General features: G+C 70.3%; 55 protein-coding genes and 2 tRNA genes (1 of these 57 running past the window's edge). 31 read left to right on the top strand and 26 right to left on the bottom strand.

What is annotated here, in order from left to right; genetic code table 11:
• A protein-coding gene (locus ACTJJ4_RS03470) for an excinuclease ABC subunit UvrA (RefSeq protein ID WP_440942028.1) crosses the window boundary here: on the top strand, positions 1-660 show its 3' end. The gene continues 1,839 nt to the left of window position 1, outside the view; only the last 660 of its 2,499 coding nucleotides appear in the window; its start codon lies beyond the left edge, outside the window; it ends in the stop codon at positions 658-660.
• Positions 661-669: 9 nt separating this feature from the next.
• Positions 670-1,185 carry a hypothetical protein gene (locus ACTJJ4_RS03465; RefSeq protein WP_440942027.1) on the top strand — a complete coding sequence of 172 codons (516 nt, stop codon included), beginning with the start codon at positions 670-672 and terminating at the stop codon, positions 1,183-1,185.
• On the opposite strand, the gene ACTJJ4_RS03460 is transcribed toward ACTJJ4_RS03465, so the two are convergent.
• Together ACTJJ4_RS03460 and ACTJJ4_RS03455 are read right to left on the bottom strand one after the other, a co-directional pair.
• Positions 1,155-2,048: a hypothetical protein gene (locus ACTJJ4_RS03460; protein ID WP_440942026.1), complete on the bottom strand. Its 894-nt coding sequence runs from the start codon at positions 2,046-2,048 to the stop codon at positions 1,155-1,157. The two genes, ACTJJ4_RS03465 and ACTJJ4_RS03460, sit on opposite strands and share 31 nt — an antisense overlap.
• Positions 2,049-2,061: 13 nt before the next feature.
• Positions 2,062-2,556 carry an Lrp/AsnC family transcriptional regulator gene (locus ACTJJ4_RS03455; protein WP_440942025.1) on the bottom strand — a complete coding sequence of 165 codons (495 nt, stop codon included), beginning with the start codon at positions 2,554-2,556 and terminating at the stop codon, positions 2,062-2,064.
• 113 nt (positions 2,557-2,669) lie between these two features.
• Between ACTJJ4_RS03455 and ACTJJ4_RS03450 the strand changes: the two genes are divergently transcribed.
• A complete protein-coding gene (locus ACTJJ4_RS03450; RefSeq protein WP_440942024.1) occupies positions 2,670-3,860 on the top strand; it encodes a trans-sulfuration enzyme family protein in 1,191 nt (396 codons plus the stop codon).
• An 85-nt stretch (positions 3,861-3,945) separates the two neighbouring features.
• Positions 3,946-4,233, top strand: a complete 288-nt coding sequence (locus ACTJJ4_RS03445; RefSeq protein WP_440942023.1) for a DUF4190 domain-containing protein — start codon at positions 3,946-3,948, stop codon at positions 4,231-4,233.
• Between the two features lie 6 nt (positions 4,234-4,239).
• Here ACTJJ4_RS03445 and ACTJJ4_RS03440 read toward each other — a convergent pair whose 3' ends face one another.
• Positions 4,240-5,433 (bottom strand): MFS transporter, encoded by a 1,194-nt coding sequence (locus ACTJJ4_RS03440; protein ID WP_440942022.1) that lies wholly within the window; start codon positions 5,431-5,433, stop codon positions 4,240-4,242.
• Complete coding sequence (locus ACTJJ4_RS03435; protein WP_440942021.1) at positions 5,433-5,960, bottom strand: helix-turn-helix domain-containing protein; 528 nt, start codon at positions 5,958-5,960, stop codon at positions 5,433-5,435. Before ACTJJ4_RS03435 ends, ACTJJ4_RS03440 begins: the two co-directional genes overlap by 1 nt.
• Positions 5,961-6,054: 94 nt before the next feature.
• Between ACTJJ4_RS03435 and pepN the strand changes: the two genes are divergently transcribed.
• Entirely contained in the window at positions 6,055-8,562 is a 2,508-nt protein-coding gene (gene pepN, locus ACTJJ4_RS03430; protein ID WP_440942020.1) for an aminopeptidase N, read from the top strand.
• Positions 8,563-8,611: 49 nt separating this feature from the next.
• Here pepN and ACTJJ4_RS03425 read toward each other — a convergent pair whose 3' ends face one another.
• Positions 8,612-9,250, bottom strand: coding sequence for an MBL fold metallo-hydrolase (locus tag ACTJJ4_RS03425; RefSeq protein WP_440942019.1), 639 nt, complete (start codon positions 9,248-9,250; stop codon positions 8,612-8,614).
• A gap of 149 nt (positions 9,251-9,399) precedes the next feature.
• Here ACTJJ4_RS03425 and ACTJJ4_RS03420 point away from each other — a divergent pair.
• The 3 genes from ACTJJ4_RS03420 to ACTJJ4_RS03410 all read left to right on the top strand — a co-directional run bounded on the left by ACTJJ4_RS03420 (position 9,400) and on the right by ACTJJ4_RS03410 (position 10,767).
• Positions 9,400-9,472 (top strand) — tRNA-Glu (locus ACTJJ4_RS03420).
• 120 nt (positions 9,473-9,592) lie between these two features.
• On the top strand, positions 9,593-10,618 hold the full coding sequence (locus ACTJJ4_RS03415; RefSeq protein ID WP_440942018.1) for an LLM class flavin-dependent oxidoreductase: 1,026 nt from the start codon (positions 9,593-9,595) through the stop codon (positions 10,616-10,618).
• 76 nt (positions 10,619-10,694) lie between these two features.
• A tRNA-Glu gene (locus tag ACTJJ4_RS03410) sits at positions 10,695-10,767 on the top strand.
• Positions 10,768-10,829: 62 nt separating this feature from the next.
• On the opposite strand, the gene ACTJJ4_RS03405 is transcribed toward ACTJJ4_RS03410, so the two are convergent.
• From ACTJJ4_RS03405 to ACTJJ4_RS03380, 6 genes are all read right to left on the bottom strand, one after another.
• Positions 10,830-11,567 (bottom strand): phosphatase PAP2 family protein, encoded by a 738-nt coding sequence (locus ACTJJ4_RS03405; RefSeq protein WP_440942017.1) that lies wholly within the window; start codon positions 11,565-11,567, stop codon positions 10,830-10,832.
• A gap of 97 nt (positions 11,568-11,664) precedes the next feature.
• Positions 11,665-13,011, bottom strand: a complete 1,347-nt coding sequence (locus tag ACTJJ4_RS03400) for an acyltransferase family protein (protein ID WP_440942016.1) — start codon at positions 13,009-13,011, stop codon at positions 11,665-11,667.
• A gap of 10 nt (positions 13,012-13,021) precedes the next feature.
• A complete protein-coding gene (locus tag ACTJJ4_RS03395; RefSeq protein WP_440942015.1) occupies positions 13,022-14,269 on the bottom strand; it encodes an MFS transporter in 1,248 nt (415 codons plus the stop codon).
• Position 14,270: 1 nt separating this feature from the next.
• A complete protein-coding gene (locus ACTJJ4_RS03390; RefSeq protein ID WP_440942014.1) occupies positions 14,271-14,807 on the bottom strand; it encodes an ArsR/SmtB family transcription factor in 537 nt (178 codons plus the stop codon).
• Positions 14,808-14,866: 59 nt separating this feature from the next.
• Positions 14,867-15,976 carry a DUF4349 domain-containing protein gene (locus ACTJJ4_RS03385; RefSeq protein WP_440942013.1) on the bottom strand — a complete coding sequence of 370 codons (1,110 nt, stop codon included), beginning with the start codon at positions 15,974-15,976 and terminating at the stop codon, positions 14,867-14,869.
• On the bottom strand, positions 15,973-16,530 hold the full coding sequence (locus ACTJJ4_RS03380) for an RNA polymerase sigma factor (RefSeq protein ID WP_440942012.1): 558 nt from the start codon (positions 16,528-16,530) through the stop codon (positions 15,973-15,975). The genes ACTJJ4_RS03385 and ACTJJ4_RS03380 overlap by 4 nt, the downstream gene beginning before the upstream one ends.
• Positions 16,531-16,761: 231 nt before the next feature.
• Between ACTJJ4_RS03380 and ACTJJ4_RS03375 the strand changes: the two genes are divergently transcribed.
• From ACTJJ4_RS03375 to ACTJJ4_RS03345, 7 genes are all read left to right on the top strand, one after another.
• A complete protein-coding gene (locus ACTJJ4_RS03375) occupies positions 16,762-17,751 on the top strand; it encodes a TerC/Alx family metal homeostasis membrane protein (RefSeq protein ID WP_285632736.1) in 990 nt (329 codons plus the stop codon).
• Between the two features lie 176 nt (positions 17,752-17,927).
• Positions 17,928-19,346, top strand: coding sequence for a 3-isopropylmalate dehydratase large subunit (gene leuC, locus ACTJJ4_RS03370; protein ID WP_440942011.1), 1,419 nt, complete (start codon positions 17,928-17,930; stop codon positions 19,344-19,346).
• A 5-nt stretch (positions 19,347-19,351) separates the two neighbouring features.
• Entirely contained in the window at positions 19,352-19,948 is a 597-nt protein-coding gene (gene leuD, locus ACTJJ4_RS03365; protein ID WP_440942010.1) for a 3-isopropylmalate dehydratase small subunit, read from the top strand.
• Between the two features lie 109 nt (positions 19,949-20,057).
• A complete protein-coding gene (gene murA / locus ACTJJ4_RS03360; protein ID WP_440942009.1) occupies positions 20,058-21,422 on the top strand; it encodes a UDP-N-acetylglucosamine 1-carboxyvinyltransferase in 1,365 nt (454 codons plus the stop codon).
• A 4-nt stretch (positions 21,423-21,426) separates the two neighbouring features.
• Positions 21,427-22,176, top strand: coding sequence for a lysophospholipid acyltransferase family protein (locus ACTJJ4_RS03355; protein ID WP_440942008.1), 750 nt, complete (start codon positions 21,427-21,429; stop codon positions 22,174-22,176).
• On the top strand, positions 22,166-23,308 hold the full coding sequence (locus ACTJJ4_RS03350; RefSeq protein WP_285632722.1) for an NAD(P)H-dependent glycerol-3-phosphate dehydrogenase: 1,143 nt from the start codon (positions 22,166-22,168) through the stop codon (positions 23,306-23,308). Before ACTJJ4_RS03355 ends, ACTJJ4_RS03350 begins: the two co-directional genes overlap by 11 nt.
• Complete coding sequence (locus ACTJJ4_RS03345) at positions 23,208-24,296, top strand: D-alanine--D-alanine ligase family protein (RefSeq protein WP_440942007.1); 1,089 nt, start codon at positions 23,208-23,210, stop codon at positions 24,294-24,296. The genes ACTJJ4_RS03350 and ACTJJ4_RS03345 overlap by 101 nt, the downstream gene beginning before the upstream one ends.
• Positions 24,297-24,299: 3 nt before the next feature.
• On the opposite strand, the gene ACTJJ4_RS03340 is transcribed toward ACTJJ4_RS03345, so the two are convergent.
• Positions 24,300-24,773 carry a DUF3515 family protein gene (locus tag ACTJJ4_RS03340; RefSeq protein ID WP_440942006.1) on the bottom strand — a complete coding sequence of 158 codons (474 nt, stop codon included), beginning with the start codon at positions 24,771-24,773 and terminating at the stop codon, positions 24,300-24,302.
• 23 nt (positions 24,774-24,796) lie between these two features.
• Between ACTJJ4_RS03340 and thiL the strand changes: the two genes are divergently transcribed.
• The gene (gene thiL / locus ACTJJ4_RS03335; protein WP_440942005.1) at positions 24,797-25,807 is read left to right on the top strand and encodes a thiamine-phosphate kinase; all 1,011 of its coding nucleotides are present in this window, start codon (positions 24,797-24,799) and stop codon (positions 25,805-25,807) included.
• Positions 25,808-25,879: 72 nt separating this feature from the next.
• Here the strand turns inward: thiL and rsmD are convergent, their stop codons facing one another.
• A complete protein-coding gene (rsmD, locus tag ACTJJ4_RS03330; protein ID WP_440942004.1) occupies positions 25,880-26,443 on the bottom strand; it encodes a 16S rRNA (guanine(966)-N(2))-methyltransferase RsmD in 564 nt (187 codons plus the stop codon).
• A 63-nt stretch (positions 26,444-26,506) separates the two neighbouring features.
• Between rsmD and ACTJJ4_RS03325 the strand changes: the two genes are divergently transcribed.
• From ACTJJ4_RS03325 to mutM, 6 genes are all read left to right on the top strand, one after another.
• On the top strand, positions 26,507-28,678 hold the full coding sequence (locus tag ACTJJ4_RS03325) for an ATP-dependent DNA helicase RecG (protein WP_440942003.1): 2,172 nt from the start codon (positions 26,507-26,509) through the stop codon (positions 28,676-28,678).
• A gap of 25 nt (positions 28,679-28,703) precedes the next feature.
• The gene (gene coaD / locus ACTJJ4_RS03320; RefSeq protein ID WP_292703513.1) at positions 28,704-29,201 is read left to right on the top strand and encodes a pantetheine-phosphate adenylyltransferase; all 498 of its coding nucleotides are present in this window, start codon (positions 28,704-28,706) and stop codon (positions 29,199-29,201) included.
• Between the two features lie 124 nt (positions 29,202-29,325).
• Complete coding sequence (locus ACTJJ4_RS03315) at positions 29,326-29,820, top strand: YceD family protein (protein WP_440942002.1); 495 nt, start codon at positions 29,326-29,328, stop codon at positions 29,818-29,820.
• Between the two features lie 2 nt (positions 29,821-29,822).
• On the top strand, positions 29,823-30,032 hold the full coding sequence (gene rpmF / locus ACTJJ4_RS03310) for a 50S ribosomal protein L32 (RefSeq protein ID WP_029263535.1): 210 nt from the start codon (positions 29,823-29,825) through the stop codon (positions 30,030-30,032).
• A gap of 10 nt (positions 30,033-30,042) precedes the next feature.
• Complete coding sequence (rnc, locus tag ACTJJ4_RS03305) at positions 30,043-30,753, top strand: ribonuclease III (protein WP_292703508.1); 711 nt, start codon at positions 30,043-30,045, stop codon at positions 30,751-30,753.
• Between the two features lie 8 nt (positions 30,754-30,761).
• A complete protein-coding gene (gene mutM / locus ACTJJ4_RS03300; RefSeq protein ID WP_440942001.1) occupies positions 30,762-31,655 on the top strand; it encodes a bifunctional DNA-formamidopyrimidine glycosylase/DNA-(apurinic or apyrimidinic site) lyase in 894 nt (297 codons plus the stop codon).
• A 9-nt stretch (positions 31,656-31,664) separates the two neighbouring features.
• Here the strand turns inward: mutM and ACTJJ4_RS03295 are convergent, their stop codons facing one another.
• A complete protein-coding gene (locus ACTJJ4_RS03295) occupies positions 31,665-32,825 on the bottom strand; it encodes a hypothetical protein (protein WP_440942000.1) in 1,161 nt (386 codons plus the stop codon).
• An 84-nt stretch (positions 32,826-32,909) separates the two neighbouring features.
• Here ACTJJ4_RS03295 and ACTJJ4_RS03290 point away from each other — a divergent pair, with 84 nt between their 5' ends.
• Positions 32,910-33,614, top strand: a complete 705-nt coding sequence (locus ACTJJ4_RS03290; RefSeq protein ID WP_440941999.1) for an SDR family oxidoreductase — start codon at positions 32,910-32,912, stop codon at positions 33,612-33,614.
• On the opposite strand, the gene ACTJJ4_RS03285 is transcribed toward ACTJJ4_RS03290, so the two are convergent.
• From ACTJJ4_RS03285 to ACTJJ4_RS03245, 9 genes are all read right to left on the bottom strand, one after another.
• Entirely contained in the window at positions 33,603-34,124 is a 522-nt protein-coding gene (locus ACTJJ4_RS03285) for a GNAT family N-acetyltransferase (RefSeq protein ID WP_440941998.1), read from the bottom strand. The genes ACTJJ4_RS03290 and ACTJJ4_RS03285 overlap by 12 nt on opposite strands.
• A 16-nt stretch (positions 34,125-34,140) precedes the next feature.
• Positions 34,141-35,463: a permease gene (locus ACTJJ4_RS03280; RefSeq protein WP_440941997.1), complete on the bottom strand. Its 1,323-nt coding sequence runs from the start codon at positions 35,461-35,463 to the stop codon at positions 34,141-34,143.
• Positions 35,460-36,155, bottom strand: a complete 696-nt coding sequence (locus ACTJJ4_RS03275; RefSeq protein WP_440941996.1) for an ABC transporter ATP-binding protein — start codon at positions 36,153-36,155, stop codon at positions 35,460-35,462. The genes ACTJJ4_RS03280 and ACTJJ4_RS03275 overlap by 4 nt, the downstream gene beginning before the upstream one ends.
• A gap of 96 nt (positions 36,156-36,251) precedes the next feature.
• Positions 36,252-36,899: a response regulator gene (locus ACTJJ4_RS03270; RefSeq protein WP_440941995.1), complete on the bottom strand. Its 648-nt coding sequence runs from the start codon at positions 36,897-36,899 to the stop codon at positions 36,252-36,254.
• Entirely contained in the window at positions 36,896-38,053 is a 1,158-nt protein-coding gene (locus ACTJJ4_RS03265; RefSeq protein ID WP_440941994.1) for a sensor histidine kinase, read from the bottom strand. The genes ACTJJ4_RS03270 and ACTJJ4_RS03265 overlap by 4 nt, the downstream gene beginning before the upstream one ends.
• Before the next feature lie 11 nt (positions 38,054-38,064).
• A complete protein-coding gene (locus tag ACTJJ4_RS03260) occupies positions 38,065-38,997 on the bottom strand; it encodes a hypothetical protein (protein ID WP_440941993.1) in 933 nt (310 codons plus the stop codon).
• Between the two features lie 80 nt (positions 38,998-39,077).
• Positions 39,078-40,163: an N-acetyltransferase family protein gene (locus ACTJJ4_RS03255; protein WP_440941992.1), complete on the bottom strand. Its 1,086-nt coding sequence runs from the start codon at positions 40,161-40,163 to the stop codon at positions 39,078-39,080.
• The gene (locus ACTJJ4_RS03250; protein WP_440941991.1) at positions 40,160-41,287 is read right to left on the bottom strand and encodes a GNAT family N-acetyltransferase; all 1,128 of its coding nucleotides are present in this window, start codon (positions 41,285-41,287) and stop codon (positions 40,160-40,162) included. Before ACTJJ4_RS03250 ends, ACTJJ4_RS03255 begins: the two co-directional genes overlap by 4 nt.
• Positions 41,284-41,562 carry a hypothetical protein gene (locus ACTJJ4_RS03245; protein ID WP_440941990.1) on the bottom strand — a complete coding sequence of 93 codons (279 nt, stop codon included), beginning with the start codon at positions 41,560-41,562 and terminating at the stop codon, positions 41,284-41,286. Before ACTJJ4_RS03245 ends, ACTJJ4_RS03250 begins: the two co-directional genes overlap by 4 nt.
• 555 nt (positions 41,563-42,117) lie before the next feature.
• On the opposite strand from ACTJJ4_RS03245, the gene smc reads away from it, so the two are divergent.
• The 3 genes from smc to ACTJJ4_RS03230 are packed head-to-tail and all read left to right on the top strand — an operon-like array spanning position 42,118 to position 47,089.
• Positions 42,118-45,639, top strand: coding sequence for a chromosome segregation protein SMC (gene smc / locus ACTJJ4_RS03240; protein WP_440941989.1), 3,522 nt, complete (start codon positions 42,118-42,120; stop codon positions 45,637-45,639).
• A 35-nt stretch (positions 45,640-45,674) separates the two neighbouring features.
• On the top strand, positions 45,675-46,550 hold the full coding sequence (ftsY, locus tag ACTJJ4_RS03235; protein ID WP_440941988.1) for a signal recognition particle-docking protein FtsY: 876 nt from the start codon (positions 45,675-45,677) through the stop codon (positions 46,548-46,550).
• Positions 46,551-46,588: 38 nt separating this feature from the next.
• Positions 46,589-47,089: a DUF2004 domain-containing protein gene (locus tag ACTJJ4_RS03230; RefSeq protein ID WP_285632654.1), complete on the top strand. Its 501-nt coding sequence runs from the start codon at positions 46,589-46,591 to the stop codon at positions 47,087-47,089.
• A gap of 22 nt (positions 47,090-47,111) precedes the next feature.
• On the opposite strand, the gene lipA is transcribed toward ACTJJ4_RS03230, so the two are convergent.
• Entirely contained in the window at positions 47,112-48,104 is a 993-nt protein-coding gene (gene lipA / locus ACTJJ4_RS03225) for a lipoyl synthase (protein ID WP_292703464.1), read from the bottom strand.
• Positions 48,101-48,754, bottom strand: a complete 654-nt coding sequence (lipB, locus tag ACTJJ4_RS03220; RefSeq protein WP_285632647.1) for a lipoyl(octanoyl) transferase LipB — start codon at positions 48,752-48,754, stop codon at positions 48,101-48,103. The genes lipA and lipB overlap by 4 nt, the downstream gene beginning before the upstream one ends.
• 106 nt (positions 48,755-48,860) lie before the next feature.
• Between lipB and ACTJJ4_RS03215 the strand changes: the two genes are divergently transcribed.
• Genes ACTJJ4_RS03215 through ffh form a run of 4 tightly spaced genes read left to right on the top strand, consistent with a single transcriptional unit; the run spans position 48,861 to position 52,204 of the window.
• Positions 48,861-49,445 carry a TetR/AcrR family transcriptional regulator gene (locus tag ACTJJ4_RS03215; RefSeq protein WP_440941987.1) on the top strand — a complete coding sequence of 195 codons (585 nt, stop codon included), beginning with the start codon at positions 48,861-48,863 and terminating at the stop codon, positions 49,443-49,445.
• 59 nt (positions 49,446-49,504) lie between these two features.
• The gene (locus tag ACTJJ4_RS03210) at positions 49,505-50,143 is read left to right on the top strand and encodes a hypothetical protein (protein ID WP_440941986.1); all 639 of its coding nucleotides are present in this window, start codon (positions 49,505-49,507) and stop codon (positions 50,141-50,143) included.
• Positions 50,140-50,640 (top strand): RNA polymerase sigma factor, encoded by a 501-nt coding sequence (locus tag ACTJJ4_RS03205; RefSeq protein WP_440941985.1) that lies wholly within the window; start codon positions 50,140-50,142, stop codon positions 50,638-50,640. The genes ACTJJ4_RS03210 and ACTJJ4_RS03205 overlap by 4 nt, the downstream gene beginning before the upstream one ends.
• A gap of 13 nt (positions 50,641-50,653) precedes the next feature.
• Positions 50,654-52,204: a signal recognition particle protein gene (ffh, locus tag ACTJJ4_RS03200; RefSeq protein WP_440941984.1), complete on the top strand. Its 1,551-nt coding sequence runs from the start codon at positions 50,654-50,656 to the stop codon at positions 52,202-52,204.
• 10 nt (positions 52,205-52,214) lie between these two features.
• Here the strand turns inward: ffh and ACTJJ4_RS03195 are convergent, their stop codons facing one another.
• Positions 52,215-52,895 (bottom strand): SGNH/GDSL hydrolase family protein, encoded by a 681-nt coding sequence (locus ACTJJ4_RS03195; protein ID WP_440941983.1) that lies wholly within the window; start codon positions 52,893-52,895, stop codon positions 52,215-52,217.
• A 232-nt stretch (positions 52,896-53,127) separates the two neighbouring features.
• Here ACTJJ4_RS03195 and ACTJJ4_RS03190 point away from each other — a divergent pair, with 232 nt between their 5' ends.
• Positions 53,128-55,233, top strand: a complete 2,106-nt coding sequence (locus ACTJJ4_RS03190) for an endo-beta-N-acetylglucosaminidase (protein ID WP_440941982.1) — start codon at positions 53,128-53,130, stop codon at positions 55,231-55,233.
• Positions 55,234-55,278: the final 45 nt, after the last annotated feature.

The following is a 55,278-nucleotide window of genomic DNA, read 5'->3' as shown; positions in this document are numbered from 1 at the left end:
GACGCGGGGCTCACGGCATCCGACTTCTCGTACAACACGGGTTCGCTGTCATGTCCGCGGTGCGAGGGCACCGGTGAGATCTCCCTCGACGTGCAGTTCCTCCCCGACGTCGACATCGTCTGCCCGGAGTGCGAGGGCAGCAGGTTCGCCCCGGCCGCCTGGGACATCGTCCGCGACGGGATCGCGCTGCCCGCTCTGCTGCGCTGCACCGTCACCGAGGCCCTCGCGCGCACCGCCGACCTGCCGCGCGTGCACAGACGGCTGCAGGCGTTCTCCGAGCTCGGTCTCGGGTACCTCACACTCGGCGAGGCGACGCCCGCGCTCTCCGGCGGGGAGGCGCAGCGCCTCAAGCTCGTGGGCCGGATGCACCGCGACCAGTCGGACGCCGTGTTCGTGCTGGACGAGCCCAGCGTCGGACTGCATCCTCTGGACGTGCGCACGCTGCTGTCCGTCTTCGATCGGCTCGTCTCGCGCGGCGCGACCGTGATCGTGATCGAGCACGATCTGGACGTGATCGCGAACGCCGATCACGTGATCGACATGGGACCGGGTGGCGGCGCGGAGGGCGGGCGGATCGTCGCCGTCGGAGCGCCGGACCGCATCGCGGCGGATCCTGCCTCGCTCACCGGCGTGCATCTGGCTCATCACCTGCGGCAGTAGCATCGTCCGGTGCGCTTCGAAGCCCTTCTCCGTCGTCTGGACCGGATCGCCGGCGGACGCCACGCCGATCTCGAGGTGCCCGCCGAGATGCGGGAGCACCCGAGGACGCGTCGCGCGTTCACCTGGATCACCTGGCTGCTGGCCGTGGAGGTGCTCCTCGGCATCGCGGCCGTGGTCGTCGCGGTCGTCATCGTCGTGAACGGCGGACCGGTGCCGTTCGCGGTGTGGATGCGCAGCGTGATCGTGCTCGGCATGACCGTGACGCTGTTCTACTTCTCCTGGCGGGCATCGCTCGGCTGGTACTGGGCGTATCAGCGTCTGCGGCTCTTCGCGCAGATCTTCCCGATCATCACGCTCGTGATGGCGGCGATCCCGAATCTCTACCCGGCCTGGATGGTGACCGAGCAGATCGTGTTCAGCCTGATCATGATCGGCGTCGCCGACATCCTGACGGGCGACCACATGCGCACCGCGTTCCGGCGGCCGGAGCGGCCTCAGCGGCACTCCCCGATGAAACCGAGGTAGCAGACGGCGCGGTGCGTGATCGCCGGACGGGCGTCGTTGTTCGACACCTCCCGGGTGCCGATCTCGGGAGTCCGTGACAGGTGACCGAAGTCTCCGAGCGTATCGACGTAGTAGCCGTCGCCGTCCTGGTGTTTCATGTCGTCGATGGCGGCGCTGTACTGCGCGCACGTCTGCACCGCGGCCTCGGTCAGCTCCACCCCCGCGCAGGCCAGTTCGTACTGCCGGGCCATGGCATCCGTGCACTCGGTCCAGTCCTGCCTGACCGCACAGGGATTGACCGTGTCCATGGTGACGTCGTACCGGCCCGTCTCGTACTCCTCGGAATGCGTCGTCGCAGCCTGGGCGGGCACATCCACCTTGTCCCAGTGCCGGGCGGTGACGAACGCGTAGACCGTGGTGGTCGCGACGGCCAGGATCAGCACGCCGACGATCGCCAGGGTCACCCAGAGGCCGACGTTCTTCCGGCGCGGCGGGGACGCGGCATCGAGCATCCCGAACGGCGCCGGCTCGATCACCGCGGTCACGCCGTCGGCGGCAGGCGTGGCGGACACGGTCGGGTAGGCGGCGGGAGTCGGAGGGGCGCCGGACGGTGAGTCGGGTCCGTACGACGACGCCGGCGGGGCGAAGCTCTGACCGGGAGGCGTGAACGGCAGGAGCGGCTCGGTGTCGGGGTGCGGCGGCTCGACGGCCGCCGGCGTCTCGATCGGTGCGCCGATCGAGATCCAGTACCCGTACCAGGCCTGTGAGGACATCGGATCGGCGACGACCAGCTGCGCGTCCGCGTCGGTGAGGGCTATCCCGAGTCCGGCGCGCTGGCGGGAGTCCAGCAGAGCGGAGCGGAACTGGTCGATGGACAGAGTCATGAAGGTGATGATGTCATGACGCGGCGAGTGCGGTCAGCACCCCTGCGCCCCGGCGGCGCTCGAACACGAGCTGCGTCTCGGTGGCGCGCACGACGTCGTGCACCGTGATGTGCTCCAGGACGATGTCGCGCAGCGCGGTGGCATCCGCCACCGCGACGTGCACCAGGAAGTCGTCCGCGCCCGCGATGTGGAACACCTGCAGCACACCAGGGGTGGCCACCAGCGCGTCGAACAGGGCGTCCACGCCGCTCTTGCTGTGATTGGCCAGCCTCACGCGGATCATCGCCTGCACCGTCGCCCCCAGGGCCGCGGGGTCGATCACCAGCTCGAGTCCGGCGATCACGCCGCGGGTGCGCAGCGAGCGCACGCGGAAGGCGCAGGTGGACGCGGGGATGCCGAGCATCGCGGCGAGCTGCTTCACCGGAGCGTCCGGCTGAGCGGACAGGGCCGACAGGATGCGGAGGTCCAGTGCGTCGACAGTGGACGCCGATCCATGCGTGTTGGCCAACGGATCCTCCTGTGGAACGACTCGACTTGCTCTGCGAGCAAGATTATCGCTGTCGTGAGGTCGCTGCGACAAGCACGCTGGATTCTCATCGCTCTCCGACGCATCCTGGTGGCATGTCCGATCTGCCGCTGCATCCTGAGACCGTCGCCGTCCACGCCGGGCGCTCCGATTTCGCCGCGATGGGTGTGCACGCCGCACCCATCGACCTGTCATCGACCAATCCGCTGCCCGACATCCTGCACGGCGGCGACTCCTACGAGTCGATGGCGAACGGCGGGCACCCGCTGCCGGACGGCGGGAACGTGTATGCGCGACTCTGGAACCCGACGGTCGCGCGCTTCGAAGAGGCGCTCGCGGAGCTCGAGCACGCCGAGGCCGCGGTGGCGTTCAGCTCGGGGATGGCCGCCACGACGGCGGCGATCCTCTCGCACACGACCGCGGCCGGCAAGCACCACATCGTCGCCGTTCGTCCGCTGTACGGCGGGACGGACCACCTGCTGGACTCGGGGCTCCTCGGCGCCGAGGTCACCTTCTGCCACGAGACCGAGGTCGCGGCCAGCATCCGGCCCGACACCGGGCTGATCGTGCTGGAGACGCCCGCCAACCCGACCCTGGATCTCGTCGACATCGCGGCCGTCGTCGCGCAGGCGCAGGGCGTGCCGGTGATGGTCGACAACACCTTCGCCACGCCACTGCTGCAGAATCCGCTCGACCTCGGAGCTGCCATGTCGCTGCACAGCGCGACGAAGTACATCGGCGGTCACGGCGACGTGATCGCCGGCGTGATCGCGTGCTCGGAGGAGACCGCGCAGGCACTGCGTCGGGTGCGCGCCATCACCGGTGCGCTCCTGCACCCGCTCGGCGCGTACCTGCTGCACAGAGGGCTCGCAACCCTCCCGGTGCGGATGCAGGCGCAGCAGGCGAGCGCGCAGGCGCTGGCCGAGCGGCTTCAAGGCGACCCGGCGGTGGCCGAGGTCTTCTACCCGGGGCTCGGCGACGAGCGCGGCATCGTCGGACGCCAGATGAGCGGCGGCGGAGCCATGATCGCCATCCGGCTGGCCGGCGGCTACGCGGCGGCCGAGGCTCTCACCGGCGCCGTCCGCCTGTTCACCCACGCGGTCTCGCTCGGGGGAGTGGACTCCCTGCTGCAGCATCCGGCCGCCCTGACCCATCGCCCCGTCGCACCCGAGGCCCGTCCCGGAGCCGACATCGTGCGACTGTCGATCGGCCTCGAGAACGTCGAGGATCTCGCAGCCGACCTCGAGCAGGCGCTCGTGAAGGCGCAGGCCGTCGCGACGGTCTGACGACCCGCGATCCTGTCGCAGGACTGCGACAGGATCGCGACGGGGCCGCGACCACAGGCGCGGGCGCGGCGTCTATCTTCGAAGCATGAGCCACAGCCCCGCACCCCAGTACGCACCCGTCTACGTCGCGGCTCAGCCGAGGACGAACGGTCTGGCGATCGCATCGTTCATCCTGGGACTGTGCGGCTTCGCGCTGATCCCCGTGGTCATGGGCCACGTCGCCCTGTCGCAGATCAGGACTCGAGGAGAGAGCGGTTCCGCGTTCGCGATCGTCGGCCTGATCCTCGGGTACATCGGCTGCGTCGGCTACCTGCTGCTCGCGATCTTCCTCCTGGGTGGTGCGGTGTTCCTCACGACGGGCTCCTTCGGCTGATCCGCATCAGGCCGCGATCGGCGTGATCGCGCGCGGAGGTCCGAACCTCGCGGTCGCCAGCAGGAGTCCCGACAGCAGGATCACGCCCGCGGCCACGGTGAAGAAGACCGGCAGCCCCGCGAGGTCCGCCACGACGCCGACGCCCGCGTAGGCGAGCGGACTGAGCCCGAGGGTGAGCAGGGTGAGCACTGCGGTTACCCGGCCCAGCATCGCCACCGGCGTGGAGCGCTGCACCTGGCCCTGGCAGATCACCTGCGTCACGCCGCTCGAGACGCCCAGCCCGGCACTGCACAGCGCGGCAGGCACGGCGTCCGCAGATATCCCGAACAGGAGCAGGAGCATCGCGGTCGTCGCCACCGAGCCGAGCACGGTCAGGCGGCCGCCCACCGCGGGCAGGGTCGACATCAGCAGGCTGACGGCGAGTCCGCCCAGGCTGAAGGCGGTCAGCATGGCGCCTGCCAGTCCGGGATGCCAGCCGCGCTCCTGCGCGAGCAGCACCATGGCCACGCCGACGGGTCCGGAGAACGGCAGCTCGGACAGTGCTGTGCCGATCACCAGGGGCGCGATCCGCAGCCGCCGGACCGTCAGCCAGCCCGATCCCGAGGCCAGGGGCTGCAGCGCGTCGTCGGTCGTCGACACGGTGCGCGGCCGGATGCCGCGCAGCAGCAGCACGGACCCGAGGAAGAGAACGGCGAGCACCGCGAACGCGGCGGTGCCGCCCGCAGGCAGCAGCGCAGCACCGAGCAGCGGGCCCACGGCGTTGCCGATGCGCAGTCCGCTGAGCCGCCACGCCTGGAGACGCGTGAGATCCTCGGCCGCCACCAGCCGGGCGGGCATTGCGCCGACGGCGGGGATGAAACAGGCATCCACGATCCCGAAGATCACGGCGACGGCCAGCAGCCACCAGGGGAGCACGCCGAGCAGGGCGGTGAGGGCGCTCGCGGCGATGAGGGTCACCGAGCGCGCGGTGTCCGTCCAGATCGCGATGCGGCGCGGGTCGATGCGGTCGGCGAGCAGGCCTCCCACCAGCAGGAGCAGCAGACGCGGAACCGAGCCGGCGGCCAGGATCAGTCCCGACCAGCCGGCGCCGCCGGCTTCGGCCGCGGCCCAGGTGAGCACCAGGTAGTACGCGACGTCGCCGAGGATCGCGAGTGTGTACGCGAGCACCCATCGCGTCGCGTCTCCCCGGATGCCCATCATCAGGGCCTGCCGTAGATCTGCAGGCGGATCTGCGTGGTCGGGTCTCCCTCTGCGGCCCGATGACGGTCGATCACCGCGATGAGCTCCGCGCGAAGCGCCCTGCGCCCGGGCCCGTCGAGCGGGATCCGCAGATCGATGAAGGCCGACTCCGCCAGCCATGCGGCATCGGCACGCGGCAGGTCGGCTGCGACGCGGTACAGCTCCTCGGCGTTCATGAGCACGGTCGACTGCATGTACTGCCTGGTCATCGCGTCGTCCTCGTGCTCGGCGGCGTCGAACTGCAGCGCATCCGCGGCCGCACGCCACCAGCGCTCCCGCTGCGTGCCCATGCCGGGTTCCTCGGTCACGAGACCGCCGGCTTCGAGACGGCGCAGATGATAGCTCGCAGCGCCGGAGTCGAGCTCGAACTCCCGGCCGAGGATGCGCGACGTCGCCGGCCCCTGCTCGCGCAGGCGACGGAGGAAGGCCAGGCGCATGGGATGGGACAGCACGCGCAGCTGCGCGGTGCTGAGCTCGTCGCGTTCCATGCCCGCCAGGCTAATGTTGCGAAGAACTCTTCGCAACATTAGGGCACGACGGGTCCGGGGGAGATGGGGCCGGCCGACGTGACACGATGGAGCAATGAGTTCTGCCAACGTGACCGCCAACCTCAGCCGTGACGAGACCGCGGAGCGGGCGGCGCACATCACCGTTCACAGCATCCGCGTCGAACTGGACCTGAGCGGAGCACCCGAGCGGGCCCGCACCGGATTCCCGACCGTCACCACGTTGAGCTTCGACGCCACCGCGACGGAGACGTGGATCGACTTCATCGGCGAGAGCGTCTCCCGCGTGGTGGTGAACGGCGAGGAGCAGGATGTCCGCTGGGACGGCGCCCGCATCTCGATCGACGGCCTGGCGGCGCAGAACGAGGTCCGCATCGAGGCGATGGCCGAGTACAGCCGATCCGGCGAGGGGATGCACCGGTTCCACGACCCTGTCGACGGCGAGACCTACCTGTACACCCAGTACGAGCCGGCCGATTCGCGCCGCGTCATGGCGTGCTTCGAGCAGCCCGACATGAAGGCCGCCTACACGTTCGACGTGTCAGCGCCCGCCGGCTGGCACGTGCTCTCGAACCAGTCGGCCGCGCGCGTGCACGAGGGCATCGGGGTGCAGCGCATCGAGTTCGCGCCGACGCTGCCGATCTCCAGCTACATCACCGCGGTCGCCGCCGGTCCCTACGCGCGCATCGACGGCGAGTGGTCGCGCGACGGCCAGCACATCGACCTGGGCGTGCTGTGCCGCGCGTCGCTGGCCGAGCACCTCGAGGCCGACGAGATCATCGAGGTCACACGACAGGGCCTGGACTTCTTCAGCGACGCGTTCGCCTACCCCTACCCCTGGGGAAAGTACGACCAGATCTTCGTGCCGGAGTACAACCTCGGCGCCATGGAGAACCCGGGCCTGGTCACCTTCACCGAGGCGTACATCAACCGCGGGGCGGCGACCGACGCGCAGCGCGGCGGCCGTGCCAACACGATCCTGCACGAGATGGCGCACATGTGGTTCGGCGACCTGGTCACCATGCGGTGGTGGGACGACCTGTGGCTCAAGGAGTCGTTCGCGGACTACATGGGATCGCACGCCTCCGCCGCGGCGACGCGCTTCACGGACGCGTGGGCGCGCTTCGCGAACAGCCGCAAGGCGTGGGCGTACCGACAGGATCAGCTGCCCACCACGCATCCGATCGTGGCCGACATCCCCGACCTGGAGGCGGCCAAGCTGAACTTCGACGGCATCACCTACGCCAAGGGTGCGGCGGTGCTTAAGCAGCTCGTCGCGTTCGTGGGCGAGGACGCGTTCTTCGAGGGCGCCCGCCGCTACTTCGCCGCGCATGCGTTCGGGAACACCACGCTCGACGACCTGCTCGACAAGCTCGGCGAGGTCTCCGGGCAGGACCTGCGCGCCTGGTCGCGCGCCTGGCTCGAGACCAGCGGGGTCTCGGCTCTCCGATTGGAGACGGATGCCGACGGCCGGCGCTTCCTCGTGCAGGACGGAGGCGCGGCGGGGCCGCGTCCGCACCGTCTGCGCATCGGCCTGTACGACCTGGACGGCGGCCGCCTCGCCCTGCGCGAGCGCATCGAGCTCGGCATCGATGAGGAGCGCACCGAGGTCGAGATCCCGGACGCCGACCTGACCCTGCTCAACGACGATGACCTGACCTATGCGAAGGCGCGGCTGGATGAGCGGTCGCTGACGGCCGTGGAGGAGTCGCTGTCGACGCTGGAGGACGACCTGGTGCGCGGCCTCGTGTGGTCGTCGCTGTGGAACGCCACCCGCGACGGCGAGCTCGCGGCGATCCGTTACCTCGAGATCGTCCGCCGCCACGCGCCCGCCGAGTCCAACGTCGCCCTGCTGACCACCGTGCTGGTGAACGCGGCGTTCGCCGTGCGCCACTACGTCGCCGACGATGCCCGCGACGAGCAGGGCCGCGCGTGGGTGGATGCGGCGTGGTCCGCGCTGCAGTCGGCGGATGCCGGCAGTGACGCGCAGCTGGCCTGGGCACGCGCGTTCGCGGCGGCATCCGGCTTCGATGCGCACCATGCGGATGCCGTGCGCGGCATCCTGAATGGCGGAGCGCCGCGCGGACTTCCTGTGGACGCGGACCTGCGCTGGCTGATGCTGACGGCCCTCGCCACCACGGGCGACGCGACTGTCGAGGAGATCATCGCCGAGCGCGCCGCGGACGACACCGCCACCGGCCGCACCGCGGAGATCCGCGCGCTGGCGTCCCGCCCGGATGCGGCGACGCGCGCGGCGGCGTGGGACTCCGCGTGGAACGACCTCACCCTCAGCAACGATCACCTGGACGCGACGATCGGCGGCTTCCGGGCAGGCGGGCGCCGGGATCTGATCGCCGCCTTCGACGGCGAGTACTTCGACCGGATCCGCGAGGTCTGGGGCACCCGCTCGATCGAGCTCGCACAGCGCCTGGTCGTGGGGCTGTTCCCCGCGACGACCGACACGGACCTCGTGGACGCGTGGCTGGAGGCGAACTCCGACGCACCCGGTGCGCTGCGGCGCCTGGTGATCGAGTCCCGCGACGACCTCGCACGGGAGATCCGGGTGCGGGCCGCGCAGGCCTGACTCTCGGGTCGCGCCTCGCTGGGTCGCTCAGCCTCTCGAGGCGTCGCTCTCAGAGGTCCAGTGCGTCCCCGGGCTGGAGGTCGACGAATGCGCCCCCGCCCTGCTCGGCGGCCCATTGCAACCGCTGCTGATGCATGGTGCGCCCGATCGCGGAGAGGGTCATGTCGTGCGTGCCGAACGCCCGCTTCGGAGCGACCGCGAGCACGAAGTCGATGGCCTCGCCGATCTTCAGCCACGGCGCGCCGAGCGGCGCCGCGAGCGTGTCCACCTCGACGCCCTCGGGCACGGCGTACGAGTCCCCGGGGTAGTAGAGCTGCTCGTTGACGAGGACGCCGACGTTGTCGACGTGCGGCAGGGATGAGTGGATCACGGCGTGATCGCCGCCGAAGAAGCGCAGGGTGAACTCGCCGACGGTGACCGTGTCGCCGGGCCGGACGATGTTGATGTCGTAGTCGCCCGCCGCCGCGGCGACGCCCGCGGGGGCGTAGATCGGCGTGCCGGGGGCATCGCGCAGCATCCGGTCGAGGTGCCCGGGTGTCCAGTGGTCCGGATGCTCGTGGGTGAGGACGATCGCCACGAGATCGTGCAGGTCGTCCAGGGGAGTGGTGAACGAGCCCGGGTCGATCACGAGCGTCTGGCCGAGGTGGTCGAGACGGAGAGCCGCATGTTCGAACTTGGTGACGCGCATGTCGCCGAGTCAACTCCGTCGCCGGTGCGAGGGCAAGCCGGATGCCGCGACACGCCCGTCGGACCGAGAAGAGACGCCCTGATTTGGATTCGCAGGATGCGCCGTGGCAGACTTGCACGGTTGCCAAAACGGCCCGCAAGGGCCAGAACGGCCCCATCGTATAGCGGCCTAGTACGCCGCCCTCTCACGGCGGTAACGCGGGTTCGAATCCCGCTGGGGTCACAGCGACACGAAGGCCCTCCGAGCGATCGGAGGGCCTTCGGCATTTCCGAGCGGATTCGGGCTCCTGCGGCAGAATCCATGCATCGGAATGAAATTCCCCGGGAAGCGGTTGTCGTGAGCATGACGGACATCGAATTCGGGCTCGACACCTTCGGCGGCGTGACCCATGACGCAGAGGGCAACGCCGTTCCGCACCCGCAGGTGGTGCGCGACCTCATCGAGGAAGCCGTGCTGGCCGACGATCTGGGGCTGGACTTCTTCGGACTGGGGGAGCACCACCGGCCGGACTTCGCCGTGTCCAGCCCCGAGGTGGTGCTGTCGGCGATCGCCGCACGCACGGAGCGCATCCGGCTCGGCTCTGCTGTCACGGTGCTGAGCTCCGATGACCCGGTGCGCGTTTTCGAGCGCTTCTCGACCCTCGACGCGGTCTCGAACGGCAGGGCGGAGATCGTCGCAGGGCGCGGCTCGTTCATCGAGTCGTTCCCGCTCTTCGGGTTCGACCTGCGACAGTACGAGGAGCTGTTCGAGGAGCGCCTGGATCTGCTCTCGCAGCTGCTGAAGGAGGAGCCCGTCACCTGGCAGGGGAACACGCGTGCCGCTCTCGAGAACCAGCGCGTCTTCCCGACCACCGCGAACGGGCTGCGCACCTGGGTGGGCGTGGGCGGCAGCCCCGACTCCGTCGTGCGCACCGCGCGCTACAACTTCGGCCTGTTCCTCGCGATCATCGGCGGGCCGGCCGCGCGCTTCGCGCCGTACATCGATCTGTTCGAGCGCGCGCAGGACCAGTTCGGCGTCGAGCACAAGCCGGTCGCGGTGCACTCCCCGGGGCTCGTCGCCGAGACCGATGAGAAGGCGCGCGCGCTGACCTACGACGGGTGGCTCGCCATGCGCACGCGCATGGGCAAGGAGCGCGGATGGGCGCCGCCGGCGGTCGGCGACTTCGAGCGCGAGATCGAGAGCGGTGCGCTGTACATCGGGTCGCCGGAGACCGTCGCCCGCAAGATCGTCGCGACGCTGAACACCCTGCGCGTGAACCGCTTCGACTTCAAGTACGACCAGAGCATGATCACCCACCAGACCATGCTGGATTCGATCGGCCTGTACGGCGAGAAGGTCGTCCCGATGGTCAAGGACATGCTCGGCTGACGGTCGTCCTGCGGAGGTCGCGCCTCGATTTGGCGGGGCCTCCGCGGTCATGGCATACTTGAACGGTTGCAGTGACGGCCCCATCGTATAGCGGCCTAGTACGCCGCCCTCTCACGGCGGTAACGCGGGTTCGAATCCCGCTGGGGTCACTGACGAGAAGGTCCTCCGGAATCCCGGAGGACCTTCTTCCTTTCGGTGCGCTCGGCTCAGTTCAGAGCGTCGTGGCGGTGCCACCCGTCCGAGAGCGCCTTCTCACGAACAGCTCCATCGCAGCGAACGCCAGGATGACGCCGCAGACCGCGCACACCGCCCCCGCGACGACGTCCGAGGGATAGTGGACCACCGCGTACACGCGGGCGAGAGCCGTGACCGCCACCAGTGCGACTCCACCGGCGAGCACCCACCTGCGCGGGGTTGTGCGCCACGTCAGCAGGACCAGCACGGTCGCCAGTGCCGTGACGAACGCAACATGTCCGCTCGGGTAGGAAGCGTCGGTCTCCGGGGCGACGACGCGATGAACGGCATCCGTCCATTCCGGCCGCGGCCGCGCGACGATCAGCTTCAGCGCGCCCGTCACCAGCCAGCCGCAGGCGACGGTCGCGCCGGCAGCCAGACCGGCCACGAGGTGCCCTGACCACAGGGCCACGACGGCAGCCAGCAGCACCCCGATCACCACCGCGGATGCCGGCTGGAAGGCGACCGAGACCGCCTGCGAGATCGCATCGAGCACGGGGGAGTGCAGACGGTTGAGCAGCAGGTCCGCGCTGATCTCCGTACGGGAGCCGCGCAGGGCCAGCCCGGCGACCAGCATCGCGACGAGGCCCACCGCGGCGGTCGACGCGGCGATGCGCAGCGACTGCGGGGATCCGGGCCATCCGGACCATCTGGGCAGCGGTCGCGCGCTCGTCTGCGCCGGTCCGGTATGCGGATGCACTGTGGAATTCACCATGGGGTCCTCTCCGGCGCTCACGAAGAACCCCGCTGCATCCCACGTTAGAAACGGGATGCTACAGGACTGTGAGACGACGCTGAGAGCCGCCTATGGGTCAGCCGGGGCGCCCTGCGGGATCCACGGCGGGCGCGGCCCCGCGCCGGGCGAATCCGCCGGTCAGCCACAGCGCGAGCGCCGTGCACACCGCTCCGAGCAGCGCGAGCGGGAAGTCGAGCCCGTAGGCCGTTATCGCCAGCGGAGCGACGATGAACAGTGCGACGCCCAGCGGGGTGGCCGCACCCGAGCGCACGGGCGTCAGCGGCGGCACCTTCTCGAACCGCGCCAGCGGCAGGGAGAGAAGCCACACGGCCGCCAGCACCAGCAGCAGGAACGGCACTCGCGTCCACCACCACACCGGCCCGCCGGGGTGCGGCAGCGGCACAGGCAGCAGCAGCTCGATGCCGATCAGCACCATCACCATCGGCAGATGCCACAGGTACACGGTCATCAGTCGCGAGCCGATGAGGAGCATGGCCGCCTGCACGGCGCGCACACGCGTCAGGGCGGTCAGCGGCCGGTGCAGCAGCGTGAGTCCGGCCGCCTGCACGATGGCCATCAGCGCCATCGGCACGGTGGGCGGCCACTGGTTCGCGAGCATGTTCCACGAGTATCCGATCACCGGCACGAGCCCGACGGCCACGGCTGTGCCGGCCGCCATCAGCGCCAGCAGCTGCCACGCGCGCAACCGGCGGAACCATCCGTCGAACAGGAAGAAGCCGACCTGCTGGCAGAAGAGCCAGACGAACAGCACGTTGGGAATGCCGAACAGCTCCTCGCCGACCCCGTAGCGATCCGGCGCGAGCGAATGGACGCCGAACACGTCGCGCACCAGCAGGAATCGCACCAGGTCGACCGCCAGCGCGCAGCCGAGCAGCACTGCGAGCACCCGCCGGCCGTACCGGGCGTGCAGCGCCATCATCCGCGGCGCGAGCGCCTGCGCGAGCATGTAGGCCGCGAGGAACCACAGCGGCGAGCCGACGCCGATCGCGACCGTGTCGACGAGCGAGGGGTCGATGCCCAGCATCCGGGTGGCGCCGAGCGCCACGGAGAAGAACACGAACAGCGGCAGCGCGGGCCGGGCGAGCCGCGCCAGTCGCACCCGGACGAACTCGCTCTCGCTCTGGCCGCGCTTCTCCGCGGATCTCCAGCCGACGGCTGCCGCGAACCCGCCGACCACGAAGAACAGCGGCATGATGTCGGCGATCCATGAGGCCACGTCGAACCAGGTCTGCGCCTCGACCGTCCGCTCGATCAGGATCGAGCCGTCGGGATTGCGTCCCACCCCGCTGAACAAGATGTGCGCGAACACCACCAGGACGACGCATGCGACCCGGACCAGGTCGAGGGTGAGGTCCCGCCCCTCCGGGAGGGTACGGGTCGGCGTCTGGGCGGCGCTGCTCATGCCGATGAGTCTAGGAGGTGGGTGCATCCCGCAAGGAGATCGCCCGGATGCCCGGATTGCGCAGCGGCATGATCATCAGCATCGCCATGGCGCCCCCGTATACCGCGAACGGCACCCAGAGCGGCAGGACGCTCGCGATCAGGCCGAACACCGCCATGGCGACGGGCATCAGGCAGTCATCGCCGAGCCGAAGGATCGATCCCAGCCGGCCGAGATAGTCGGGGGCAGCAGTCGCGGCGAACGTCGACCCCAGCAGAGCCGAGGCGAAGCCCGCGGTGATCCCGATCGCCAGGCTCCCCGCGCCGACGACGATCGGCGATCCGATGCCGAGAGCGACGATCCCCGCGCCCTGCACCATCAGGGCGGTGAATCCGCCGATCGCCTCGCGACGAGGTCGCCGTCGCACGACGACGAGCGCGCCGATCATTGCCCCACCGCCGACCAGGGCCTCGAACACGCCCACCGCTCCGGCACCCCACCCGTGAGCCGTCGCCTGCAGCGGGAGGCCGATCGAGATCGCCGGCCCCACGGCCAGGTTCAAGCCCGACAGGGCGATGACGAGCGTGCGGGTGGCGCGTTCCCGGCCCAGATAGCGGAACCCGTCGGCCACACCGCGCAGCACGCTCTGCTCGGCCGATGCGCGGGGCAGCGCGAAGCGCGGACGCAGCCACAGCACGATGAACACGATCACCACCACGTAGGTCAGCGTGTTCAGGCCGGCGCTGCCCGACAGGCCGAACGCGGCCACCAGGAAGCCGCCCATCGCCGAGCCGGCCATCGTCCCGAGCCGGGACAGCGTCTGGCTGAGCGCCGAATAGGCGGGGAGATCGGCGGTCGAGACGAGCTGTCGCGGCATGGTCCCCGCGGCCGGCTCGAAGAACGCGTCGCACAGGCCGAACGCGATGCTCGCGACCAGCAGCACGGCGACGGTGGGCTGCGCGGCCAGGCACCAGACGGCGACCGCGACGAGCACGACCACGCGCAGCGCGTTGAACAGCACCATCAGCCGCCGGGCGTCCTTGCGGTCGGCATAGGCCCCGCCCACCAGCAGCACGATCGCCCGCGGCACCGTGCCTGCCGCGACCACGAGGCCCGCGACGGCGGGGGAGGCGATCTGCACCGCGGTCCACGCGAACGCGATGGTGAAGATGGCGTCCCCGGCATCCGACAGCGCCTTGATGACCAGCCATGCCTGCACCAGGCGATCGCGGCGGAACGCGGGCGGCGTGCGCAGCAGGGTGGGCTCGGTGGCGGTCATCTCACACCTCCGTCGGAAAGCCGTGGGCGAAGAAGAACACCGGCATCCGGTCCTGGCCGTCCTCGCGATCGATCCCGCGGCGCCACTCGTCGACCATCGCGTTCAACCGCGCCTGCAGGTCGCTGAGCTCCTCCTGGGTCGCCCAGGCCAGCGAGTCCGTGCTGAAGCCGGTCGCCTCGCTCTGCGGAGAGACCCGGTACCAGCGCTGCAGCAGGTCGAGCTGGTGACGCACGTTCGCGCGCTGCGCCTCACGGGCCAGAAGCGCGTCGGCCGGCGACTCGTAGTCGTTCGACGACCACGTGAACGACCTCCTGGCGAGCCGCCACCAGCTCGCCCGTCCGTCGCCGTCCGGTGCGTCGACGCGCTCGACGACGCCCGCCTTCTCCAGCATCCGCAGATGGTGGCTGACGCTGCCCACCTGCGCGTCGAGGACCCGTGCGAAGGTCCCGACCTGGGTCTCGCCGTGCAGTTGCAGATGATCGATCATGCGACGCCGCAGCGGATGCGCGATCGCGGTGATGACGGAGATGTGTTCCACGCCCGCAACGCTAAGCGGGCTTCCGCATTCTCACAAGACTTCTTGTATACCCCGGAAAATCAAGGAACTCGCGTCTTGCGCATCCTGCGGCGGATGAGCCAGACCACCAGCAGCACCACGCCGGCGACGGCCAGCCAGGGGAGCAGGAACCCGAACGCGATGACCACGCCGTTCAGCGCCGCGATCAGCCCGTTCCACCCGGCGAGCAGTCCGTCGCCGAAGCCGGCCGGATCGGCCTGCGTCGCCTTCGTGCGCTTGGTCAGCTGCACCTGCAGGCTGGACATCGACACCTGATCGTCGAGCGACTTCAGCTGCTGCTGGTAGCTCTCCAGCTGCGCCTGCCGCTCGCTGAGCGCGGTCTCCGCGGCGATCAGATCCGCCACGGAACCCGACTTCGACATCAGCTCGGTGAGGCGCTGCACCGACGCCTTCGACGCCTCGACGCGAGCGCGCAGATCGACCGCCGTCGAGGTGACGTCCTCCCGCGAGATCGACGAACCGAGCACCTGCCCCCGATCCCCGACAGCATCCATCACCGCTGTGAGATCGTCGGCGGGCACGCGGATGCTGACCCACCCGTCCCCGCTCGGCAGCGACGGCTCGGTGGGCGCGCCCTGCGCGGCGTCCGGAGCGGTCCCGGATCGTGCACCCGGCTCGAGCCCGACGTCGCTGGACTCCACGTAGCCGCCGTGCTTCTCGGCGAGAGCGGTCAGCGCATCGGCCGCCTTCGCGATGTCGGCGACGCGCAGCGTGACCCGAGCGGTGGTGATGATGTCGCGGCCCGCGGCGGGGGAATCCGTGCTCGCGCCGGGGGCGCTCCCGCCGGACGCGCTCTTCACCGCGTCGCCCTGCGCGGACTCCGGCATCCCCACCGCGGGCAGCGGGCCTGCGTCGTAAGCGGCTGTGTCGCCGCCCGCGCTGCCCGCGCCCGTCGGGCCATGCGACACCGCCGACAGCAGCGGCGGCGAGATCAGGATGCCGGCCGCGAACGCGGCGGCCACGCCCAGGCCGAGCGCCCAGCGCCGCCGCCTGCGGCGCGCTGTGCTCTGCTGCTGCGCCGGGCGCAGCAGTGGCCGCTCATCGGCGATGTCGTCGAAGACCGCTTCCTCGATCCGTGCGATGGTCTCGTCGCTCAGCGGCGGCAGCTCCACGCCATCGTTCTCGCTCATGCGTCCCTCATCTCCTGAGCAGCGCCTCTCAGGCGCGTGCGAACCCGGGACAGACGGTTGCGGACGACGGCGTGACTCACGCCGAGCTCTTCCGCGGCGACCTGGTAGGCGTAGCCCTCCACCGCGCACATCCGGAAGATGCGGCGGTCGGTCTCGTCGAGACGGCCGACCTCTTCGGCGATGCGCTCGGCGAGAGCGGCCGAGATCACCTGGTCCTCGACGCTGACCGTGTCGGGGATCGTCTCATCCAGGGCATCTGCGGTGTTGGCGCGGTCCCGGCGCAGGATCCGCAGCCGGTTCGCCGCCTGGAAGCGGCAGATGGTCGCGAGCCAGGGCAGCAGCGAATCCCCGGCCAGTTCGAGCCCGGGCAGCTTGCGCCAGGCGACCACGAAGGTCTCCTGCGCCACGTCCTCGGCATCCTGTGTCGAGCCGAGGATGCCGTGCGCGATCCAGTAGACCGGCCGCACATGGGCGCGGTAGATCTCGCGGAAGGCATCCTGATCCCCGGATGCCGCCCGTGCGGCCCACTCGCGATCCTCTGTGCTGGTCGGCATGACCGTCCCGTCCGTGTCTGTTGATCAGGAAGTGTCGCGTCCGGCCTCATCGTCTCAGATTCCTCGGCACCGCGGATTGTTCGGTAGCATGGGATCTGCGAGAGGGAGTATCCCGACATCGCGCAGATCGTCATCACGAGCACCGTCATCGCTGCTCCGGTCGCGCGGCGCACCACCGGTGCGGGGAGAGACTTTCGGACTTCCGCCAACCCTCCGAAAGGTCCTCCGCCCTTGGATATCCCTGTCTGGTTCGAGATCACCTCGCTGGTCGTGCTGACCGCCATCCTCATCGGCGATCTGCTGCTCATCCTGAAGCGCCCGCACATCCCCAGCACCAAGGAATCGGCCCTGTGGGTCGTGTTCTACGTGACGCTCGCGCTGATCTTCGCCGGTGTGCTGTTCCTCATCGGCGATGCCAAGACATCGCTCGACTTCCTCACCGGATGGGCGATGGAGTACAGCCTCTCCATCGACAACCTGTTCGTGTTCATCCTGATCATGACCCAGTTCTCGGTGCCGCGGCGATATCAGCAGGAAGCGCTGATGGTCGGCATCATCATCGCGCTCGTGCTGCGCGCGATCTTCATCATCATCGTCGGCGCCGCCGTGCAGCACCTCAGCCCGATCTTCTACATCTTCGGCGCGTTCCTGCTGTACACCGCGATCCGGCAGGCGCTTCCGGACAAGGAGGAGGACGACGCCCAGACCGAGGGCTTCATCGTCCGCCAGATCCGCCGGGTGATCCCGATCAGCGACGAGTACGACGGGCCGAAGGTGCGCACCACCATCAACGGCAAGAAGATCTGGACCCCGATGCTGATCGTCTTCGTGTCGCTCGGCGTGACCGACCTGATGTTCGCGGTCGACTCCATCCCGGCGATCTTCGGCATCACGACGAACGCGTTCATCGTGTTCACCGCCAACCTGTTCGCGCTGATGGGCCTGCGCCAGCTGTACTTCCTGCTGGGCGACCTGCTCGACAGGCTGCGCTACCTGCACTACGGCGTCGCGTTCATCCTCGGCTTCATCGGAGTCAAGCTCGTGCTGCACGCCATGCACGAGAACGAGCTGTCGTTCATCAACGGCGGTCAGCCGATCGAGTGGGCGCCCGACATCAACAACTGGGTGTCGCTGGGCGTGATCTTCGCGTCTATGGCGGTCGCCACGATCGCCAGCCTGATCGCCTCCGCCCGCGAGAAGCGCACGCCGGTCGCGAGCTGAGCGCGGATCGTCACACAACGCGGCATCGGGCGGAGCACCCGATGCCGCGTTGTAGACTGGCGGGCATGCGGCGTGTGGTTCTCCTCCTTAGCAGCCGCGGCGGGACCTCGATCTAGGCCTTCCTCGCCGCGGAGTCCATCATGGGCCGACTCATCGAGCCACAAGGAACACACCGCATGACAAGCACCGCACCCCGCACCCTCGCAGAGAAGGTCTGGGACGACCATCTCGTCGTCAAGGGCGAGAACGGCGAGCCCGACCTGATCTACATCGATCTGCACCTGATCCACGAGGTCACCAGCCCGCAGGCCTTCGACGGACTGCGCGCCGAGGGCCGTCCGCTGCGCCGGGTCGACCTGACCATCGGCACCGAGGACCACAACACGCCGACGCTGAACATCGACAAGCCGATCGCCGACCTCACCAGCCGCACGCAGATCGAGACCCTGCGCCGCAACGCCGAGGAGTTCGGCGTCCGCCTGCACTCGCTGGGCGACGCCGAGCAGGGCATCGTGCACGTCGTCGGTCCGCAGCTCGGGCTCACCATGCCCGGCATCACGGTCGTCTGCGGCGACTCGCACACCTCCACGCACGGCGCGTTCGGCGCGATGGCGTTCGGCATCGGCACCAGCGAGGTCGAGCACGTGATGGCCACGCAGACGCTGCCGCTGAAGCCGTTCAAGACCATGGCGATCAACGTCGAGGGCGAGCTCCGCCCCGGCGTCACGGCCAAGGACATCATCCTCGCCGTGATCGCGAAGATCGGCACGGGCGGGGGACAGGGCTACGTGCTCGAGTACCGCGGCAGCGCGATCCGCGCCCTCTCCATGGAGGGCCGGATGACGATCTGCAACATGTCGATCGAGGCGGGTGCCCGGGCCGGCATGGTCGCCCCGGACGAGACGACCTTCGCCTACGTGAAGGACAAGCCGCACGCGCCGCAGGGGCAGGACTGGGAGGACGCCGTCGCCTACTGGCGCACGCTGCCCTCCGACCCGGATGCCGTGTTCGACGCCGAGGTGGACATCGACGCCTCCGCCCTCGAGCCGTTCGTCACATGGGGCACCAACCCCGGTCAGGGCAGCTCGCTGTCGGCGTCCGTCCCCGACCCCGCCGCGATCGCGGACCCCAACGAGCGCGCCGCCGCAGAGCGGGCGCTGCAGTACATGGACCTGACCCCCGGCACGCCGCTGAAGGACGTCAAGGTCGATGCCGTGTTCATGGGCTCGTGCACCAACAGCCGCATCGAGGACCTGCGCGCCTTCGCGTCGGTCATCGAGGGTAAGAAGAAGGCCGACGGCGTGCGCGTCATGGTCGTCCCCGGCTCCGCTCGGGTGCGGCTCGAGGCCGAGGCTGAGGGCATCGACAAGATCGTCGAGGCCTTCGGCGCCGAATGGCGCTTCGCCGGATGCTCGATGTGCCTGGGCATGAACCCCGACCAGCTGGCCCCGGGTGAGCGCTGCGCGTCCACCTCGAACCGCAACTTCGAGGGGCGGCAGGGCAAGGGCGGACGCACGCACCTGGTCTCGCCGCTGGTCGCGGCCGCCACCGCCATCCGCGGCACCCTGTCCAGCCCGAGCGACCTGGAGGCCTGATCACCATGGAGAAATTCACCACCCACACCGGCGTCGCCGCGCCCCTGAAGCGCTCCAACGTCGACACCGACCAGATCATCCCGGCCGTCTTCCTCAAGCGCGTCACCAAGACCGGCTTCGACGACGCCCTCTTCCACGAGTGGCGCAAGGACCCGGAGTTCGTGCTGAACCAGGCACCGTTCCAGAACGCGTCCGTCCTGGTCGCCGGACCGGACTTCGGCACAGGATCCAGCCGCGAGCACGCGGTCTGGGCGCTGCGCGACTACGGCTTCCGGGTCGTGCTCAGCCCTCGCTTCGCCGACATCTTCCGAGGGAATTCGGGCAAGCAGGGCCTGCTGGCGGCGACCGTCGACGAGGCCGACATCGAGCGGATCTGGGCGCTGATCGACGAGGAGCCCGGTCGCGGGATCACCGTCGACCTCGAGGCGCGCACCGCCACGATCGGGGACTTCCAGGCCGCCATCGGGATCGACGATTACACTAGATGGCGGCTCCTCGAAGGGCTCGATGACATCGGGCTCACGCTGCGCAACGAAGACAAGATCGCGCAGTTCGAGGCCCGCCGCGAGTCGTGGCGGCCACGTACGCTCCCTGTTCGATAGGACGAGGCGCGCGGTGGGCCGGGGGTCAAGAGCCCCCACGGCACCAGCCGTGATTGGATGAGAGGCTCGCGGCCACCGCCGCGCCTGTCCTGACGAAGAAGAGGCCCGAATGACGACACCGCTCCGCGATGCAGCAGTTGACGAGGCTCCGGTTCCCGCCGGATCCGTGCTCGCGATCCGCGGAGGCAGGCCGTTGCGCGGCCGTGTCGACGTGAAGGGCGCGAAGAACCTCGCCACCAAGGCGATGGTCGCCGCCCTGCTGGGGGAGACCACCAGCATCCTGCGGGATGTGCCCGACCTCAGCGACGTGGCGGTCGTCCGCTCGCTGCTGGAGGTGCACGGCGTCCGCGTCACCGAGGGCGACGAGCCCGGTTCGCTGGTGCTGGACCCGAGCCTGGTCGAGTCCGCCCACTACGAGGAGATCGACGCTCACGCCGGCGCCTCCCGCATCCCGATCCTGTTCTGCGGCCCGCTGCTGCACCGACTCGGTCAGGCGTTCATCCCGGACCTCGGCGGATGCCGCATCGGCGACCGCCCGATCGACTTCCACCTCGATGCGCTGCGCAAGTTCGGTGCGATCGTGGAGAAGCAGCCCAGCGGCATCCGCCTGTCGGCCCCCAACGGGCTCAAGGGCGCGAACATCCACCTCCCGTACCCGAGCGTCGGTGCCACCGAGCAGGTGCTGCTGACCGCCGTGCGCGCACAGGGGCAGACCGAGCTGCGCAACGCGGCCATCGAGCCGGAGATCATGGACCTGATCGCCGTGCTGCAGAAGATGGGCGCGATCATCTCGTACGAGCCGAACCGCGTCATCCTCATCGAGGGCGTGGAGGCGCTGCGCGGTTACGATCACCGCGCGATCTTCGACCGCAACGAGGCCGCGTCCTGGGCCTGCGCCGCGCTGGCCACCGACGGTGAGATCTTCGTCGCCGGAGCCCGCCAGCAGGAGATGCTGACGTTCCTGAACGTGTTCCGCAAGGCGGGCGGCTGGTTCGACGTGCAGGAGGACGGCATCCTCTTCCGTCGCGAGGGCGCACTCAAGCCCGTCGTCGTCGAGACCGATGTGCACCCCGGCTTCATGACCGACTGGCAGCAGCCGCTGATCGTCGCGCTCACGCAGGCGCAGGGCCGCTCGATCGTGCACGAGACCGTGTACGAGAACCGGTTCGGGTTCACGCAGGCCCTGGTCAAGATGGGCGCGGACATCGTCGTGCACCCGCACGGCCTGCAGGACGGTCCCCGTCGCGTGCCCCGCCGCGAGCTGGAGCAGGCCGCCGTGATCACCGGCCCGACGCCGCTGCACGGCGCCGACATCGTGGTGCCCGACCTGCGCGGCGGGTACAGCCACGTGATCGCAGCGCTGACCGCCGAGGGCGAGTCCGTCGTCTCCGGTGTCGACATCCTCAGCCGCGGCTACGAGAAGTTCCTCGACAAGCTGCAGGCCCTGGGCGCCGACTTCGACGTCGTCCGGTGAACTGATGGCTGCTTCCGAGCGGAGCCGCCCGAGCCTCTTCTGGGTGCTCGCGGTGCTCGTCATCCCGCCGATGTCCCTGCTGGCGAAGATCCGCGTCACCGGGGCGGAGAAGCTGCCCCGCCAGGGCGCCTTCGTGCTCGCCCCGAACCACTACTCGGAGCTGGACCCGCTGATCGTGGCCATGTCCGTGTACCGTCTCGGACGGCTGCCCCGCTTCATGGCGAAGGAGAGCCTGTTCCGGATGCCGGTGGTCGGCTGGCTGCTCAAGCGCACCGGCATGATCCCGGTGTCGCGCAGCGCGTCGGCCGCCGCCGCGAAGCAGACCCTCAAGCAGTCCGCCGAGCTGGTCGAGCACGGCCGCGGCGTCATCGTCTACCCGGAGGGCACGCTGACCCGCGATCCCGACCTGTGGCCGATGCGCGGAAAGTCCGGCGCGGTGCGCCTGGCGCTCTCCGGAGACCTCCCGCTGATCCCGATGGCGCAGTGGGGCACGCAGGAGATCATGGGCCGCTATCAGAAGGGCCTCAGCCTCTGGCCGCTGCGCAAGCCGGTGAACGTGCTGATCGGCGATCCGGTCGACCTCTCCGATCTGCGCGGGCGTGCATCCGAGCCCGCCGTGCTGAACGAGGCGACCGCGCGGCTGATGGCCGCCATCACCGCGCTGCTCGAGCAGCTCCGCGACGAGAAGGCGCCTGCCACGCGCTGGAACCCCACCGACCACGGACAGAAGGAGACGGGGCGTCTTGACTCCTAGACGAGAGCCGTCCGGCACGGGAACCCGCACGGCGATCGTCGGCGCGGGCAGCTGGGGCACCACCTTCGGCAAGATCCTCGCCGACGGCGGCGCTCAGGTGACCATGTGGGCGCGTCGCCCCGAACTCGCGCAGGAGATCGACGAGGCCAAGCGCAACTCCCGGTACCTGCCCGGCATCAACCTGCCGCGCAGCATGCGCGCGACCGCCGACATCGAGCGCGCGCTCGACGGCGTGCAGCAGGTGTACCTGTCGGTGCCCAGCCAGACGCTGCGCGAGAACCTGCGTGCCTTCCGCCCGCTGCTCGCCGCCGGCGACTTCCCTGTGGTCAGCCTGATGAAGGGCGTCGAGCGCGGCACAGGCCTGCGGATGAGTCAGGTCATCGAGCAGGAGCTCGGCATCGACCCGATGCGCATCGCCGTGGCATCCGGACCGAACCTGGCCCTGGAGATCGCCCGCGAGCAGCCCACGGCGGCCGTGATCTCCTCGCGCAGCCAGGAGACGGCGGATGCCGTGGCCCGCACGGCCCGCAACCGCTACTTCCGCTCCTTCGTGAACACCGACGTGATCGGCACGGAGTTCGGCGGTGTGCTGAAGAACCTCATCGCCGTGGCGATCGGCATCGTCGACGGCGTCGGCTACGGCGAAAACACCAAGGCCTCGATCATCACGCGCGGACTCGTGGAGATGACCGACTTCGCGGTCGCCAACGGCGCGCAGCCCGAGACGCTGCAGGGGCTGGCCGGCCTCGGCGACCTGATCGCCACCTGCCAGTCGCCGCTCAGCCGCAACAACACCGCAGGCCGCCTGCTGGGCCAGGGATACGGCATCCAGGACGTGATCAAGCAGATGAACCAGACCGCCGAGGGTCTGGCATCCGTCGCTCCGATCCTGCAGCTCGCGCACGAGGCCGATGTGTACATGCCCATCGTGGAGCAGGTGAAGATGGTGCTCGACGGGAAGATGAACCCGCGCGACATCGCACCGCACCTGACCACCGACGACGACACTCCCCAGGAGGAGAGGACCAACTATGGACAGGCAGACGGTGGTGGTGCTCTTCGGCGGGCGTTCCAGCGAGCATTCGATCAGTTCCGCAACGGCGGGCGGGGTGCTGGCGGCGATCGACCGTGACCGCTACGCGGTGATCCCCGTCGGGATCACCCGCGAGGGCGCGTTCGTGCTCGAGCAGGACGACCCGGGCAAGTTCGCGCTGGACGCCGCGAAGATGCCCGAGGTCGTCGACAACGGCACGCGGATGCGGTGGCCGGAGCCGGGCGGGGACCGCACTCTGCGCGTCGTCGCCCCCGACGGGTCGACAGTCGACCTCGGCGAGATCGACGTGGTGCTCCCGCTCCTGCACGGCCTGCACGGCGAGGACGGCGCCATCCAGGGCTTCTTCGACGTGCTGGAGGTGCCCTACGCCGGCGGCGGCATCCTCGATTCCGCGGTGTGCCTGGACAAGCACTTCACCAAGCTCGCGCTCTCGGCGGCCGGCATCTCGGTGGCGCCGGGCATCACCGTTCGCAGTGCCGAGTGGGATGCCGACCCGGAGAGCGTCCGCGACCGCGTGCGCGCGCTGGGGGAGACCGTGTTCGTCAAGCCGGCCAGTGCCGGATCGAGCGTCGGGGTCTCCCGCGTCGACGGCGGCGACGGACTGGACGAGGCGTTCCGGATCGCGTTCGACGAGGACGAGAAGGTGCTCGTCGAGACGCGCGTGAGCGGCCGCGAGATCGAGGTCGGCGTCCTGGCCGGACGCGACGGCGAGCGGGCGCGGGCGTCGCTGCCCGGCGAGGTCGTGCTGACCTCCCGCAGCTTCTACGACTTCGAGGGCAAGTACCTCGGCGGCGAGGGAGTGGAGATCGTCTGCCCCGCGCAGGTCGACGACGAGCTGATCGGACGCCTTCAGGAGACCGCGGTGCGCGCGTTCGAGGCGGTGGACGGCAAGGGCCTGGCCCGCGTCGACTTCTTCGTGACCCCCGACGGGCAGCTCGTGATCAACGAGCTGAACACCATGCCCGGATTCACGCCGTTCTCCATGTTCCCGAAGTGCTGGATGGCATCCGGCATGACCTACGGCGAGCTGATCACCGAGCTGATCGAGGCGGGGCTCCGGAAGTAGGGACTACTTCGGGAGCTCGGCCGGTGCGGTGCACTGGCCGGTCGCCTTGATCGTGCGGATGCCGCTGACCAGACCGGTGTTGGAGAGCACCTCGTTGGCGCCCACCAGCTTCGTGTCGACGAACACCTGGACGGCGGGGTTCCGCCCGTAGGTGGTCATGCGCATCTTCGGCGCCTGGGAGTCGTCGACGAGCCAGTCGATGCCGTCGAGGGTCACGCACTGCAGAGTGGCGGTGGGCCCGGGGACCTCCACACCGCAGGCGACGATCACTGCTGTCGGGTCGCCATAGGCGGCCGTGGCCTGGGCATCCGTCCAGCGCCTGCTGAGCTCGCCGACCGCGTCGGGGAGGCGCACCGTCACCTCCGCGCAGGCGGGGTTGTTCGAGTCGGGTTCGGGCTTGAGCGCGACCGTGCTCGAGCAGGCGGTGAGCATGAGGAGGGTCAGCACTCCGGCGACCGGGACGAGACGACGAAGCATGTTTCCAGGCTACCGTTGACGGCATGGCATCCGATCCCGACGACGACCCGCGCATCGGCGACATCTCGGAGGGCGCGGTGCTGCGGGCGATCCTCGCCCGCACGTCGACGGCATCGCACGCGATCCTCGGGCCGGGCGACGACGCCGCGGTGATCTCCGCGCCCTCGGCGTCCGTCGTCGCGACCACCGACACGCTGGTGGACGGCCCGGACTTCCGCACGGCCTGGTCGAGCGGCTACGACCTGGGGTGGAAGGCTGCGGCCGTGAACCTGGCCGATGTGGCGGCGATGGGTGCGACTCCCACGGCGCTGCTGGTCGCGCTGGCGGTGCCCCGTGATGCGCGGCTCTCGTTCGTCTCGGCCATGGCCGACGGATTCCGCGAGGCCTGCGATGCGCTCGCGCCCGGCTGCGCCGTGGTCGGCGGCGACCTCACCGTCTCGGAGCTGCTGATGATCGCCGTGACGGCTCTCGGCGATCTGGGCGGACGTCGGGCGGTGACGCGGGCCGGAGCGCGTCCCGGCGATGTCGTTGCGCTGGCCGGTGAGCTGGGAGCCGCGGCGGCAGGGCTGGAGACGCTGTTCAGCCGGTTCCGCGACGGCGAGACGCCGATCGCGGTGGATGCGGATGCCCTCGACGACACCGCGCGGCAGGGGCTCGAGCGCCAGCTGCGACCGCGGCCGCCGGTGCGGCTCGGCGTGGCCGCCGCGGATGCCGGTGCGACAGCCATGATGGACGTCTCGGACGGCCTGGCGCTGGACGCCGGCCGGATGGCGGACGCCTCCGGGGTCACGATCGACTTCTCCGGCGCCGCGATCGGCGAGCTCGCGTTCGCGGGCGACCGGGCGCGTGCGCTGGCCGGGGGAGAGGACCACGGTCTGCTCGCGGTCTTCCCCGCGGCCGCCCCGCTTCCGGAGGGCTTCCGTGCACTCGGGAGGGTCACCGAGCGCGGCGCGGACGGCGTGCTGCTCGACGGCGCCCCCATCGCCCACACGGGCTGGGACCCTTATCGCGACTGGGACGGCGTCGTCGGCTGATCGGGGATCAGAGCGCTGGTCCCTGAGCCGGGCCCACGCGCCCCGGAGCGGGGCGTGGGGATCGAAGGGCGATCACGCCGGCTGCGCCCACCACACCGCCGTGTCGCCGTACGTCTTCTCGCGGACGAGCTCGAGCCCTGCGGCATCCAGGTCCGGGGCGGTGGAGCGCTTGGCGCGCTCGATCACGACGATGGCCTCCGCCGACAGCAGCGGGGCCAGCGAGAGCAGATCGGCGGTCATCGCCGCGTCGTCCAGGTCGTAAGGCGGATCCGTGAAGACGAGGTCGTAGGTCCCTGTCGCCCGTCCCAGGAATGCGTGCACCGCGCTCTGGTGCACCTTGGCGGCGTTCGGCCCGCCGACCGCCTTGGCGACCGCCCCCGTGTTGCGCCCGATGACCGTCGCAGCGGGGCGCGAGCGCTCCACCAGATCGACGGATGCCGCGCCACGGCTCCACGCCTCGAGACCCAGGGCGCCGCTGCCGGCGTAGAGGTCGAGCACGCGTGCGCCGTCGATGGCGTCCATCGCCTCCAGCGCGCCGAACACCGACTCGCGCACGCGATCGCTGGTCGGCCGGGTGCCGGCGTCCGGCACGTCGATTCTGATGCCCCGGGCGGCGCCGGCGATGATCCTGGTCACCCGTTCACGATATCGGGCGACCGGACGTCGGCCGGGGTCCGTGGCGCTCCCTAGACTCGGAGCATGTCCTTCACCCTCGAGACGCCGCTGGCCGAGGCCGTCGGCGCGTCCACGGCGAAGACCCTCGAGCGCGCCTTCGGGATGGGCACCGTCGGCGAGCTGCTCGGGCACTACCCACGTCGCTACGCCGACCGCGGCGAGCTCACGCCGATCCTCGAGCTGCCCGTCGGCGAGACCGTCACGATCGTCGCCGAGGTGCTCTCGACCCGGCCGCGGCAGATGCGCAACCGTCGAGGGGCGATGCTCGAGGTGATCATCGGCGACGGCGTGGGCCAGATGTCGCTGACGTTCTTCGCGAAGAACCTCGGCCAGGCCGAATGGCGCGCGAAAGAGCTCCGGGTGGGGCGCCGCGGTATCTTCTCCGGCAAGGTCTCCCAGTTCCGCGACACGGTGCAGTTCGCGCATCCCGACTACCAGCTCTTCGAGGACAGCGAGGCCGCGTACCGTCAGGCCGACGCGCTGCAGGACGTGCCGATCCCGATCTACCCGGCCACCTCCGCGATGCAGAGCTGGCAGATCGCCAAGGTGATCGCCGCCGTCCTCGATCAGCTCGGCGAGGTGCCCGATCCGCTTCCCGAGGACCTGCGTCGCCGCGAGGGACTGCTGACCGCGGGGGAGGCGCTGCAGAGCATCCACCGCCCGCACCGCCGGGCCGACGTCGATCCCGCCGTCCGCACGCTGCGGATGCACGAGGCGCTCGTGCTGCAGACGGCGCTCCTGCAGCAGCGCAACCTCGTCCGGTCTCTGATCGCGCAGCCGCGCCCGGCGCATGCGGGCGGTCTGCTCGAGCAGTTCGATGCGAAGCTCCCGTACACGCTCACGGCGGATCAGCAGCGCGTCGGTGCCGAGATCTCCGACGATCTGCTGCTCGAGCGCCCCATGAACCGGCTGATCCAGGGCGAGGTCGGTTCGGGCAAGACGCTGGTGGCGCTGCGGGCGATGCTGCAGGTGGCGGAATCCGGGGGACAGGCGGCCCTGATCGCGCCGACGGAGGTGCTCGCCGCCCAGCACCTCCGGTCGATCACGAAGATGCTCGGGCCCGATCTGGCCCCCCAGGTCATCCCCACCCTCCTGACCGGGCAGATGTCCGCGCCCGAACGGCGCAAGGCCGCCCTGCGAGTGGCATCCGGCCAGTCGCTCCTGGTGATCGGCACGCACGCACTGCTCTCGGAGAAGACCACCTTCGCCGACCTCGCGCTCGTGGTCGTCGACGAGCAGCACCGCTTCGGCGTCGAGCAGCGCGAGATGCTGCGCGCCAAGGGCACCGCCCCGCACGCGATCGTGCTCACGGCCACGCCGATCCCGCGCACCGTCGCGATGACGGTGTTCGGCGACCTCGACACCTCGGTGATCCGCTCGATGCCGGTCGGCAGGGCGGGCATCAGCACGTTCGTCGCACCGCTCGCCGAGCACCCCGAGTGGTTCCAGCGGGTCTGGGAGCGGTCGGCGGAGGAGATCGCACAGGGCCGTCAGGTGTTCGCGGTCTGCGCGGCGATCGACACCGCCGAGGACTCGGTCGAGTCCGACGACGCGCCGCCGCCCGACGTCGAGGGCAAGGGGCCGCGCTGGGGCGTCGTGCAGCTCGAGCAGCTCCTGGCCACGCATCCGCGGCTCGGCGGGGTGCGCCGAGCGATCCTGCACGGCAAGATGCCCGCCGACGAGAAGGACGCCACGATGCGGGCGTTCGCGCGCGGGGAGATCGATCTGCTCGTCGCGACGACCGTGATCGAGGTCGGGGTCGACGTGCCGAACGCCTCGACGATGGTCATCATGGATGCCGACAGATTCGGCGTCTCCCAGCTGCACCAGCTGCGCGGTCGTGTCGGCCGTGGGGAGTTCCCGGGTCTGTGCCTGCTCGTGACCGAGGCCGAGGGCGGCTCGATCGCGCGTGAGCGGGTGGAGGCGGTGGCGGCGACCCTCGACGGCTTCGAACTGGCCGAAGTCGATCTGGAGCTGCGCGGCGAGGGCGACGTGCTCGGCGCGGCGCAGGCCGGCGCGAAGTCGTCCCTGCGCCTGCTGAGGGTGGTGAAGGATGCCGGACTCATCGCGCATGCCCGTGACATCGCCGCCGACATCCTGAAGGACGATCCGATGCTCGTGAAGCACCCCGGACTGCGCGTGGCGATCGCGGGACGCGTCAGCGAGGCCGACCGCGCGGCTCTCAGCAAGAACTGAGGGTCCGGGGGCCTAGGCTGAGAGCGTGAACAGTCGGATCGCCGTCGTCCCCGGTTCCTTCGACCCGCCCACGCTCGGTCACCTCGATGTGATCCGCCGCGCGGCGCGTCTGTACGAGGAGCTGCACGTGCTCGTGGTGCACAACCCGGGCAAGGCGGCCATGCTGCCGATCGCGCAGCGCCTGAGCCTGCTGGAGCAGTCGATCGCCGAGGCCGGCGTCGAGGGGCACATCGTCGTCGGCTCGTGGAGCATGGGCCTCCTGGTCGACTACGCGCGCGACGTGGATGCGGGAGTGCTGGTCAAGGGCATCCGCTCCCAGGTCGACGTCGCCTACGAGTCGCCGATGGCGATCGTGAACCGGCACCTCGCCGACATCGAGACGGTGTTCCTGCTGCCGGACCCCGCGCACGCGCTCGTCTCGAGCTCGCTCGTCCGGCAGGTGGCGTCGCTCGGCGGCGACGTCTCGCCGTTCGTGCCCCCGGCCGTGGCCGCTTTCCTCGACACGGGTGCTCGGGGCATCTGAGGCGCTCCGGCCCGAGCGCATCGGGCCCTCCCAGCATCCGAGCCGGTAGAATCGTCGGGTGAAGACCCGAGTCAACGGACCTTTCGTCCTGCCCGTCCGCGACATCACCCGCAAGCCGGGGGAGATGCGCGAGCACCAGTTCTCGGTGACCCTCGCCGACAAGTGGGGGGAGGGCATCGTGGCCGTCGAGGCCGGCGAGAGCATCGACCTCGACGTGCGTCTGGAGTCGGTCCACGAGGGCATCCTGGTGTCCGGAACGGCCGATTCCGACTACGTCGGAGTGTGCGGTCGCTGCCTCACCGACATCGCCGCGCCTGTCGAAGTCGAGTTCCAGGAGCTTTTCGCGTATCCTGGTGAGGAAGAAACTGACTTCGAAGTTCAAGACGACCACGTGGATCTTGAAACTCTGGTCAGGGATGCGGTCGTATTGTCGCTTCCATTTCAGCCGGTGTGTCAGCCGGATTGCCCGGGTCTCGACCCGAGCACGGGCGAGAAGCTGACCGTGAGCACCGACGCAGAGAGCACCGCTCCCATCGATCCTCGATGGAGCGCGCTCCGCCAGATCACAGACCAGGACGCCCCGGCAGGGAGCCGCGGCGCCGAGAAAGAAGAGAGCTAGTCATGGCCGGTAACCCCCCGAAGCGCAAGGTCTCCCGTTCCAACACCCGCAGCCGTCGTGCGCAGTGGAAGGCGGCTCCCGTCGCCCTGGTGAAGACCGTCGAGAACGGTCAGGTCGTCTACAGCCGCCCGCACCAGGCGAAGGTCGTCACCGACTCGCAGGGCACCGAGCTGTTCCTCGAGTACAAGGGCCGCAAGGTCGCCGACGTCTGATCAGGCGATCATGGCGGAGGATTCCGCGGGAGCACAGGCTCTCATCGAGAAGCTCGGCGTCGATATCGACGCCGAGCTTCTTGAGCGGGCACTGACGCATCGTTCGTACGCGTACGAGCACGGCGGGATCCCGCACAACGAACGACTGGAGTTCCTCGGGGACTCCGTGCTGGGCATCGCTGTGACGGTGATGCTCTTCACGACGCACCCGGACCTCGACGAGGGCGAGCTCGCGAAGCGGCGCGCCAGCGTCGTGTCGACCGTCGCGCTGGCCGAGGTGGCCCGTGCCATCGGGCTCGGTGCCCACCTTCGGCTGGGACGCGGCGAGGAGCAGACCGGCGGCCGCGACAAGGATTCGATCCTCGCGGACACCATGGAGGCCGTCTTCGGTGCGACGTACCTCTCCGCCGGGGCCAAGGCCGCCGAGGCGCTCGTGCTGCGACTGACCGAGCCGCTGCTCGCCGACCCCGAGCGCTACGGCGCCGCGATGGATCCGAAGACGAGCCTGCAGGAGCTGGCCGCCCGTCTGGGGCGGACGCCACCGGGATACTCCGTGGTGTCGTCCGGACCCGACCACAACCGAGTCTTCACGGCGACGGTCACGGTCGGCGAGCTCGCCAGCACCGGGCAGGGCACCAGCAAGAAGACCGCCGAGATGGCCGCGGCGCTCACCGCCTGGCGGGAGCTGAGCCTGCGCTCCACCGAGTCCGGCGCCGCCTGAACCCCGCCGTGCCCGAGCTTCCTGAGGTCGAGGTCGTCCGCTCCGGGCTGGCGCCGGCGGTCGTCGGCGCGCGCGTCACCGCGGTGGACGTGCTCGACGAGCGCGCCCTGACCCGGCATCCACTCGGCGCCGCCGACTTCGTCGCGCGTCTCGAGGGGCGCGTGGTTACCGCCGCGGCGCGCCACGGCAAGTTCCTCTGGCTCCCGCTCGAGGGGGAAGCGGATGCCGTGGTCGCACACCTCGGCATGAGCGGCCAGATGCTGCTCCGGGCGCCGGACGCCGCGACCGAGCCCCACGAGCGCGTGCGACTGCACATCGAGCACCCGCAGCACGGACGCCTGGCGGTCGTGTTCGCGGATCAGCGCACCTTCGGCTCGCTGGCGATCGACGGCCTCGTGCCCACCGGCGACGAGGCGGCCGGCGGGTTCGGAACGGACAGCGCGCTCGTGCCGTCCCAGGTCATGCACATCGCGCGCGACGCCCTCGATCCCGCTTTCGACGATGCCCGCTTCACGGCATCCGTGCGCCGTCGGGCCAGCGCCATCAAGCGCGCGCTGCTGGATCAGACGCTGGTCAGCGGGATCGGCAACATCTACGCTGACGAGTCGCTGTGGGCGGCCCGGATACATCCCGAGACCGAGGGCCGCGCGCTCTCATCCCAGTCCGTGCGCCGTCTCATGGCCGAGGTGCGACTGGTGCTGCAGAAGGCTCTGGCCGAGGGCGGCACCAGCTTCGACGCCCAGTACGTGAACGTGAACGGCCAGGCCGGATATTTTGCGCACAGTCTGAACGCATACGGCCGCGGGGGAGAGGCCTGCCCGCGCTGCGGTGGACCGATCCGACGGGCGGCGTTCATGAACCGCTCGAGCCATTTCTGCCCGCGCTGTCAGCGCCGGCGCTGACAGTCCTGATCAGCCCGGCATCGGGGCGTGGATCGTCTTCGCCCATTCCCGGATCGCCTGCCGCTCGGAGTCGTTGCAGACGTAGCCGTAGCCGAGCGTGGCATCTCCGACGGTGAGGGAGTACAGGCCGAGGTAGGTGAGCGCGTAGCAGTCCGACATGGCCTCGCCGCTTCCCTGGAAGAGCCCGGCGTTCTTGAGCTTCATCGCCGGGCCCACTTCGCCGTCGGAGGTGGTCTCCACATCGACGTTCTGGTACAGGTGCGCCAGCTCGTGCAGAGTGGTGAGGCGGGCGGCCTCGTCACCGCCGAGTCTCTTCTCCGGCGGGAGGATGTGCACGATCAGCTGGTCCCGGTTGCTCGTCGTGCATCCTGCCGTCGTGCTCCCCGGGTTCTCCGACGTGCTGCACGCCGAGTCCGCGTTCCACTGGATGTCGATGAAGCCGTTCCCCGCGCTGTCGACGAGGTGCTCCTCGCCGGTCCCGGACGCATTCGCGCGGCGCCCTTCCGCCGCGGTGATGAGCCGCTGCAGATCCGAGCGGTACTGACCCGCCCGCTCGGCGAGGGTCCGTGCCTGCGCCTGTCTGACCTTCTCGAGGGCCGTGCTCGCCTTGAGCGCTTCCACGTCGGCCTGGAGCCGCTGGAACCTGGCGGGCTGCGTGACCAGGGGCGCGACCGGGTTGCCATCGAGCTGGGCGGCGAGCTTCTCGTACTCCGCGCTCTCGGTGCGGACCACGTCGAGCTGCTCCTCGACCGTCGAGGCGGTGGGGTGGCCACCGTCCGACCCGCCACCCCCTGCGGTGGAAGCGCCCAGCCCGCCGATCACGACGGCGGCGATCACGATGCCCGCGACGAGGGTCACGCACCCGCAGCCGGCGAAGATCCAGCCGAGCCCCTTGCGGCGCGGCGCGACCGGTGGCGCGACGGGACCACTCCCGTACGGTGCGCCCGCGTAGGGCGGGACGCCGGGCGCAAGAGGAACCGCGGCCTGCGTCTGCGCGTGGCCGGGGTTCACCTTTACGATCCACTGGCGCAGCTCGGGGTAGGTGCCCGGATTGGTGACGATGACCGCGTGGAGATCATGGCGCCGGGCTGCGATGTCGGCGAGTCGCTGCGGGGGAGTGGCGGGATCGCCGGCGGCGAGGAGATCGAGGTCGTCAGAGGCTCCGGTCATGTCCGCAAGCCTAACCACAGGCGCCGGGCGGCTCGGGCGCGCCCCACGCGCCGGTCGCGAGATGCGCTGTGCCAGGCTGGGAGGATGACCACGACCAGCACAGCCCTCGTCACCGGTGCGACCAGTGGGATCGGGCGTGCGATCGCCGCCGCCCTCGCGGCGACGCACCATGTTCACCTGATCGGCCGCAACCACGGAGCGCTCGACGAACTCGCGGCGGCCCTGCCCTCGTCCGATGTGCACGTGGCCGATCTCGCCGACGGCGCGCAGATCGCCGGAATCACAGGTGAGATCGAGCGGCTCGACGTGCTCGTGCACAGCGCAGGCGTGCTGCACATGGGCTCGACCGAGGACCTCGATCCCGCGCAGTGGCGGGAGAGCCTCGAGGTCAACGTGCTCGCGCCGGTGGAGCTGACGCGCGTGCTGCTCCCGGCACTGCGGCGCGCGTCGGGGCAGGTGATCCTGATCAACTCCGGTCTCGGCCACCGCTCGATCGCCGGTTCCGGGGCGTACAGTGCGAGCAAGTTCGCCCTGCGGGCCTTCGCCGATGCGCTGCGACAGGAGGAGGCGGAGAACGGCGTTCGCGTCACCTCCATCCACCCCGGTCGCGTCGCCACGCCGATGCAGGAGCAGCTCCGCGCCTGGGAGGGGCTCCCGTACGACGGTGACGCCTGGATCCGACCGGAGCAGGTGGCGGATGCCGTGCTCACCGCCGTGAACCTCGATCGCAACGCGGTGATCGGGACCCTCGACATCAGCCCGACCCCGCGACCCCGTTCAGACCGCTGACGGACGGTCCACCGCGAAGGCCAGGTGCGGCATGTCGACGTCGCGATAGTTCTTCACGAACCGGCCGCGAACGGTCATGCCCAGCCGGATCGCGACGTTCATCGAGGCGATGTTGGTGTCGCGGATCTGGGCGTACACGCGGTCGGCGCCGAGTGACTCGAAGGCATGATCGCGTACGCCCGCGGCCGCCTCGGTCGCGTACCCCCGGTGCCAGTGCGCCCGGTTGAAGAGATAGCCGACCTCGAGCACGTTCGCATCGAGGATGCGCTGCACCGTGGGCCCGCACTGTCCGATCATCTCGCCGGTCTCGCGCAGGACCACGGCCCACAGGGCGTACCCGTCGTCGCGGTACCGATCCAGTGTCCGCTGCAGCCAGGTCCGCACCATGTCCTCGTCGAACGCGCCCTCGTAGGCGGTCATCGTGACCGGATCCTGCAGGATCGCACGCAGCGCGGGCAGATCCTCCTCGGTCATCTCGCGAAGGTCGAGCCGTGGTGTGCGCAGGATCATCCTTCGATCCTGCCATTCACGCCGGAGCGAACGCGCGGCGCAGCAGCGGCCTGGTGGCGAGGGTGCTGAGCCACACCGTGAGGATGCCCGCAGCGAGCACGGCCATGATCGTCACGAGCGAGACGGGCGCGACGATCAGCGTGATCCCCAGCAGCGGGAACACGACGACGCCGGCGCACAACGCGGATCCCAGGGCGGTGAACAGCAGGGGCGACATGATCGCACGGCGCCGTGCCGCGTCGACCGTCTCGGCGGGGACGCCGAGCTGATGCAGGCTGCGGTGCAGCGGACGCTGGTCCAGCACATCAGACGCCTGCGTCACCCCCACGGATGCCGCGACCATGATGAACGACGCCACCAGCGTGATGATCAGGCCGGTGCGCATGTCCTCGACCAGCGCGAGGTTCGAGTCCCCGGCATCCGATGAGCTCATGACGTTCATCAGCGAGACGCCGGTGCCGGCGAACACGGCCATGAAGCTCGCCATCGCGATTCCGCCGACCTGGCGCCATGCCGCCTTCGGATCATCGAGCACAGTGCGTGCGGCGAGGAGGCGCTCTGGGGTCTGCGCCCGCTTGAGCCGGCTGCGAGAGAACACGGCGAGCGCCCACGGGCCCACGAGGTTGAGCACCGCGAGCGTGCCGGCGAAGATTCCCGCGAGCACCACCGTGATCGTCACGACGCCGGTGAGGGCTGGGACCACCTGGGCGGTGAGGAATGCGGCCGCCACCACGAGCACCGCGACGACGCCGCGCACCCAGTGCACCCGGGTGACCTGAGCACGCATGCGCACTCCGAGCGGTGACACGATCACGCGCCGGAGCCCGAGGATCGCGCTGACCGCGGCGAGCAGCACCGCGCCGGCGCAGACGACGGCGATCATGGCGGGCGAGAGGAGCACGGCCCCGAGCCCGAGCGGCTCGCCGCGGAACGGGATCAGACCGATCAGCGGTGCGAGCAGCAGATGCCCGATGACGCCCGCCACGACGCCGGCGGTGGCGATGAGGGTTGATTCGATGACGGTGATGGTGCCCACTCCGGCCGGCGTCACGCCCAGCAGCCGAAGGGTGGACAGCCGCTCGTCACGGCGACGGGCCGACAGCCGGGCGGCCGCGCCGCCGAGGGATGCCAGGGGCACCACGAGCAGCACCAGGGCCACTGCGGCGAGAACCTGATAGATGAGCGCCATCTCGTCGTCCCAGCCCCAGAACGACTGGGCGCCGCCCACGACCGTCAGCACGAGCGCCGTGACGATCGCGAACGCCGTGGCGGGGATCACCAGCGTCGCGGCATTGCCCGGCGCCGGTCGCAGCAGCATCCGGACCACCTGCGGGTTCATGCGTTCACCTCGGCATCCACGATGACGCCGTCGCGCATCCGCAGCACGCGCGTGCAGCGCGCCGCCACCTGGGGGTCGTGCGTGACGACCACGAGCGTGCGCCCCTGACCTGTGGTCGACCAGAGGAGCGCGTCCATCACCTCCGCAGAGGTGTGCGAGTCCAGAGCGCCGGTCGGCTCGTCGGCGAAGATCAGCTCCGCCCCGGTCACCTGAGCGCGGGCGATCGCGACCCGCTGCGCCTGCCCGCCGGAGAGTTCGCCGATGCGGCGGTCCTCCATCCCGGCGAGGCCCAGCGACTGCAGCCAGGCGGCTGCCGGGCCGATGGCGTCCTGCCGCTTGGCGCCGTTGATCATCAGAGCGAGCGCGACGTTCTCGATGGCGGTGAGCTCCGGGATCAGCAGCCCCTGCTGGAAGACGAACCCGAAGCGCTCGCGCCGCAGCCGTGAGCGGACCGATTCGGACTGTCCGGTGACGTCGATGCGCTCACCGGATGCCGACGTGAACGCGACCGACCCGCTGTCGGGGCTGATGATGCCGGCCAGTGCATGAAGCAGCGTGGTCTTGCCGGAGCCCGACGCGCCCATGATGGCGAGGGACTCGCCGCGGTGGACGGCGGCGTCGACGCCTGCCAGGGCGCGGGTGGGGCCGTAGTTCTTCGTGAGTGCGTGTGCGTTCAGGACCGGATCGTTCATGATTCCAGCATCCGATCCGCGGCAGGCGCGCGTCGTCGGTCCGCAGGATGACTCGGGTTCGGGGCGGTCATCCTCCCGGATGATCCTGCATCGCCCTCACCGCGCGATGCCGGAACGGTGCGCCCACACGGCCACCTGGAGCCGATCGCGCATCCCGAGTTTGGCCAGGACATGACCCATGTGGGTCTTGATGGTCGGCTCGGACAGGTGCATCCGCTCGCCGATCTCCAGGTTGCTGAGACCGTCCGCGACCAGCCGCACCAGTTCGATCTCGCGCGGCGTCAGGATCTCGCCCGAGGGGAGCGGCGGCGGGGTCGGATCGGGCGCTGTCAGCAGCTGCGCGACCACCCGGGCGGTGATCGCGGGCGAGAGAACCGCGTCCCCGCGGGCGGCGGCGCGCACCGCGGCGACCAGCTCCTCGACGGGAGCGTCCTTCACGAGGAAGCCGCAGGCGCCTGCCCGGAGCGCGGCGTACACGTGCTGGTCGGCATCGAACGTGGTGAGGATCAGCACCCGCCGATCAGGATCGTGCTCCCGCACGGCAAGAGTGGCTTCGATTCCGTCGATCCCGGGCATCCGGATGTCCATCAGCACGACGTCCGGCGCGAGGCGGCCGGCCGACTCGATCGCCCCGATGCCGTCTGCCGCCTCCCCGACGACCTCCATGTCGGCCTGCGCATCGACCGTCGCGACGATGCCGGCCCGCACGAGCGGCTGGTCGTCGGCCACCAGGATGCGGATCATCGGACCGCCCCCGCGCCTCGGGAGGCCGCCGTCGCGTAGGGCACGGTGGCGACGACGGCGAAGGGATCGTCGGGCTCGATGTCGAGGCGGCCGCCGACGGCCGCGATCCGCTTCCGCATCGCGGGGAGCCCCAGTCCTGTGCCCTCACCCGTCCTGGCACCGCGGGCAGCGTGGTTGCTCAATCGGATCACGACCAGGTCGTCTCGCCAGTCCTCTACCCAGTCGACGCGGCCGGTGCCGTGCCGAAGCGCGTTCGTGAGCCCCTCCTGCAGGAAGCGGCCGAGCGCGAGCTCGGAGTCCGGGCCGAGTCGACGCGGCTCGCCCTGGACACGACGGTCCACTGCCAGGCCCAGAGCGCGCATCCGCTCCGCCAGTGCGTCCGCGGTCGCGGGCGCGGGAGAAGACGGGGCATCCGCGTGCCCCTCCTGCAGGGTGCGCAGCGTCTGCCGCAGCTCGCGGAGCGAGGTGCGGGCCGTCTCCTCGATCACCTCCAGCGCCGACGCCGCGCGGGCGGGAGTGAACTGAGCGACTCGCGCCTGCGCCACGATGACGGTGAGGGAGTGTCCCAGAACGTCGTGCAGCTCACCCGAGATCCGGGAGCGCTCGGCGCCGGCGGCCTGGCGCTCGCGGTTCTCCTGATCGCGTCTGACGAAGTCAAGGCGCTCCTCGAGCAGCGTTGTGGTGCGCAGCTCCGCCCGTCGCAGCAGTCCCATCAGGACGGCGACCGCGCACACGGCCAGCAGACCGATGCCGAGCAGCCAGGGAGCCGGCCCGAACCCGCTGCCGGTCACCGTCGGGTCCATGGCATACCGCGCGGTGGTCAGCACCGGGGCGAGCGCGGCGACGGCGATCGCGACCCGGCTGCAGCCGCGCGCAGCAGCCGCGTGCAGGCCGAGCAGGATCAGCGCAGTGGACGGCAGGAGGACGAAGAACGCGGTGAGCGCGGCCTGTGCGGCGATCAGTCCCGTGAGGAGAAGCAGCGTGACGGTCGGTGCCCGATGCATGAGGATCAGGGTCGCGTGTGCCGCCGCAGCGCAGATCGTGACCGCGATGCCGATCGGGAGCGGCAGCGAGGCGAGCGCGATGAGTGCGGTCGCCGGCAGCAGGAGCAGCGCCGGCACGGCGACGATCAGAATCCGGCTCCATCGACGCATCCGGGCTCCTCTCACACCACGGGCGCGACGGACGCCCGCCGCTCCTCATACAGCACCGTAGCCGCAGCGACCGCTGCACCGAGCAGCAACCAGGTCGAGTACACCGCGAACACGATCGCGGCTCGCGTCCCGCCGCCGAGGTCCACCGTCGCGGGGACGAGGTGAGTCGCCTGGGCGACGAGGCCGACCACCATCAGGGCGCCCATGCTCATCAGCACGAGGGAACCGCCCCAGCCGCCCAGCACGACCAGCCAGCGCGGAAGGACGTCCCCGAGCTTCGTCGTGAGCACGACGACGCCCGCTGCTGCGACGGCGAACAGGACGAGCTCCATCACCGGGAATCCCACATCGAAGCCGCCGTCATCGCCCTGCATCCACCAGATGGTCTTGAGCAGCGGATAGGGGACGCACAGCACGAGTCCGGCGGCCAGCAGCGAGAGCCGGCCGGTGGCGGATCCGGTTGCACGGAACGCCCGTCCTGCATCGGCGCGGATGGTCCGGGCGAGCCGGATGGCGATGAACGCGCCGGCCAGGGAGAGCCCGCGCGCGACAGCGCCGGGGACGTCGACCTCGGAGAAGGCACCTGCCGGGATGCCGGTCACGGCGAAGAACGCCCGGAAGCAGTCCAGCACGAACCCGCCGGATGCTCCGATAAGCAGCACGGCGCCGGCCCAGGCCGCCGCTTCGGCGCTGGTGGTGCGTCCGGTGCGCAGGGCCCGTGCCCGCAGCAGCACTCCGAAGAGGACGGCCGCGGCGCCAGGGATGCCCAGCCACGCCGGCGGGAAGATCTGCGCATACTCCGCACCCGGGCCCGTCGCCGTGGCGACTCCGGATGCGACGATCACCGCGACGGCGGTGAGGACGGGAACGGCGGAGCCGGGAGGGGAGACGTGCGCTGGCTCGGGTGCGAGTGGGACGGTCGCGTGTCTGCTGTCGGTGTTCATGACTCCAGCGTTCGCCACCGCGGGCGGCGGCGGATCGTACCCGGGTCGCTGCCTCAGCGACCCGGGTATCGATCCCGCGCTCAGTCCAGGCGCTTCTGCCAGGCGCCGGCGTACGCCCGCGGGACGAATCCCATCGCCTCGTTGATGTCGAGCATCGGCCGGTTCTCCTCGGCGTTGAACGTCGAGATCCTCGGCGACGCGGGTGCGATGCCGCGCCAGCGCAGGATGTTCGCGCACTTCACGAGCTGACCGAGCCGGTGCCCGCGGTGCTCCTTCAGCACCAGCGTGCAGTACTGATGAGTCACACCGGTGGGGTCCTCGCCGATGACCAGCTCGTTGAACGCCGCCAGGGTGCCGGTGGGCACGTGCTCGACCGCGGCGACCGACATCGTCTGGCCGCCCCCGATGATGCGCGCATCGCGGCGGGCGATGCGGGCGGCGTCCCAGGTCTCCTCGTCGATCTCGAGGTCTCCGCTGGGAGCATCCGTCGACATCCGCGAGAGCGCCCAGGCGTAGCCGTCGCGCTGCTCGGGCGGCGTCGGCAGGTTCCACTCGACCAGGCGGTAGTCCGGTCCCGCCGCTGCGATCGCCTCCGACAGCATCCGCTCGACCGTCGACAGGTCGGCCTGCAGATCGAAGCCGCTGCTGCGCTCCACCTGCTCGAGCGCGAAGCCGTTCCGCTTCAGCAGGCGTGTGTGCGGGCTCGACGAGATCACGCCCCAACCCGTCTTCGGCGTCAGGGTCTCGCTGCCGGGAACGGCCGGGTGCAGGGTCCACGCCTGCAGGACCCGGCGGCCCTGCAGGCGCACCTCCTCCTCGGCGCGGTCGAGCAGTGCCTGCCCGACGCCCGTGGGCCAGTGCTCGGGGAGAACCATCAGGTCGACCTCCGCGCTGGTGGGCTCGGCGACCCCGCAGTACAGCGAGATCGCGCCGATGATGCTGTCGCCGGCGCGCGCGATGAAGGTGCGGTGCACGTGGTCGGTGCGGTCCTTCCACATGGGCAGCATCTCCGCCGGGGTGCGCTCGTAGTCGTCCACGCCGCTGTCGGCCAGGCACACGGCGTTGTTCAGGGCCACGGCCGCGACGAAGTCGGCAGCATCCGCATCGTCCAGCGAAGCGGGGACGGCGACCTCGGTGATCGTCAGCTCTGCGGTGGGGAGTGTCATGCGAGTTCCTTCTTCCAGGCGCCTTCGTAGGCGATGGGGGAGAAGCCGATCTCCTCGTTGATCGAGAGCATCGGCCGGTTCTCCTCGGCGTTGTAGGTGACGACGCGGGGCGACTCGGGGTAGCGCTCGCGCCAGGCGAGCAGGCCGGCGGTCTTCACGAGCATCCCGAGCCGATGCCCGCGATGCTCGGAGAGCACGAGCGTGTCCCACTGATGGGTGCTTCTCGTCGGCTCGTCGGCCGCGATGGAGAGCTCGTTGAAGGCGCACAGCTCGCCGGTGCGGATGTGCTGCGCGGCCGTGACCAGCGCCGACCACCCGCGTCGGATGATGCGCTCGTCCTGCTCGATCACCCGGGCGGCATCCCAGATCTCCTCCGGAGTGCCCAGTTCGGCATCCGGGACGTCGGTCGACATCCGCGACTTCAGCCAGGCGTAGCCGTCGCGGTGCTCGGCGGGCGTCGGCAGGCTCCAGGACACGATCCGGTAGTCGGACGCGTGCTGCCGGGCGGCGGCGTGCAGGGTGCGGAGATGGTCCGCCGTGCCGGCCTCCCAGACCAGCGCACTGGCCCGCTCGACCTGCTCGAGCGTGAAACCGCTGCGCTCGAGGAACACCGCGGAGCGATCGGCGGGGATCGAACCGAAGCCGGTGGGGGCCTCGAGCACGGGCAGTGTGCCCGCGTCGTCGTGGTGCTCGGCCCAGTGCTGGAGCCTGGTCACGCCCAGCCCGCGGGCGGTGGCCTCCACGTGCTCGTACACGGCGCGGCCGATGCCCTGGCCGGCTGATGCCTGCGGCACGGCGACCGTCATGATCGCGGTGTCGCCCGCTCCGTCGAGGAGCACGTCCAGCGCCGCGCATCCGATCACGGCGCCGTCGCGCTCGACGTACCACTGGCGACGGGTCCGCTGAGCCGTGCTGCGCAGGCCGGTGAGGAGCGCCTCCGGCGTGAGGAAGTCGTCCTCGCGGCCGGTCGTCTCCAGGATGGAGCGGTTGCGCACCTCCGCGTACTCGCGGATCAGGGCGGTCGGCCCCGCGTCCGCCCGAGCGGGGAGCTCGAGCGGACGAAGGGTCGCGCCTGCGGGGAGTGCGATGGGCGTGTTCTCGGTGTTCTCGGTCGCGATGCTCATCGCAGGCCCCTCTGCAGATCGAAGGCGAGCAGGGTGATGGCCTCGTGCTCGGTGACGCCATGGCTGCGGCGGTGGCGCGGTGCGTCATCGGCGGTCTCGCCGTTGTGCAGACCGCGCTCGAGCAGCCAGAGTCCGATGCGGAGGCTGAGGCGGTCGGACAGCGGGAGCCGCTGCAGGGCCGCCTGGTCGGGGATGTTGAGGATCTGACGATCCTCGGTATCCGGCGGGTGGATGGACGTGGTGTGCTGACGATCGGTCAGCAAGGAGGTGCTCACGATGTGTGCGCTTTCTGTCGGTTTGTTCTCATGGTGGGAACGAAGCGGATGCCGGTGAGGCGCGCGGATGCGATGCCGGTGGCATCCGGAGGACACGCGCTCAGAAGCCGAGCGGACGTGCCGGGAATCGCCCTGGAACGGGCGGGGCGCCAGCCGCGCGATGCGCGGGGCGACGATCATCGACCGGACGCGGAGCGTCTGACGAGTCGTGAGAGGTGCGGTGCGGCGTTATGCGGCCGTGCGTGCGAAGGTCACCGAGATACGTGGCGACTTCGCCGACACGTTGCCGGCAGTGCGAGTGACGCCGTTCAGCTTTGTGATCATCATCGGTGACCTCCTCTCTTGTGATCGGTGAGTCACGCTAGCGGGAAGTTCCCAGCGGAGTCAAGCATTCGGGCGTGTCGTCGGCGTGTCGCGCCTCGGGCGGGACATCGGGCGACCGCTCGGGATCGCACCCGACGCAGCGCGGGATCCCCGCCGTTCCGCGGCTTTCGGGTAGCGTATGGGCGTGCTTCCCCCGACCGATGACGCCCTTCCGACGCTCGGAGTCCCGGCATGCATCTGAAGAGCCTGACGCTCAAGGGGTTCAAGTCCTTCGCGCAGCCCACGTCGTTCGTGTTCGAGCCCGGCGTCACCTGCATCGTCGGTCCCAACGGCTCGGGCAAGTCGAACGTCGTGGACGCGCTCGCATGGGTGATGGGCGAGCAGGGGGCGAAGACGCTCCGCGGCGGCAAGATGGAGGACGTCATCTTCGCCGGCACGTCGACCCGCGGGCCGCTCGGCCGGGCCGAGGTGCAGCTCACGATCGACAATGGCGACGGCGCCCTCCCGATCGACTACGCCGAGGTCACCATCAGCCGCACGCTGTTCCGGAACGGCTCCAGCGAGTACGCCATCAACGGCTCGAGCTGTCGACTGCTGGACGTGCAGGAGCTGCTCAGCGACTCCGGCCTGGGCCGCGAGATGCACGTGATCGTCGGTCAGGGGCGTCTGGACACCGTGCTGCAGGCGTCGCCGGAGGACCGCCGCGGTTTCATCGAGGAGGCCGCCGGCATCCTCAAGCACCGCCGGCGCAAGGAGAAGACCCTCCGCAAGCTCGACGCCATGGAGGCCAACCTGACGCGCCTCAGCGACCTGGCGGGGGAGATCCGGCGTCAGCTGAAGCCGCTCGGACGGCAGGCCGAGATCGCCCGCGAGGCGGCGGGCATCGCGGCCATCGTGCGCGATGCGAAGGCGCGCCTGTTCGCCGATGACGTGGTCGCCCTGCGCACCGCGCTGGCCGACCACACGCGCACCGAGCAGGAGCGGCACACCGAGCGGATCGTGCTCTCGGACCAGCTCGACACGGTGCGCACCGGCATCCAGCGGCTGGAGGCCCAGCAGAACTCGGCTGCCGTCGACGAGGCGCGGCGAATCGCCTTCGGGCTGGAGCAGGCGCAGGAGCGGATGCGGAGCCTGTTCACGCTCGCGAACCAGCGCCTCGCGCTGCTCGGCGGCGAGGACGACACGATCACGGCCATCACCGTCACGCAGGACACCATCGACGAGGCGAAGGAGGAGATCACCCGGATCTCCGAGGGCCTCGGCGACGCTCAGGACGCCGCCGCTGCGGCCAGTCGCGAGGTCGTCAACGCGAGAGCCGAGCTGGACACGCTCGACGTCGACATCGCCGAGCAGAGCGCACTGGTCTCGCAGTACGACATGCGGTTGACGACCCTGCGCGGCAACGCGGACGCCGCAGCATCCGCTCTCGCAGCCGTGCGAGGAGCGGTGCTGCGCCAGGAGAACGCCCTCGAGGCCGCGCACGCCCGACGCCGCGAGGCGGAGGAGGCGCTGGAGTCGATCGCGGATGCCGAGGCGCCCGACGGATCCGCGGCGGAGTACGCGGCCGCCTACGACGAAGCGCAGAAGCTGGTCTCGGCCGCGGAGAGCGATCGCGACTCATTGCGCGAGCGGCTGCACGAGGCCGAGCGCGAGGCGGATGCTCTGACGGCGAAGGCCGCCGCACTCGGCAGCGCGCTGTCGCTGTCCGGAGGCGCCGCCGAGATCGTCGCATCCGGAGCCTCCGGGGTGCGCGGGCTGGTCGGCGACGCCGTGCAGGTGCGGGCCGGCTTCGAGGCGGCCGTCGCCGCCGTGCTCGGCCCGCTCACCGAGGGCGTGCTCGTGGACGGCGTCGACGACGCCTTCGCGCTGGTGTCCTCTGGCGGCGCCCGCGGAACCGTCGACTTCGTCATCGCCGACACCACGTTCGCTGTGACCCCCGTGGCCCTGGACGTGCCGGGCGTGGTCTCGGCAGCCGAGGTCGTGGACGCACCGGCCGGCATCCGCGGCATCCTCGCCGCCGTGCTCGTCGCCGACGACCTCGATGCCGCTCGCACCGCACGGCTGGCGCTCGACGCGCTCGCGGACACGCGCACGACCGTCGTCACCCGCACCGGCGAGGTCATCACGGCGCACACGATGCGGGCCGGCACGGGGGAGGCCTCACGGCTGGAGCTGGCGGCGGAACGGGACGCGGCGACGGAGCGGCTCGCCGAGGTGCGGGAGACCGTCGCCGAACTGCGCGAGGCCCGCGAGGGCTCGACCGAAGCCGTCGAGGACGCGCGGCGCCGCGCGAAGGATGCGCTCCGCGCGCTCCGCGAGCACGACGCGGCCCTGGCCACGCACGCCGAGCAGGTGAACCGGGTGACGGTGCGTCACGAGGCCGCGGTCGCCGAGTGCGAGCGTCTGGAGGCCGGGCTCGCCCAGGTGCAGGGCACGGTGGCGGATGCCGAGGCGTCCGCCGAGCGCGCGAAGGCCGAGCTGGAGGCATCCGAGTCCGAGCCGCGGCCGGTGCTCGACGCATCCGCACGCGACGGGCTGCTCGAGGCGCTGGAGTCGGCGCGCGAGGGCGAGGTGCGCGCCCGCCTCGAGATCGAGACGCTGCGCGAGCGCGTCCGCGCTGCGCAGGCCCGGGTCGTGTCGCTGGAGCGGCAGCGCGAACAGGAGCGCGACGCCGCGGCCGAGGCCGCCCGCCGCGCCGTGATCCGCCGGGCGCAGCGCGAAGCGGCTTCCGCCGTCGCCGACGAGGTGCCGCGGGTGCTCGACTCCATCGACCGCTCCGTCACCGAGGCGCGCGTGGCCCTCGCCGCAGCCGAGGCGGAGCGCTCCGCGCACAACGAGGAGCTCACCGGCCTGCGGGCCCAGGAGGGCTCGCTGCGCGAGCGCCTGGCGGGGCTCACCGAGAGCGTGCACGGGCTCGAGCTGCAGATCCACGAGAAGAAGCTCCACCTCGCGAGCCTGCTCGAGCGCGTGGCCTCGGAGCTCGCCCTGGACGAAGATATTCTCATCGCGGAATATGGTCCGGATCAGCCGGTCCCGCGGGATCCGGGCGCGGAGGAGCAGGACGAGGACGCCGCGATCCCGTTCGACCGGCGCATCCAGGAGCGACGGCTGAAGGACGCCGAGCGCAAGCTCGCCCAGCTCGGCCGGGTCAACCCTCTCGCGCTGGAGGAATTCGCCGCGCTCGAGCAGCGGCATGCCTTCCTCACCGAGCAGCTCGCCGATCTGACCAAGACCAGACAGGACCTGCTGGCGATCATCGCCGACCTCGACGAGCGGATGCAGGTGATCTTCGCCAGCGCCTTCGAGGACACCAGGCAGGCCTTCGGCGAGGTGTTCCCGCTGCTGTTCCCCGGAGGATCCGGGAGCATCTCGCTGACCGACCCCGACGACATGCTCACCACGGGCATCGAGGTCGCGGTGCGTCCGGTCGGCAAGAAGATCGAACGGCTCTCGCTGCTCTCGGGCGGAGAGCGGTCCCTGGCCGCGGTCGCGCTGCTGGTCGCGATCTTCAAGGCGCGGCCCAGCCCGTTCTACATCCTCGACGAGGTGGAGGCGGCGCTCGACGACGCCAACCTCGGGCGGCTGCTGACGGTGTTCGAGCAGCTGCGCGAGAACTCGCAGCTGCTCGTGATCACCCATCAGAAGCGCACGATGGAGATCGCCGACGCCCTGTACGGAGTCTCGATGCGCCAGGACGGCGTCTCGGCCGTGGTCGGTCAGCGCGTGGGCGACCGCGCCGCGGCATCCGCCTGAGAACCGGCCGGCCGTCGCCTGGATAGGCTGGAGGCATGGCGGAGAAGTCCTGGTCCCTCGGTCGCGCGCTGCGCGGCATGTTCGTCAAGCCCACGATCGATGAGACGACGTGGGACGACCTGGAGACCGCGCTGATCACGGCGGACTTCGGCCCCGACATCACCGAGGCGCTGCTGGAGGAGCTGCGCGAGAAGGTGGATCGCTACCGCACCACCGACCCGAAGGACCTGCAGCGGATGCTGCGGGAGACGCTCGAGGAGCGGTTCGCGAAGTTCGACACCACGCTCAAGCTCACCGAGCGTCCGGCCGTCGTGCTGGTCGTCGGGGTCAACGGTGTCGGCAAGACCACGACCATCGGCAAGTTCACCAAGTTCCTGCGCGGCTTCGAGCGCAGCGTAGTGGTCGGCGGCGCCGACACCTTCCGTGCGGCCGCGGTCGAGCAGCTGGCCACCTGGGCGCAGCGCGGCGGCGCGGCGATGGTCCGGCCCCAGCACGAGGGTCAGGACCCCGCATCCGTCGCCTTCCAGACGGTGGAGTACGCCAAGCAGCACGGCACGGAGATCGCGATCATCGACACCGCCGGCCGTCTGCACACCAAGGGCGGCCTGATGGACGAGCTGTCGAAGGTGCGCCGGGTGGTGGAGAAGCTCGCCCCGATCAGCGAGGTGCTGCTCGTGCTGGACGCCACCACGGGTCAGAACGGCGTCATGCAGGCGGAGGCGTTCCTCCAGCACGCGGGCGTCACGGGGCTGGTGATCACCAAGCTCGACGGCTCCGCGAAGGGCGGCTTCATCCTGGCCGTGCAGGAGCGCACCGGCATCCCGGTGAAGCTCCTCGGGCAGGGCGAGGGCATCGACGATCTCACCGGTTTCACCCCGCACGTCTTCGTGTCGGCGCTTGTCGGCGCGTAGGACTACCGGACGGGCGGAGAGGCTGGTTTCATAGCGATATGGCGATCGAACACGATTACTTCGGAGTCCTCTCCTCGGGGCCCGACGGCGCCATCTTCTGGACCGAGCGGGTCGAGTTCGGCGACCAGTCGGTGACGGTCGATCTGACCGCTCCCGACCAGGAGGACGTGTCTCAGGAGGCGCTCGACGTCGCCGCCGCTCTGATCTCCGGCATCGAGGACCTGGATGCCACGGTGCGCCGCGCCATGCTGGCCGAGGTCGACGATCGCACCAGCGAGGTCACCGAGTACATCCTGCAGCAGCAGGAGGCCTACGGTGATCAGCTCGAGGAGGTGCTGGTCGACATCAGCGGCGACGCCGCGGTCGACATCATCCGCTCGCTGTGCCTGATGAGCATGACGATCCTCGCCGACGAGCACGGCGGGACCGATCCGTTCGCCGTCATGGAGTACGCGCTGGACGCGGATGCCACCGACGATGTGCTGCTCGTGAACCTCGCCGACGACGGCTCGGTGATCTCGGTGATGAGCGCCGACTAGCACTCATCACCGAGACAGCACGTCACACCGCCTGAGCGAAGCCCAGGTCGGCGCTCTCCGCGATGTGCGCGAGGTGCGGCGGGATCTCGCGGCCCTTCGAGATCATCGACTGCGCCCACAGGCGCCCGGCCCGGTAGGACGACCGGACCAGGGGACCGGCGAGCACGCCGAGGAAGCCGATCCGCTCGGCCTCGGCCTTGAACTCGACGAACTCGTCGGGCTTGACCCAGCGCGCCACGGGAAGGTGCCGCGGCGAGGGCCGCAGGTACTGCGTGATGGTGATGATGTCGCAGCCGGCGTCGTGCAGGTCCTGCAGCGCCTGCACGACCTCCTCCGGCTCCTCACCCATGCCGAGGATGAGGTTGGACTTGGTGATCAGGCCCGCATCGTGACCCTGGGTGATGACGTTCAGCGAGCGCTCGTAGGTGAACGCCGGGCGGATGCGGCGGAAGATGCGCGGCACGGTCTCGACGTTGTGCGCGAAGACCTCGGGGCGGGCCTCGAAGATCTGGTTCAGGTTCTCGGGCCTCCCGCCGTGGTCGTTGGCCAGGAGCTCGACCCCGGTGTTCGGGTTCTGGGCGTGGATCTGCCGGACCGTCTCGGCGTTCAGCCACGCGCCCGTGTCGGGCAGGTCGTCCCGGGCGACGCTGGTGACCGTGGCGTAGCGCAGGCCCATCCGGGTGACGCTCTCCGCCACGCGACGCGGCTCGTCGGTGTCGTAGTCGGCGGGCTTGCCGGTGTCGATCTGGCAGAAGTCGCAGCGCCGGGTGCACTGCGATCCGCCGATCAGGAAGGTCGCCTCCTTGTCCTCCCAGCACTCGAAGATGTTGGGGCAGCCGGCCTCCTGGCAGACCGTGTGCAGCCCCTCGTCCTTCACCAGCGAGTGGAGCGCCTTGTACTCGGGGCCCATCTTCGCCTTGGTGCGGATCCACTCGGGCTTGCGCTCGATCGGGGTCTCGGAGTTGCGGATCTCCAGACGCAGCAGCCTGCGTCCGTCGGGGTGGGCGGCGCTCATGCGGCCACCTCCTTGCGGGTCTCGGTGGCGTACTCGGCGGCGAAGGCGTCGGAGACGGCCTGCACGATGTCGGCGGGGGAGACGTCGGCGCCGACGATCTCGCTGACGGTCGTCACTCCGGCATCCGTGATGCCGCACGGGATGATGCCGCGGAATCCGGCCAGCGAGTTGTCGCAGTTGATCGCGAAGCCGTGCATGGTCACACCCTGCTGCACGCGCACCCCGATCGCGGCGACCTTGTCCTCGGACAGCGGCCGGCGCACCCACACGCCGCTGCGGCCCTCGACCTGGTACCCGTCGACGCCGAGGGGCTTCAGGATGCTGATCAGCAGGCGCTCCATGCGGCGCACATGCGCGACGACGTCCATCGGCTCGGGCAGGCGGACGATCGGGTAGCCGACGAGCTGGCCGGGGCCGTGCCAGGTGATCTTGCCACCGCGGTCGACATCGACCACCGGTGTGCCGTCCTGGGGGCGCTCCTGCGGCTCCGTGCGCTTGCCGGCCGTGTAGACGGCCTCGTGCTCGAGCAGCAGGAGCGTGTCGGGCCGGTCGCCCGCGACGACCTCGCGGTGGATGCTGCGCTGCAGCTCCCACCCGTCCAGGTAGGGGACGAACTCCGGTGCGAGACCGGCGATCCGGATGTCGAGCATGATCGCTCCCGATGGTTGTTGGATGCAGTGCAAGAAAGCAGCTCGGTACAGCCTACGCCTCTCCGCGGGGCTTGTCGCGCATCGGCATGACGCTACGCTGACGGACATGGCAACCGAGTCGCGAGCAGGCAGGCCGAGGGCGTCGTCGCGCGAGACGCTGGCCGAGGCGGCGTGCGAGCTCTTCCTGGAGCAGGGGTACGAGGCGACCTCCGTCGTCGACATCGCGCAGCGTGCCGGCGTGAGCCGATCGAGCTTCTTCAACTACTTCTCCTCGAAGAGCGATGTGCTCTGGTCGGGGCTGGATGCCCGTATCGCCGCGGCCTCCGTCGCGCTGGCCGCACTCGGCCGGGGCGCCGACGGCCCGTCGGTGCGCGCGGCCGTGCTGCCGATCGTGCACGGTTTCGCGCCCGACCCGCTCGCGCTCGCGCTGCGCAACGCGGCGGCCATGGGGCTCGAGCAGGAGCTGCTGCGCGACACGGGGCTGCGCCACGCGCGCATCGCTTCGGCGGTCGCGGCCGCGGCGAGGAGCGCGGGGATCGACGAGATCCGAGCCGACATCCTGGGGTCGGCCCTGGCCACCGCCGTGCTGTCGTCGCTGCGGGTGTGGGCGGAGCAGGGCGCCGGGCAGGCGTCGCTCGAGGCCCAGTTCGACGAGGCGCTGCGCAGCATCCATGATCTTCCCTGGGACTGAGCGGACGTTTCGCGGTCCGCCGGACAGGTCATGAGTACAAGCCGCTGAAGGAGGCGCTCATGTCCGATCCGATGGATGTCCTGCTCGACCGCTCCGCTCCGCATCTCGCCGACCGGGGGAGCGGGCGCGACGCCGCGTTGGCCCAGATGGTGCACGACGCCCGCGACACCGCTCGCCCGCAGAAGCGACCCCGGCGGCGGATCGCGCTGCTGAGCGGCGCGCTCGCGGTGGTGCTGATGGGCGGCGCGGGGATAGCGACGGCCAACTCGGATTGGCTCTGGGGGCAGGGACTGGAGAATCCGGAGCGGAGCTACACGTACACGTCGCCGACGTGGGGACAGTGCGAGATCCGGTACAGCGGGTTCGACACGCACAACCCGCTGATCCAGGCGGACGTCAACCGGGTCATCGACGAGTGGTTCGCGAACACGGATGTGGAGGCCGCCGCGGATCCGTATGTGGCGAAGCACCTGGCGCAGATCGAGGCGGATCAGAAGGCCGCCGCAGACCCCGACCCCGACCCGCGGCTCGCCGACCTCAACGCCTGGCAGGCCCACGACCAGGCGCTCTCCACGGCGCTGCACGAGGAGCTCAAGGCGCACGGCTACGACAGCGGAGCCGGGGACCTCGCCGGAACGGAGAGTCACAGCCAGCTCCATTGCGAGGGCGAGGACTGGGGCGGCGAGGGCAGCGAGTGACGCCCCGCGACGAGCCGCTCACGCGCGCGCTCGAGTCCTCGGCATCCGATCTTCTCGCCTACCTCGAGCGACGCGTCGGCGCGGATGACGCGCCGGACCTGCTCGGCGAGACCATGGTCGTCGCCTGGCGCAGGGTGAAGGAGCTCCCGTCCGACGACGAACGCGCGCGCATGTGGCTGTTCGGCATCGCCCGCGGCACTCTGCTGAATCACTCCCGAGGGCAGCGTCGGCGCTGGGCGCTGGCCGATCGCATCCGGCTGCAGGTGCGGGAGTCCGCCACGGCGCCGCCCGCGGATGAAGGCGCCGAGGTGCGCGACGCCATCGACCGGCTCGAGCCGGAACTCGCGGAGCTCGTCCGGCTGGTGCACTGGGAGCGTCTGAGCGTCGCGGATGCCGCAGGCCTGCTCGGCATCCCGGCCTCCACCGCGCGCGGCCGTTACCAGCGTGCCAAGGACCAGCTGAGGGCGGCGCTCAGACAGGAGGCTGCGCTCCCGTAGAATCAGAGGCACCATGGCTACCTTTGGCACGCTCTCCGATCGGCTCACCGAGACCTTCCGCAACCTCCGCACGAAGGGAAAGCTGAGCCCCGCTGACGTCGACGGCACCGTCCGCGAGATCCGTCGCGCCCTGCTCGACGCGGATGTCGCGCTCGTCGTCGTCAAGGACTTCACCGCGAAGGTGCGCGAGCGCGCCCTGAGCGATGAGGTCAACAAGGCGCTGAACCCGGCGCAGCAGGTCGTCCAGATCGTCAACGAGGAGCTCGTCGCGATCCTCGGCGGCGAGCAGCGCCGTCTGGAGTTCGCGAAGACCCCGCCGACCGTGATCATGCTCGCCGGCCTGCAGGGCTCGGGCAAGACGACTTTCGCCGGAAAGCTCGCGAAGCAGCTCGAGGCCGACGGGCACACCCCGCTGCTGGTCGCCGCCGACCTGCAGCGCCCGAACGCCGTCACGCAGCTGCAGGTCGTCGCCGAGCGCGCCGGAGCGGCGATCTTCGCCCCCGAGCCGGGCAACGGCGTCGGCGACCCCGTGCAGGTGTCCAAGGCCGGTGTCGAGCACGCCCGCCGCCAGCAGCACGACGTCGTCATCATCGACACCGCGGGACGCCTCGGCGTTGACGCCGAGCTGATGAAGCAGGCGGCCGACATCCGCAGGGCGACGGACCCCGACGAGGTGCTGTTCGTCATCGACGCGATGATCGGTCAGGATGCCGTCAACACGGCCAAGGCCTTCCAGGAGGGCGTCGACTTCACCGGTGTCGTGCTGTCCAAGCTCGACGGCGACGCGCGCGGTGGCGCCGCGCTGTCCGTGGCGTCCGTGACCGGACGCCCGATCATCTTCGCCTCCACGGGAGAGAACCTCGAGGACCTCGAGCCGTTCCACCCCGACCGCATGGCGAGCCGCATCCTCGACCTCGGCGACATCCTGACCCTCATCGAGCAGGCCCAGCAGGCCTTCGATGAGGAAGAGGCCATGAAGATGGCCGAGAAGCTCGCCAACGAGGCCTTCACTCTCGAGGACTTCCTCGAGCAGATGCAGCAGATGCGCAAGATGGGCTCGATGAAGAAGATGCTCGGCATGCTGCCGGGCATGGGCCAGATGAAGCAGCAGCTCGAGGACTTCGACGAGCGCGAGGTCGACCGCACCGAGGCCATCATCCGCTCGATGACCCCCGCCGAGCGCCGCAACACCAAGATCCTGAATGGCTCGCGCCGACTCCGCATCGCACGTGGTTCCGGTATGACCGTGACCGACGTGAACCAGCTCGTGCAGCGCTTCGAGCAGGCCGCCAAGATGATGAAGACGGTCGCCCGCGGCGGCACCCCGCAGATCCCCGGCATGGGCCCGATGGGCAAGCCGGGGGCTTCGGCCAAGCGCGGCAAGAAGGGCGCCAAGAACAAGGGCGGATCCCGTTCGGGCAACCCGGCGAAGCGTGCGGCCGAGAACGCGGGCATCGCGATGTCGAATTCGAATCCCACCGGGTCGGGCTTCGGGCTCGGCGGACAGAAGGCGTCGACCGAGGCCGACATGGCCGAGATCCAGAAGCTCTTCGGCAAGAACTGAGCACTTCGCGTCAGAGCCGGTAGCCGGCGTGCTCCAGCTCGACGCGGATCACGTGCACGAGCCGCTGCTGTCCCGCGACGGTCGGATGCTCGTCGTCGTCCTGCAGCAGTGAGGGATCTCCGCGCAGCGGCTGGCCGATGTCGATGTACCTCCCGCCGAGCGCGGTCACGGCGGTGCGCACCGCGGCGGAGCTGACGTCGATCTCGGACGGCTTCGGCTCCGACGGATCCCAGAGCGTGCTCAGCCCGACCAGCTCTGCGCGGGGCATGGCGCGATGGATCGCGTCGACCGTGCGCTCGGTCGCGGCGGTTATGTCGGCATCCGACCGGCCGACGTCGTTGTCCGATCCCTGCACGATGACGAGGGTCGGATCATCCCTCGCCGCAGCATCCACCAGGCCCTGGAAGTCCTGGCCGCAGGTGCCGACCGCGAGGAATCCCGCCCCGCTGCAGGCGAGGTTGTCGATGGTGACGCCGGTGCGCCGGGAGAGCATGCTCGGCCAGTCCTCACCGTCATCGAGACCGTGGCCGGACATGATCGAGTCGCCGATCGTGACGATGACGGGCTTCCGCTGAGACTCCGCGCCTGCCGAGGCCGTCGACGCCGTGGCGGCCGCGCAGCCGGCCAGCACCGCGCCGGACAGCGTCGCGCAGAGCAGGACGAGCCAGGGGGCACGAGAGGGCCGGAGCACGCGCTCGACGGTACGCCCCAGGGATGGGCGCCCGCTCGAAGACCGCTGTGGATCAGTCCGTCCGGAGCGGGCGGGAGCGGCACGGGTTCCGTCTGCGGCGAGGAGGCGACATCCGGTGTCGCATTCCCCGACTCAGGTAACTAAAGCGCTATAGTCGGTCGCACGAGCAGCGCTGCCACCCCTCGGCCGCGCGCTCGACAACCGCGAAGATGCGAGACCGGAGAGAATGCACATGACCGAGATCAACCGGAGAACGTTCCTGACCGTCGGGGGTGTCGGCCTGGCCGCCCTGCTCGTCGGCAACGGGACCACGGCCGCGAACGCGGCGACGGGCAGCGCCGCCGCTGCCGGCGCGAAGGGAGCACCGGTGCCCGCATCCGGAGGCACCCCGCCGGGACCGTACACCTTCGGCTGGACGGCGGACGACCTGCTCGACTTCGACCCCGCGAGCACGCCGTGGGGCAGGCATCTGCAGTGCCTGATCCCTCGGGCGAAGCGCATCGCGCCGTTCGCCGCCACGCAGGCGCATCCGGACCTCGACCCGGCCGTGCAGCTCTCCACCCTCACGATCGACGATGCCGGGAGCATCTACGAGGGTCACAACCAGGCGATCGGACTCGAGGCGCAGGTGTACACGCAGCGGTACTGGGCGTACATCGACATCTGGGGCACCTGGCACGGCCAGGTCGACGGGCCAGCGCCCATCGAGATGGTCGACGGTGAGCGCGTGCCCGGCCGTCCCTACGGCGTCATCGACATCCCGAACCCGGGATGGACCGAGGCGGCGCACAAGAACGGAGCCCTGTCTATCGGCGGCTGGTTCTGGCCGCGCCCCGTGGACTTCGACGCCTTCCTCGTGCAGCGCGCGGACGGCTCGTTCCCCGTCGCGGACAAGCTGATCGAGATCCGGCAGTACTTCGGCTTCGACGGGTTGTTCATCAACCAGGAGGCGACGGTCACCACCGCGCAGATCACGAAGTTCAAAGACTTCCTGCGCTACCTCAAGCGCACCGATCCGGACTTCTACCTGCAGGGCTACGACTCCGCCGACTTCGACCGCGGGTTCGTGACCTACGAGAACCGCCTCAGCGAGAACAATCTGCGCTGGCTGGGCACCCCGGACGCGCCGATGTACGACTCGATCTTCATGAACTACTGGTGGCAGGCGACCACGGGCGGTGCGGATCGGGACCTCACCAAGAGCGCCGCCTCGGCCAGGGCAGCCGGTCACGATCCGCGCGTGGTCGGATTCGCCGGCGTCGAGCACCAGAAGGGCGGCTTCCGACCCGAGGAGGACTTCGGCAGCGTCGCCGGCCCGGGAAGGCCGGCGCCCACCTCGGTGGCGCTGTTCGTCGACTCCCAGATCTGGCTGGACGGATCCTGGCGCGGCGAGACGTCGTCACCGGAGGGGCGCAGCACCTACCGCGATCTGGAGCAGAGATTCTGGTCCGGACCCACCGGCAACCCCGTGACGTCGGGTCGCCTCGAGCCGCGCACGCCCCCGTACCGGACCGACACGCTGAACTACCGGCAGTGGGACGGGATCGCGCACTGGATCACGGAGCGGTCGCCGTACGGGGCGCTGCCGATCGTCACCGACTTCAACGTGGGTGTCGGCTCGTCGTTCCACCTGGACGGCGTGAAGGTGCGCACCGGCGGGTGGGACAACATGGGCAGCGCGGACCGCGCGCTCACCTGGCAGTACTGGACCGAGGGCGACCTGAGCGTGGTGCTGGACGAGTCCACCAGTTTCGGCAGCGCGCACTGTCTGCGGCTGCGCGGCGCCGGCATCGTCCACCTGTTCAAGACCGATCTGACCGCTGCCAAGACCATGGCGGTCTCGCTGCGCACGCAGCAGCTGACATCCGTCGAGATCGGGATCACCTGGAAGGACGCGCCGGACGCGATCGACTGGCGAGCGCTGGAGAACGCCGGCGGCGCGACCTGGATGGAGTGGCGCGGCGAGGTGGACGTGAACGATCGCCGCATCGCTCGGATCTCGCTGCGCACAGCGGGTGACGGGCGCCTCGGACGGGTGTCGCTGCGGGAGGCGGGCAAGCCGCTCCAGCCTGCGGCGCCCTCCGGATTCAGCGTGAAGGATGCCGGGGAGGGCGGTGAAGGCCGCCGCCACCTCGCGTTCGAGTGGGACGTGCGAGAGGATGCCGCCGGATACGACGTGCTTCAGGTGGGCGCCGCCGGTGCCACCTGGCTCGGTCGTGTGCACCGCGGAGCCTTCTTCGCGGAGTCCGTGGACCTCTCCGTCGGCCGCGCGTTCCATCTGGTGGCGTTCGGCGCCGATGCGCACCGCAGCGCACCCGCCAGGACCGCGCTGCAGTGATCGCCGCGGGGGGGGGGGGGGGGGGGAGGAGGGGGAGGCAAAAAA

It is taken from the genome of Microbacterium sp. 22195 (assembly GCF_052056515.1).
GTDB lineage: Bacteria > Actinomycetota > Actinomycetes > Actinomycetales > Microbacteriaceae > Microbacterium.
The sequence above is the reverse complement of the archived record's forward strand: the minus strand, read 5'-3'. Positions and strand labels throughout refer to the sequence as shown.

What these genes read in the sequence shown, in the direction of transcription:
- ACTJJ4_RS03460 (WP_440942026.1), bottom strand. Translation starts at nt 2,048, where the DNA reads ATGACTCTGTCCATCGACCAGTTCCGCTCCGCTCTGCTGGACTCCCGC.
- ACTJJ4_RS03450 (WP_440942024.1), top strand. Translation starts at nt 2,670, where the DNA reads ATGTCCGATCTGCCGCTGCATCCTGAGACCGTCGCCGTCCACGCCGGG.
- ACTJJ4_RS03445 (WP_440942023.1), top strand. Translation starts at nt 3,946, where the DNA reads ATGAGCCACAGCCCCGCACCCCAGTACGCACCCGTCTACGTCGCGGCT.
- ACTJJ4_RS03440 (WP_440942022.1), bottom strand. Translation starts at nt 5,433, where the DNA reads ATGATGGGCATCCGGGGAGACGCGACGCGATGGGTGCTCGCGTACACA.
- ACTJJ4_RS03435 (WP_440942021.1), bottom strand. Translation starts at nt 5,960, where the DNA reads ATGGAACGCGACGAGCTCAGCACCGCGCAGCTGCGCGTGCTGTCCCAT.
- pepN (WP_440942020.1), top strand. Translation starts at nt 6,055, where the DNA reads ATGAGTTCTGCCAACGTGACCGCCAACCTCAGCCGTGACGAGACCGCG.
- ACTJJ4_RS03425 (WP_440942019.1), bottom strand. Translation starts at nt 9,250, where the DNA reads ATGCGCGTCACCAAGTTCGAACATGCGGCTCTCCGTCTCGACCACCTC.
- ACTJJ4_RS03415 (WP_440942018.1), top strand. Translation starts at nt 9,593, where the DNA reads ATGACGGACATCGAATTCGGGCTCGACACCTTCGGCGGCGTGACCCAT.
- ACTJJ4_RS03405 (WP_440942017.1), bottom strand. Translation starts at nt 11,567, where the DNA reads ATGGTGAATTCCACAGTGCATCCGCATACCGGACCGGCGCAGACGAGC.
- ACTJJ4_RS03400 (WP_440942016.1), bottom strand. Translation starts at nt 13,011, where the DNA reads ATGAGCAGCGCCGCCCAGACGCCGACCCGTACCCTCCCGGAGGGGCGG.
- ACTJJ4_RS03395 (WP_440942015.1), bottom strand. Translation starts at nt 14,269, where the DNA reads ATGACCGCCACCGAGCCCACCCTGCTGCGCACGCCGCCCGCGTTCCGC.
- ACTJJ4_RS03385 (WP_440942013.1), bottom strand. Translation starts at nt 15,976, where the DNA reads ATGAGCGAGAACGATGGCGTGGAGCTGCCGCCGCTGAGCGACGAGACC.
- ACTJJ4_RS03380 (WP_440942012.1), bottom strand. Translation starts at nt 16,530, where the DNA reads ATGCCGACCAGCACAGAGGATCGCGAGTGGGCCGCACGGGCGGCATCC.
- leuC (WP_440942011.1), top strand. Translation starts at nt 17,928, where the DNA reads ATGACAAGCACCGCACCCCGCACCCTCGCAGAGAAGGTCTGGGACGAC.
- leuD (WP_440942010.1), top strand. Translation starts at nt 19,352, where the DNA reads ATGGAGAAATTCACCACCCACACCGGCGTCGCCGCGCCCCTGAAGCGC.
- murA (WP_440942009.1), top strand. Translation starts at nt 20,058, where the DNA reads ATGACGACACCGCTCCGCGATGCAGCAGTTGACGAGGCTCCGGTTCCC.
- ACTJJ4_RS03355 (WP_440942008.1), top strand. Translation starts at nt 21,427, where the DNA reads ATGGCTGCTTCCGAGCGGAGCCGCCCGAGCCTCTTCTGGGTGCTCGCG.
- ACTJJ4_RS03345 (WP_440942007.1), top strand. Translation starts at nt 23,208, where the DNA reads ATGGACAGGCAGACGGTGGTGGTGCTCTTCGGCGGGCGTTCCAGCGAG.
- ACTJJ4_RS03340 (WP_440942006.1), bottom strand. Translation starts at nt 24,773, where the DNA reads ATGCTTCGTCGTCTCGTCCCGGTCGCCGGAGTGCTGACCCTCCTCATG.
- thiL (WP_440942005.1), top strand. Translation starts at nt 24,797, where the DNA reads ATGGCATCCGATCCCGACGACGACCCGCGCATCGGCGACATCTCGGAG.
- ACTJJ4_RS03325 (WP_440942003.1), top strand. Translation starts at nt 26,507, where the DNA reads ATGTCCTTCACCCTCGAGACGCCGCTGGCCGAGGCCGTCGGCGCGTCC.
- ACTJJ4_RS03315 (WP_440942002.1), top strand. Translation starts at nt 29,326, where the DNA reads ATGCGCGAGCACCAGTTCTCGGTGACCCTCGCCGACAAGTGGGGGGAG.
- rpmF (WP_029263535.1), top strand. Translation starts at nt 29,823, where the DNA reads ATGGCCGGTAACCCCCCGAAGCGCAAGGTCTCCCGTTCCAACACCCGC.
- rnc (WP_292703508.1), top strand. Translation starts at nt 30,043, where the DNA reads ATGGCGGAGGATTCCGCGGGAGCACAGGCTCTCATCGAGAAGCTCGGC.
- ACTJJ4_RS03295 (WP_440942000.1), bottom strand. Translation starts at nt 32,825, where the DNA reads ATGACCGGAGCCTCTGACGACCTCGATCTCCTCGCCGCCGGCGATCCC.
- ACTJJ4_RS03290 (WP_440941999.1), top strand. Translation starts at nt 32,910, where the DNA reads ATGACCACGACCAGCACAGCCCTCGTCACCGGTGCGACCAGTGGGATC.
- ACTJJ4_RS03285 (WP_440941998.1), bottom strand. Translation starts at nt 34,124, where the DNA reads ATGATCCTGCGCACACCACGGCTCGACCTTCGCGAGATGACCGAGGAG.
- ACTJJ4_RS03280 (WP_440941997.1), bottom strand. Translation starts at nt 35,463, where the DNA reads ATGAACCCGCAGGTGGTCCGGATGCTGCTGCGACCGGCGCCGGGCAAT.
- ACTJJ4_RS03275 (WP_440941996.1), bottom strand. Translation starts at nt 36,155, where the DNA reads ATGAACGATCCGGTCCTGAACGCACACGCACTCACGAAGAACTACGGC.
- ACTJJ4_RS03270 (WP_440941995.1), bottom strand. Translation starts at nt 36,899, where the DNA reads ATGATCCGCATCCTGGTGGCCGACGACCAGCCGCTCGTGCGGGCCGGC.
- ACTJJ4_RS03265 (WP_440941994.1), bottom strand. Translation starts at nt 38,053, where the DNA reads ATGCGTCGATGGAGCCGGATTCTGATCGTCGCCGTGCCGGCGCTGCTC.
- ACTJJ4_RS03260 (WP_440941993.1), bottom strand. Translation starts at nt 38,997, where the DNA reads ATGAACACCGACAGCAGACACGCGACCGTCCCACTCGCACCCGAGCCA.
- ACTJJ4_RS03255 (WP_440941992.1), bottom strand. Translation starts at nt 40,163, where the DNA reads ATGACACTCCCCACCGCAGAGCTGACGATCACCGAGGTCGCCGTCCCC.
- ACTJJ4_RS03250 (WP_440941991.1), bottom strand. Translation starts at nt 41,287, where the DNA reads ATGAGCATCGCGACCGAGAACACCGAGAACACGCCCATCGCACTCCCC.
- smc (WP_440941989.1), top strand. Translation starts at nt 42,118, where the DNA reads ATGCATCTGAAGAGCCTGACGCTCAAGGGGTTCAAGTCCTTCGCGCAG.
- ftsY (WP_440941988.1), top strand. Translation starts at nt 45,675, where the DNA reads ATGGCGGAGAAGTCCTGGTCCCTCGGTCGCGCGCTGCGCGGCATGTTC.
- ACTJJ4_RS03230 (WP_285632654.1), top strand. Translation starts at nt 46,589, where the DNA reads ATGGCGATCGAACACGATTACTTCGGAGTCCTCTCCTCGGGGCCCGAC.
- lipA (WP_292703464.1), bottom strand. Translation starts at nt 48,104, where the DNA reads ATGAGCGCCGCCCACCCCGACGGACGCAGGCTGCTGCGTCTGGAGATC.
- lipB (WP_285632647.1), bottom strand. Translation starts at nt 48,754, where the DNA reads ATGCTCGACATCCGGATCGCCGGTCTCGCACCGGAGTTCGTCCCCTAC.
- ACTJJ4_RS03215 (WP_440941987.1), top strand. Translation starts at nt 48,861, where the DNA reads ATGGCAACCGAGTCGCGAGCAGGCAGGCCGAGGGCGTCGTCGCGCGAG.
- ACTJJ4_RS03210 (WP_440941986.1), top strand. Translation starts at nt 49,505, where the DNA reads ATGTCCGATCCGATGGATGTCCTGCTCGACCGCTCCGCTCCGCATCTC.
- ffh (WP_440941984.1), top strand. Translation starts at nt 50,654, where the DNA reads ATGGCTACCTTTGGCACGCTCTCCGATCGGCTCACCGAGACCTTCCGC.
- ACTJJ4_RS03190 (WP_440941982.1), top strand. Translation starts at nt 53,128, where the DNA reads ATGACCGAGATCAACCGGAGAACGTTCCTGACCGTCGGGGGTGTCGGC.